54 protein-coding genes and 2 tRNA genes (1 of these 56 running past the window's edge) are annotated in these 56,645 nt (G+C 65.2%); 33 read left to right on the forward strand and 23 right to left on the reverse strand.

Annotated elements, in window-relative coordinates:
• Positions 1–94 precede the first annotated feature (94 nt).
• Complete coding sequence (gene ppsA, locus CSC78_RS10250; RefSeq protein ID WP_162337816.1) at positions 95–2,467, reverse strand: phosphoenolpyruvate synthase; 2,373 nt, start codon at positions 2,465–2,467, stop codon at positions 95–97.
• Between the two features lie 154 nt (positions 2,468–2,621).
• Between ppsA and ppsR the strand changes: the two genes are divergently transcribed.
• Positions 2,622–3,443 (forward strand): posphoenolpyruvate synthetase regulatory kinase/phosphorylase PpsR, encoded by an 822-nt coding sequence (ppsR, locus tag CSC78_RS10255; protein ID WP_162337817.1) that lies wholly within the window; start codon positions 2,622–2,624, stop codon positions 3,441–3,443.
• 116 nt (positions 3,444–3,559) lie between these two features.
• Positions 3,560–4,042: a DUF1249 domain-containing protein gene (locus tag CSC78_RS10260; protein ID WP_162337818.1), complete on the forward strand. Its 483-nt coding sequence runs from the start codon at positions 3,560–3,562 to the stop codon at positions 4,040–4,042.
• A gap of 21 nt (positions 4,043–4,063) precedes the next feature.
• Here the strand turns inward: CSC78_RS10260 and CSC78_RS10265 are convergent, their stop codons facing one another.
• From CSC78_RS10265 to CSC78_RS10275, 3 genes are all read right to left on the reverse strand, one after another.
• Positions 4,064–4,291: a hypothetical protein gene (locus CSC78_RS10265; RefSeq protein WP_162337819.1), complete on the reverse strand. Its 228-nt coding sequence runs from the start codon at positions 4,289–4,291 to the stop codon at positions 4,064–4,066.
• Between the two features lie 136 nt (positions 4,292–4,427).
• Positions 4,428–4,503 (reverse strand) — tRNA-Glu (locus CSC78_RS10270).
• A 51-nt stretch (positions 4,504–4,554) separates the two neighbouring features.
• Positions 4,555–4,630: transfer RNA gene (locus tag CSC78_RS10275), tRNA-Ala, on the reverse strand.
• 139 nt (positions 4,631–4,769) lie between these two features.
• On the opposite strand from CSC78_RS10275, the gene CSC78_RS10280 reads away from it, so the two are divergent.
• From CSC78_RS10280 to CSC78_RS10375, 21 genes are all read left to right on the forward strand, one after another.
• Positions 4,770–5,504 carry a beta-ketoacyl synthase chain length factor gene (locus CSC78_RS10280; protein ID WP_162337820.1) on the forward strand — a complete coding sequence of 245 codons (735 nt, stop codon included), beginning with the start codon at positions 4,770–4,772 and terminating at the stop codon, positions 5,502–5,504.
• Complete coding sequence (locus tag CSC78_RS10285; RefSeq protein WP_162337821.1) at positions 5,497–6,294, forward strand: lysophospholipid acyltransferase family protein; 798 nt, start codon at positions 5,497–5,499, stop codon at positions 6,292–6,294. The genes CSC78_RS10280 and CSC78_RS10285 overlap by 8 nt, the downstream gene beginning before the upstream one ends.
• Positions 6,281–6,541, forward strand: a complete 261-nt coding sequence (locus CSC78_RS10290) for a phosphopantetheine-binding protein (RefSeq protein WP_162337822.1) — start codon at positions 6,281–6,283, stop codon at positions 6,539–6,541. Before CSC78_RS10285 ends, CSC78_RS10290 begins: the two co-directional genes overlap by 14 nt.
• A 23-nt stretch (positions 6,542–6,564) precedes the next feature.
• Positions 6,565–6,819, forward strand: a complete 255-nt coding sequence (locus CSC78_RS10295; protein ID WP_142124725.1) for an acyl carrier protein — start codon at positions 6,565–6,567, stop codon at positions 6,817–6,819.
• Positions 6,820–6,835: 16 nt separating this feature from the next.
• Entirely contained in the window at positions 6,836–7,387 is a 552-nt protein-coding gene (locus CSC78_RS10300) for a COG4648 family protein (RefSeq protein ID WP_162337823.1), read from the forward strand.
• A complete protein-coding gene (locus CSC78_RS10305; RefSeq protein WP_162337824.1) occupies positions 7,380–9,065 on the forward strand; it encodes an AMP-binding protein in 1,686 nt (561 codons plus the stop codon). The genes CSC78_RS10300 and CSC78_RS10305 overlap by 8 nt, the downstream gene beginning before the upstream one ends.
• Complete coding sequence (locus tag CSC78_RS10310) at positions 9,055–9,834, forward strand: glycosyltransferase family 2 protein (protein WP_162337825.1); 780 nt, start codon at positions 9,055–9,057, stop codon at positions 9,832–9,834. Before CSC78_RS10305 ends, CSC78_RS10310 begins: the two co-directional genes overlap by 11 nt.
• A complete protein-coding gene (locus CSC78_RS10315) occupies positions 9,831–10,775 on the forward strand; it encodes an LpxL/LpxP family acyltransferase (protein ID WP_162337826.1) in 945 nt (314 codons plus the stop codon). The genes CSC78_RS10310 and CSC78_RS10315 overlap by 4 nt, the downstream gene beginning before the upstream one ends.
• A complete protein-coding gene (locus CSC78_RS10320) occupies positions 10,768–12,309 on the forward strand; it encodes an HAL/PAL/TAL family ammonia-lyase (RefSeq protein ID WP_162337827.1) in 1,542 nt (513 codons plus the stop codon). Before CSC78_RS10315 ends, CSC78_RS10320 begins: the two co-directional genes overlap by 8 nt.
• Positions 12,299–12,727 (forward strand): acyl-CoA thioesterase, encoded by a 429-nt coding sequence (locus CSC78_RS10325; RefSeq protein ID WP_379608875.1) that lies wholly within the window; start codon positions 12,299–12,301, stop codon positions 12,725–12,727. The genes CSC78_RS10320 and CSC78_RS10325 overlap by 11 nt, the downstream gene beginning before the upstream one ends.
• On the forward strand, positions 12,724–13,350 hold the full coding sequence (locus CSC78_RS10330; RefSeq protein WP_162337829.1) for an outer membrane lipoprotein carrier protein LolA: 627 nt from the start codon (positions 12,724–12,726) through the stop codon (positions 13,348–13,350). The genes CSC78_RS10325 and CSC78_RS10330 overlap by 4 nt, the downstream gene beginning before the upstream one ends.
• Positions 13,343–15,709 carry an MMPL family transporter gene (locus tag CSC78_RS10335; RefSeq protein ID WP_238391238.1) on the forward strand — a complete coding sequence of 789 codons (2,367 nt, stop codon included), beginning with the start codon at positions 13,343–13,345 and terminating at the stop codon, positions 15,707–15,709. Before CSC78_RS10330 ends, CSC78_RS10335 begins: the two co-directional genes overlap by 8 nt.
• Positions 15,706–16,938, forward strand: coding sequence for an NAD(P)/FAD-dependent oxidoreductase (locus tag CSC78_RS10340; protein ID WP_162337831.1), 1,233 nt, complete (start codon positions 15,706–15,708; stop codon positions 16,936–16,938). The genes CSC78_RS10335 and CSC78_RS10340 overlap by 4 nt, the downstream gene beginning before the upstream one ends.
• Positions 16,926–17,471: a DUF3261 domain-containing protein gene (locus tag CSC78_RS18860; protein ID WP_202924160.1), complete on the forward strand. Its 546-nt coding sequence runs from the start codon at positions 16,926–16,928 to the stop codon at positions 17,469–17,471. The genes CSC78_RS10340 and CSC78_RS18860 overlap by 13 nt, the downstream gene beginning before the upstream one ends.
• Positions 17,468–18,658, forward strand: a complete 1,191-nt coding sequence (locus CSC78_RS10345; RefSeq protein WP_202924161.1) for a beta-ketoacyl-ACP synthase — start codon at positions 17,468–17,470, stop codon at positions 18,656–18,658. Before CSC78_RS18860 ends, CSC78_RS10345 begins: the two co-directional genes overlap by 4 nt.
• On the forward strand, positions 18,658–19,113 hold the full coding sequence (locus CSC78_RS10350) for an ApeP family dehydratase (RefSeq protein ID WP_162337833.1): 456 nt from the start codon (positions 18,658–18,660) through the stop codon (positions 19,111–19,113). Before CSC78_RS10345 ends, CSC78_RS10350 begins: the two co-directional genes overlap by 1 nt.
• On the forward strand, positions 19,110–19,844 hold the full coding sequence (gene fabG, locus CSC78_RS10355) for a 3-oxoacyl-ACP reductase FabG (protein WP_162337834.1): 735 nt from the start codon (positions 19,110–19,112) through the stop codon (positions 19,842–19,844). Before CSC78_RS10350 ends, fabG begins: the two co-directional genes overlap by 4 nt.
• Entirely contained in the window at positions 19,841–21,076 is a 1,236-nt protein-coding gene (locus CSC78_RS10360; protein WP_162337835.1) for a beta-ketoacyl-ACP synthase, read from the forward strand. Before fabG ends, CSC78_RS10360 begins: the two co-directional genes overlap by 4 nt.
• Positions 21,077–21,129: 53 nt before the next feature.
• On the forward strand, positions 21,130–21,591 hold the full coding sequence (locus tag CSC78_RS10365) for a hypothetical protein (protein ID WP_162337836.1): 462 nt from the start codon (positions 21,130–21,132) through the stop codon (positions 21,589–21,591).
• Positions 21,588–22,127: a hypothetical protein gene (locus CSC78_RS10370; protein ID WP_162337837.1), complete on the forward strand. Its 540-nt coding sequence runs from the start codon at positions 21,588–21,590 to the stop codon at positions 22,125–22,127. Before CSC78_RS10365 ends, CSC78_RS10370 begins: the two co-directional genes overlap by 4 nt.
• A gap of 103 nt (positions 22,128–22,230) precedes the next feature.
• A complete protein-coding gene (locus CSC78_RS10375; protein WP_238391239.1) occupies positions 22,231–22,671 on the forward strand; it encodes an excinuclease ATPase subunit in 441 nt (146 codons plus the stop codon).
• Positions 22,672–22,725: 54 nt separating this feature from the next.
• On the opposite strand, the gene CSC78_RS10380 is transcribed toward CSC78_RS10375, so the two are convergent.
• From CSC78_RS10380 to CSC78_RS10395, 4 genes are all read right to left on the reverse strand, one after another.
• A complete protein-coding gene (locus CSC78_RS10380) occupies positions 22,726–23,241 on the reverse strand; it encodes a DUF411 domain-containing protein (RefSeq protein ID WP_162337875.1) in 516 nt (171 codons plus the stop codon).
• 11 nt (positions 23,242–23,252) lie between these two features.
• The gene (locus tag CSC78_RS10385) at positions 23,253–24,161 is read right to left on the reverse strand and encodes a copper resistance protein B (protein WP_162337838.1); all 909 of its coding nucleotides are present in this window, start codon (positions 24,159–24,161) and stop codon (positions 23,253–23,255) included.
• A complete protein-coding gene (locus CSC78_RS10390) occupies positions 24,158–25,960 on the reverse strand; it encodes a copper resistance system multicopper oxidase (RefSeq protein ID WP_162337839.1) in 1,803 nt (600 codons plus the stop codon). The genes CSC78_RS10385 and CSC78_RS10390 overlap by 4 nt, the downstream gene beginning before the upstream one ends.
• A gap of 120 nt (positions 25,961–26,080) precedes the next feature.
• The gene (locus CSC78_RS10395) at positions 26,081–26,485 is read right to left on the reverse strand and encodes a CopL family metal-binding regulatory protein (protein WP_162337840.1); all 405 of its coding nucleotides are present in this window, start codon (positions 26,483–26,485) and stop codon (positions 26,081–26,083) included.
• 160 nt (positions 26,486–26,645) lie between these two features.
• Here CSC78_RS10395 and CSC78_RS10400 point away from each other — a divergent pair, with 160 nt between their 5' ends.
• A complete protein-coding gene (locus CSC78_RS10400; RefSeq protein WP_162337876.1) occupies positions 26,646–27,647 on the forward strand; it encodes a glucokinase in 1,002 nt (333 codons plus the stop codon).
• A 756-nt stretch (positions 27,648–28,403) separates the two neighbouring features.
• Here the strand turns inward: CSC78_RS10400 and CSC78_RS10405 are convergent.
• Both CSC78_RS10405 and CSC78_RS10410 read right to left on the reverse strand, forming a co-directional pair.
• On the reverse strand, positions 28,404–29,171 hold the full coding sequence (locus CSC78_RS10405) for an SseB family protein (RefSeq protein WP_338015135.1): 768 nt from the start codon (positions 29,169–29,171) through the stop codon (positions 28,404–28,406).
• Positions 29,168–29,440 (reverse strand): BPSL0761 family protein, encoded by a 273-nt coding sequence (locus CSC78_RS10410; RefSeq protein ID WP_162337842.1) that lies wholly within the window; start codon positions 29,438–29,440, stop codon positions 29,168–29,170. Before CSC78_RS10410 ends, CSC78_RS10405 begins: the two co-directional genes overlap by 4 nt.
• Positions 29,441–29,734: 294 nt before the next feature.
• On the opposite strand from CSC78_RS10410, the gene CSC78_RS10415 reads away from it, so the two are divergent.
• The gene (locus tag CSC78_RS10415; protein ID WP_127170486.1) at positions 29,735–30,370 is read left to right on the forward strand and encodes a YkgJ family cysteine cluster protein; all 636 of its coding nucleotides are present in this window, start codon (positions 29,735–29,737) and stop codon (positions 30,368–30,370) included.
• Between the two features lie 68 nt (positions 30,371–30,438).
• On the opposite strand, the gene CSC78_RS10420 is transcribed toward CSC78_RS10415, so the two are convergent.
• The 5 genes from CSC78_RS10420 to CSC78_RS10435 all read right to left on the reverse strand — a co-directional run bounded on the left by CSC78_RS10420 (position 30,439) and on the right by CSC78_RS10435 (position 35,090).
• Positions 30,439–30,831 (reverse strand): tautomerase family protein, encoded by a 393-nt coding sequence (locus CSC78_RS10420; RefSeq protein WP_046935215.1) that lies wholly within the window; start codon positions 30,829–30,831, stop codon positions 30,439–30,441.
• A 26-nt stretch (positions 30,832–30,857) separates the two neighbouring features.
• Positions 30,858–31,772, reverse strand: coding sequence for a zinc-dependent alcohol dehydrogenase family protein (locus CSC78_RS10425; protein WP_160300481.1), 915 nt, complete (start codon positions 31,770–31,772; stop codon positions 30,858–30,860).
• 160 nt (positions 31,773–31,932) lie between these two features.
• Positions 31,933–32,067: a hypothetical protein gene (locus CSC78_RS19185; protein ID WP_255419551.1), complete on the reverse strand. Its 135-nt coding sequence runs from the start codon at positions 32,065–32,067 to the stop codon at positions 31,933–31,935.
• Between the two features lie 123 nt (positions 32,068–32,190).
• Positions 32,191–32,658: a Cu(I)-responsive transcriptional regulator gene (gene cueR, locus CSC78_RS10430; protein WP_080952949.1), complete on the reverse strand. Its 468-nt coding sequence runs from the start codon at positions 32,656–32,658 to the stop codon at positions 32,191–32,193.
• The gene (locus CSC78_RS10435) at positions 32,658–35,090 is read right to left on the reverse strand and encodes a heavy metal translocating P-type ATPase (protein ID WP_162337843.1); all 2,433 of its coding nucleotides are present in this window, start codon (positions 35,088–35,090) and stop codon (positions 32,658–32,660) included. The genes cueR and CSC78_RS10435 overlap by 1 nt, the downstream gene beginning before the upstream one ends.
• A 169-nt stretch (positions 35,091–35,259) precedes the next feature.
• Here CSC78_RS10435 and CSC78_RS10440 point away from each other — a divergent pair, with 169 nt between their 5' ends.
• The 5 genes from CSC78_RS10440 to CSC78_RS10460 all read left to right on the forward strand — a co-directional run bounded on the left by CSC78_RS10440 (position 35,260) and on the right by CSC78_RS10460 (position 42,080).
• Complete coding sequence (locus CSC78_RS10440) at positions 35,260–35,520, forward strand: heavy-metal-associated domain-containing protein (protein WP_162337844.1); 261 nt, start codon at positions 35,260–35,262, stop codon at positions 35,518–35,520.
• 137 nt (positions 35,521–35,657) lie between these two features.
• Positions 35,658–36,053, forward strand: a complete 396-nt coding sequence (locus tag CSC78_RS10445; protein WP_046933519.1) for a hypothetical protein — start codon at positions 35,658–35,660, stop codon at positions 36,051–36,053.
• A gap of 74 nt (positions 36,054–36,127) precedes the next feature.
• A complete protein-coding gene (locus tag CSC78_RS10450) occupies positions 36,128–37,432 on the forward strand; it encodes a TolC family protein (RefSeq protein WP_173427077.1) in 1,305 nt (434 codons plus the stop codon).
• Positions 37,429–38,943: an efflux RND transporter periplasmic adaptor subunit gene (locus CSC78_RS19025; protein ID WP_046933520.1), complete on the forward strand. Its 1,515-nt coding sequence runs from the start codon at positions 37,429–37,431 to the stop codon at positions 38,941–38,943. The genes CSC78_RS10450 and CSC78_RS19025 overlap by 4 nt, the downstream gene beginning before the upstream one ends.
• On the forward strand, positions 38,940–42,080 hold the full coding sequence (locus CSC78_RS10460; RefSeq protein ID WP_162337845.1) for an efflux RND transporter permease subunit: 3,141 nt from the start codon (positions 38,940–38,942) through the stop codon (positions 42,078–42,080). The genes CSC78_RS19025 and CSC78_RS10460 overlap by 4 nt, the downstream gene beginning before the upstream one ends.
• A gap of 104 nt (positions 42,081–42,184) precedes the next feature.
• Here the strand turns inward: CSC78_RS10460 and CSC78_RS10465 are convergent, their stop codons facing one another.
• From CSC78_RS10465 to CSC78_RS10500, 8 genes are all read right to left on the reverse strand, one after another.
• Positions 42,185–43,015: a DUF4198 domain-containing protein gene (locus CSC78_RS10465; protein ID WP_046932602.1), complete on the reverse strand. Its 831-nt coding sequence runs from the start codon at positions 43,013–43,015 to the stop codon at positions 42,185–42,187.
• A gap of 26 nt (positions 43,016–43,041) precedes the next feature.
• Complete coding sequence (locus CSC78_RS10470) at positions 43,042–46,077, reverse strand: TonB-dependent receptor (protein ID WP_080952948.1); 3,036 nt, start codon at positions 46,075–46,077, stop codon at positions 43,042–43,044.
• A 98-nt stretch (positions 46,078–46,175) separates the two neighbouring features.
• Positions 46,176–47,117 (reverse strand): FecR family protein, encoded by a 942-nt coding sequence (locus CSC78_RS10475; RefSeq protein WP_052756063.1) that lies wholly within the window; start codon positions 47,115–47,117, stop codon positions 46,176–46,178.
• The gene (locus tag CSC78_RS10480; protein WP_200909222.1) at positions 47,114–47,710 is read right to left on the reverse strand and encodes an RNA polymerase sigma factor; all 597 of its coding nucleotides are present in this window, start codon (positions 47,708–47,710) and stop codon (positions 47,114–47,116) included. Before CSC78_RS10480 ends, CSC78_RS10475 begins: the two co-directional genes overlap by 4 nt.
• Positions 47,711–47,796: 86 nt before the next feature.
• Entirely contained in the window at positions 47,797–49,623 is a 1,827-nt protein-coding gene (locus CSC78_RS10485; protein ID WP_046937801.1) for a PepSY domain-containing protein, read from the reverse strand.
• Complete coding sequence (locus CSC78_RS10490) at positions 49,620–50,309, reverse strand: PepSY domain-containing protein (RefSeq protein ID WP_046932627.1); 690 nt, start codon at positions 50,307–50,309, stop codon at positions 49,620–49,622. The genes CSC78_RS10485 and CSC78_RS10490 overlap by 4 nt, the downstream gene beginning before the upstream one ends.
• Positions 50,310–50,377: 68 nt before the next feature.
• Positions 50,378–53,098, reverse strand: a complete 2,721-nt coding sequence (locus CSC78_RS10495) for a TonB-dependent receptor (RefSeq protein ID WP_046934786.1) — start codon at positions 53,096–53,098, stop codon at positions 50,378–50,380.
• 117 nt (positions 53,099–53,215) lie between these two features.
• Positions 53,216–53,767, reverse strand: coding sequence for a CopL family metal-binding regulatory protein (locus CSC78_RS10500; RefSeq protein ID WP_152667173.1), 552 nt, complete (start codon positions 53,765–53,767; stop codon positions 53,216–53,218).
• On the opposite strand from CSC78_RS10500, the gene hutC reads away from it, so the two are divergent.
• The 3 genes in view from hutC to hutH are tightly spaced (at most 7 nt apart) and all read left to right on the forward strand, a layout consistent with a single transcriptional unit that may run on beyond the window.
• Positions 53,766–54,491 (forward strand): histidine utilization repressor, encoded by a 726-nt coding sequence (hutC, locus tag CSC78_RS10505; protein ID WP_046934788.1) that lies wholly within the window; start codon positions 53,766–53,768, stop codon positions 54,489–54,491. The genes CSC78_RS10500 and hutC overlap by 2 nt on opposite strands.
• A gap of 7 nt (positions 54,492–54,498) precedes the next feature.
• Positions 54,499–56,190: a urocanate hydratase gene (hutU, locus tag CSC78_RS10510; RefSeq protein ID WP_046934789.1), complete on the forward strand. Its 1,692-nt coding sequence runs from the start codon at positions 54,499–54,501 to the stop codon at positions 56,188–56,190.
• Positions 56,187–56,645, forward strand: the beginning of a protein-coding gene (hutH, locus tag CSC78_RS10515; RefSeq protein WP_202924162.1) for a histidine ammonia-lyase. The gene runs 1,080 nt beyond the window's last position; the window shows 459 of its 1,539 coding nt (coding positions 1–459); its start codon is at positions 56,187–56,189; its stop codon lies beyond the right edge, outside the window. Before hutU ends, hutH begins: the two co-directional genes overlap by 4 nt.

Raw genomic sequence — 56,645 nt, forward strand, 5'->3', positions numbered from 1 at the left:
CCATCCTCCCGCAAACCCGGCACGCCCCATCAGGGGCGTGCCGGGTTTGCGGGAGGATGGTACCTGCCTTTGCGTGAAAGCGGTCGCCGGCGTCTCAGCCCGCCTTGGTCTTCGCCAGCCTCAGCCAGGTGTCGACCACGGTGTCGGGATTCAGCGACACCGATTCGATGCCCTCGGCCATCAGCCACTCGGCCAGGTCCGGGTGGTCGCTGGGACCCTGGCCGCAGATGCCGACGTACTTGCCCTTGCTGCGTGCGGCCTTGATCGCCATCGACAGCATCTTCTTGACGGCCGGATTCCGCTCATCGAACAGGTTGGCGACGATGCTGGAGTCGCGGTCCAGGCCCAGCGTCAGCTGGGTCAGGTCGTTCGAGCCGATCGAGAAGCCGTCGAAGATGTCGAGGAATTCCTCGGCCAGCAGGGCGTTCGACGGCACCTCGCACATCATGATGATCTTCAGGTCGTTCTCGCCCTGGCGAAGGCCGTGCTTGGCCAGCACCTCGATCACCTTGCGGCCTTCTTCCAGCGTACGGACGAAGGGGATCATCACCCAGAGGTTGTCCAGGCCCATCTCGTCGCGCACACGGCGCACGGCCTGGCATTCCAGCGCGAACGCCGGTTCGAACGACGGATCGACATAGCGGCTGGCGCCGCGGAAGCCGATCATCGGATTCTCTTCATGCGGTTCGTAGCGCGTGCCGCCGATCAGGTTGGCGTATTCGTTCGACTTGAAGTCCGACAGGCGCACGATGACCGGATGCGGCGCGACCGAGGCGGTGATCGTTGCGATGCCTTCGGCCAGGCGGTCCACGTAGAAGCTGACCGGGTCGGCGTAGCCGGCGGTCTTGGCGTCGATCTTCTTGCGGACGTCGAGCTCCTGACGGTCGTACTCCAGCAGCGCCAGCGGATGCACGCCGATGTGGCTGGCGATGATCATCTCCAGGCGTGCCAGGCCGATGCCGGCATTCGGCAACTGGCCGAAATCGAACGCGCGCTCCGGGTTGGCCACGTTCATCATGATCTTCAACGGCGCCGGCGGCATGGCGGCCAGGTCGGTCGTCGTGCGTTCGAAGGGCAGGGCGCCTGCGTAGATGAAGCCGGTGTCGCCTTCGGCGCAGCTGACGGTGACCTCGACGCCGTCCTCGATCAGGTCCAGCGCGTTGCCGGTGCCGACCACGGCCGGCACGCCCAGTTCGCGCGCGATGATGGCCGCGTGGCAGGTACGGCCGCCGCGGTTGGTAACGATGGCGCTGGCGCGCTTCATCACCGGCTCCCAATCGGGGTCGGTCATGTCGGCGACCAGCACGTCGCCAGGTTGCACGCGCGCCATGTCGTCCAGCGAGCGCACCACGCGGGCGACGCCGCTGCCGATCTTCTGGCCGATGGCGCGGCCTTCGGCGATCACTTCACCGCGCTTTTCCAGCGCATATCGCTCGATCTGCGTGGCCTTGGCGCGCGACTTCACCGTTTCGGGGCGCGCCTGCAGGATGAACAGCTTGCCGGTCACGCCGTCCTTCGCCCACTCGATGTCCATCGGACGGCCGTAGTGCTGCTCGATGACCAGCGCCTGCTTCGACAGCTCGTGCACGTCCTCGTCGGTGATAGAGAAGGTGTTGCGCAGGTTCGCCGGCGTGTCCTCGGTGCGCACGCGTTCGCCCGGCACATCGGAATACACCATCCGCAGCGCCTTGCTGCCCAGCGATCGGCGCAGGATCGCCGGCTTGCCCTGCTTCAGCGTGGGCTTGTAGACGTAGAACTCGTCCGGATTCACCGCACCCTGCACGACCATCTCGCCGAGGCCGAAGCTGGAGGTGACGAACACCACGTCGCGGAAACCCGATTCGGTGTCCAGCGTAAACAGCACGCCCGACGCGCCGACACCCGAGCGCACCATCAGTTGCACGCCGGCGGACAGGAACACGTCCTCGTGCTTGAAGCCATGGTGCACGCGGTAGGCAATGGCGCGGTCGTTGTAGAGGCTGGCGAAGACTTCCTTCACCTTGTGCACGACATCGTCGGCGCCGGTGACGTTGAGGAAGGTTTCCTGCTGGCCAGCGAACGAGGCGTCAGGCAGATCCTCGGCCGTCGCCGAGGAACGCACGGCCACCGCGATGTCGCCGCCGCCATTCTCGGAAGAGAGTTTCGCGTACGCCGTGCGGATGTCGGCATCCAGGTCGGGCTGCAGCGGGGCGTCGATCACCCAGCCGCGGATCTCCTTGCCGGCGGCAGTCAGCGCCGCCACGTCCTCGACATCCAGCGTGGCCAGCTTGTCGAAGATGCGCGTGGACAGGTCGTTGTGCGCGATGAAGGCCTTGAAGGCTTCCGCCGTGGTCGCATAGCCTCCCGGGACCGAGACGCCGAGGTTGGCCAGGTGGCCGATCATTTCGCCCAGCGACGAATTCTTGCCGCCGACGCGGGCCAGGTCGGCCAGGCGCAGCTCGTGCAACCACAGGATGTTCTCGTTCAAGCGCAATGCTCCGAAGCAGGCCGCGCCATGCCGATGACCACCGGCGTGGGGTGCCGTGTCCATGGGGAAAGAGGCGATATGATGCAGTGCATACCAATTGCAGACAAGCTTGATCTGACGGGGGTTTCCATGGTGAAGCAGGGAAGGGGCGGGCATGTCTGAGTTGCGCCCGGTGTTCTACGTCTCCGATGGCACCGGTATCACCGCCGAGACCATCGGCCACAGCCTGCTGACCCAGTTCGCCGGCATGCGTTTCCAGACCGACCGGCTGTCCTTCGTCGACGACGGGGAGAAGGCACGGGACGCCGCGGACCGCATCCGCCGGACCGGAGAGCGGATGGGTGCGCGCCCGATCGTGGTGAGTTCCTGCGTCGATCCCGCGCTGAGTGCGCTGATCGCCGAGAGCGGAGCGCTGATGCTGGATGTGTTCGCGCCGTTCATCGAGCCGCTGGAACGCGAGCTGGGCGAGCAGCGGCAGTCGCGCGTGGGCCAGGCGCATGGCCTGGTCGATTTCGATACCTACCACCGCCGCATCAACGCGATGAACTTCGCGCTGACGCACGACGACGGCATGGCGGTGAACTACGACGAGGCCGACGTGATCCTGGTGGCGGTGTCGCGCGCCGGCAAGACGCCGACCTGCGTCTACCTGGCGCTGCATTACGGCATCCGCGCGGCCAACTACCCGTTGACCGACGGCGACTTGGAGACCGACCGCCTGCCGGCCCGCCTGCGTCCATACCGGCGCAAGCTGTTCGCGCTGACCATCGATCCGGAGCGCTTGCACCAGATCAGGCAGGAACGCCGGCCGAACTCCGGCTACGCGAAGATGGAGACCTGCAAGCGCGAAGTGGCAGCGGCCGAAGCGATGTTCCAGGTGGAGCGCCTGCCGACCCTCAGCACGACCAACAAGTCGATCGAGGAAATCTCCAGCAAGGTTCTGTCCACGCTGGGCCTGCAGCGGGAAATGTACTGAGTCGAGGGGCCTCGGCGGCAGGTGAAAAAAGGACGCGCCGGGAATCCTTAACTTAGGCCGCACGCGGCAGCACGTCAATGCTGCCGCGGCGGGGATCTGCCGTGTAGGATCGGCCCATGTCCCAGGCCCTCGCACGTACCGCACGCATCCCCCGATTGGGCCGTTTCGGCTGGTTGATGGCGCTGTATGCGGAGAACCACGCGCGACTCACGCGCCTGTTCGCGCCTGAACACCTGCAGGTGGGGACGTACGTGTCGAGCATCGGCGATGGGCTGGATGTGCGGCTCGAGGTCATCGAAACGCACCGCTATACGGTAGAAATGCGCCTGACCTACGACATCTGCGACCCGCTGACCGGCGAGCCGGATCCCTCCGCGTTCGTCCGCCTGTACCGTGACGCGCACCAGGCCGAAGCGACGCACTGCTATGTCGGCAAACGCTGGCAGGACGTGATCGGGCTGTATCCGCCGCCCGCGGAGGTCATCAGCCACCGCATGCGCATGAACACCTTCCTTGGCAAGTGGCTCGAGTATCTCGCCGAGCAGGGGCACGGCGTCGCCACCCTGCATCCTGCGGGAGCAGTTCGCGACGTCGCATGACGATCAGTTCCTTGTGCTGACTCATGCGAGGCGCATGAAGCGGATCGCGTTCAGTCGACGTAGACCGTGATGCGCATCGCGCGACAGGTTCATCACATCGATCGCCCCGACGGTTTCCAGTTCCAGCAGGCGCTGCGCCAGCGCGTCGAAGGCGGCGCCATCCAGTCCAAGCGATCCCGCGGTCCATCGCGTGTCGCGGTGGATGGGAAGTTGCGATACCAGTTCGTCAGCGAGGGCGTTGTGGGTCATCGCGGCGGGCTCCTCCGGGCGTGTGACGCTTCTACGCCGCCCGGGGTAAGTGGCGCGTAAACGCCCGCGAAAGCCGCGTTACCATCCGTCGCGAGCGCAAAAAAAGAGGCCCGGTTTCCCGGGCCTTCTGAAGAATTGGCGTCCCCACGGGGATTCGAACCCCGGTCGCTACCGTGAAAGGGTAATGTCCTAGGCCTCTAGACGATGGGGACGCACGAAAGTGTTGCCAGGTTTTCTTTCCGGACGGCCTATTGTCCGGAAGTTGGTGGAGCCAGGCGGGATCGAACCGCCGACCTCCTGCATGCCATGCAGGCGCTCTCCCAGCTGAGCTATGGCCCCACGTGCTGGCAGGAGCGGAATAATACTTAGGCTGTTTCCGATGCGCAAGCATCCGCCACGAAAAAATTCACGACTGGCGAACGTCGGGGCGTGCAGGTTGAAATAGGCCGTTCCGGAATCGGCAAGGCGTCGCGCAGCAATGATCGGTTTTTCAGTGAAGGAGTGGTCGGCGTGGGCGCCGGGACTGGTGGATCGCGATGCATGGCGCGCGTGGGCTGCTGCGCCGTGGCTGCCGGCGGGCGACGACACGCCCGCGCTGGCGGAGGTGCCGGCCATGCAACGGCGGCGCATCGAGCGGCTCGGGCGCATGGCGATACAGACGGCATTCTGGTGCCAGCAGGCCGATGACAGCGGCATACCGCTGGTGTTCGCGTCGCGCCATGGCGATGTGGCGCGGTCGATGGAACTGCTCGAGGCGCTGGCCGCCGAAGAGCCGCCATCGCCCACGACCTTCGGCCTGTCGGTCCACAATGCCATCGCGGCGCTGTATTCGATCCTGCGCCGTGAACGCGGCAACTACACGGCGCTGGCCGGTGGCATGGCGACGGTGGAAGCGGCCTGCGTGGAGGCCGCCGGCCTGATCGCCGACGGCGCGCTGGAGGTGCTGCTGGTGATCTACGACGCGCCGCTGCCCGCGGTCTATGCGGATTTCGCGGATGAGCCCGATGCCGGTTTCGCCTGGTGCTGGCGTATCGCGGCCGAGGGTGCCGGCGCGCCGGCCTACCGTCTTGCGTGGGCGCCGGATCGTCCGGGGGAAGGCGCGGTCGCCGGCTTGCCGCATGGCCTGGAAGTGCTGCGTTTCTTCCTGTCGGGCGAATCCGAGTTGACGCTGGCGGGCGAGGGCTCGATGTGGCGCTGGCGACGAAATGCTTGATCGCCTGGACCATGCCTGGCGCGTATTCGGCACGGGGCTGAGCTTCCTCGCCTTCGGCGTGGGCGGCCTGTTCCTGGGCGTGGTGGTGCTGCCGGTCATGCTCCTGCTGGTCCGCGATGAGGACCGTCGTCGTCGCTGGTCACGACGCGTGGTACAGGCCAGCTTTTCGGCCCACGTCGAGCTGATGCGGAGCCTCGGCCTGATGACGTACGAAGTCCGTGGGCGTGAACGCCTCCGGCGCGATGGCCTGCTCGTGCTGGCCAACCATCCCACCCTGATCGACGTGGTCCTGCTGGTGTCCCTGCTGCCGAATGCCGATTGCGTGGTGAAGTCCGCGGTGGCCCGCAATCCGTTCATGCGGGGGCCGGTGCGCGCGGCAGGCTACGTGGCCAACGACGACGGCGCAGGCCTGGTCGAGGACTGCATCGCCGCCGTGCGGGCCGGCGGTGCGCTGGTGATCTTCCCCGAGGGCACGCGGACCACCCCGGGGCAACCGTTGAAGCTGCAACGGGGCGCCGCGAACATCGCCGTGCGGGGCGCGCTGGACATCACGCCTGTACGGATATCCTGCTCGCCGCTGACGCTGGGGAAAGGGGAGAAGTGGTATCGTGTGCCGCCGGTGCGATTCCATATGGTGATCGATGTTCAGGAAGACCTGCCGATCACCCCATTCCTGAACGGAATGGAGGGGGGAGATCCATCGGCAGGGGGAGAGGCGCTGGCAGCCCGGCGGCTCACGGAACATCTGGCCAACTACTTTGCGGGAGATCCATCGCGTGCAGGCACTTGAGCACGAGATCAAGGAATTGATCATTTCGTCGCTGTCGCTGGAAGACATCACGCCCGACGACATCGACACCGGTGCGCCGCTGTTCGTCGAAGGTCTCGGGCTGGACTCGATCGACGCCCTGGAACTGGGGCTGGCGCTGCAGAAGCGCTACGGCGTCGCACTCTCCGCAGACTCGCAGGAAACCCGCCGGCATTTCGCCAGCGTGCGTGCCCTGGCGGATTTCGTCGCCTCGCAGGGCAAGGCCTGAGCAGGGACGGCAGGACTGGCAAGATGACCAAGAACGAACTTTTCGACCGGATCGTCACGATCCTGCATGACAGCTTCGAGATCGAGCCCGCGCGCATCACGCCCGAGGCCCGTCTCTACGACGACCTCGACATCGACAGCATCGATGCGGTGGACCTGATCGTGCAGCTCAAGCCGCTGCTCGGGCGCAGCCTGCAGCCGGATGCGTTCAAGTCGGTGCGCACGGTGCAGGACATCGTGGACGTGCTGTACGGCCTGATCCGCGACCAAGCCGCCTGACGCCGGCCGCGTTCCCGTGTCCCGGATAGGCGCGGCCATCTTCGTGGCGTTGTCGGTGGCGTATCCCCTGGTGGTGTACTGGGCGATGGGCCGCTTCGAGCCGCGCTGGCTGGCGGTGTTGCTGCTGGTCCTGGCCGTGCTGCGCGCCATCGCGACCCGGCAGGCCATCTGGCTGGTCGCGGCAGCCGGCGCCGCACTGCTGGCGGCGCTCGCCACCGCTTTCAATGAAGCGCTGCCGTTGAAGCTGTACCCGGCGCTGATCAACGCGGTGATGCTGGTCGTGTTCGCGACCAGCCTGGTCTTCCCGCCCTCGGCGGTCGAACGCATCGCACGCATGACCGAGCCCGACCTGCCGCCCGCCGGCGTGGCCTACACGCGCCGCGTCACTCAGGTGTGGTGCGGATTCTTCGTCTTCAATGGCGCGCTCGCGCTGATCACGGCGTTGTGGATGTCGGACCGCGCCTGGGCGCTCTACAACGGCCTGATCGCGTATGCGCTGATCGGTCTGCTGTTCGGGGCCGAATGGCTGGTGCGGCAGCGGGTGAGGGCGGGGTACCGGCATGGCTGAGTGGCGCGCGCTCGCCGACGTCGCCGTGCGGCCCTTGCCGGGACGCGCGTTCCTCGCCGCAGGCGCCGCGTCCGCGGACCATGCGAACTTCCATCGCGAAGTTCTGCACTGGCAGGCGAGTTTCCGCGCGCGGGCCGGCGACACCTGGGCGCTCCATTTCGAGGACGCCGCGCGTTTCGCCGCGGCGCTTTACGGGGCATGGCACGCCGGCAAGACCGTGGTGCTGCCCGGCGATGCGTTGACCGGTACCCAGGCGCGCCTGCGGACGCGGGTGGATGGCTTCGTCGGCGACTGGATCGAGAGCGATATGCCCGCGCCGGATCATGCGCCGGATGCCGATGCCGCGATGGTGGCGCTCGACGCCGACACGACGCGCCTGGTCGTGTTCACCTCGGGCAGCACCGGTGAACCGGTCGCCATCGAGAAGCGGCTTCGCCAGCTCGACGCCGAGGTGCATGCGCTGGAAGCGGCGCTCGGCACGCCGCTCGACGGCGTGGCCGTGCATGGCACCGTCTCGCACCAGCACATCTACGGACTGCTGTTCCGCGTGCTGTGGCCGCTGGCGGCCGGGCGCGCCATCGTGTCACGGGCGTTCTTTCCCGAAGACCTGCTGGCGGCGATGGACGGGCAGGACGCGGTGCTGATCGCCAGCCCCGCGCATCTGAAGCGTTTGCCGGCACAGCTGTCGTGGGCATCGCTGCACGGGAAACTGCGTGCCGTGTTCTCCTCGGGCGGCGCGCTGCCTGCCGAGGCGGCACACGAGGTTGCCCGCCTGCTCGGCGTGCCGCCCACCGAGATCCTCGGGAGCAGCGAGACCGGCGGCATCGCCTGGCGTCGCTGGGAGACGGAAGTGCCGGTCTGGCACCCGCTGCCCGGTGTCGAGTGGCGCGTGCAGGACGGCGTGCTCGAAGTACATTCGCACCATCTGTCCGGGGATGCGTGGTGGCGCAGCCAGGACCGCGCCGAAGCCGATGCGGCCGGCGGTTTCCGTCTGCTGGGGCGGGCCGACCGCATCGTGAAAGTCGAGGAGCGGCGCGTGTCGCTCGACGCGCTCGAACGCCAGATCGAGACGCATCCCGCGGTGAAGGATGCGCGCGTGCTGCTGCTCGGTGGCGCACGCAGCGCGCTGGCAGCGGTGGTCGCGATGGCCGACGGCGTGCCGGTGCCGGCCGATGCGGCATCGCGCCGCGCGTTGTCGCAGTCCTTGTCGCGACACCTGGCGGCGACGCAGGATGCCGTCACGCGTCCACGCCGCTGGCGCTTCGTGGTGGCGTTGCCGTCCAACGCGCAAGGCAAGGTGACCGAAGCGGCGTTGACCGCGCTGTTCCGTCCCGAACGGCCCGAGCCACACTGGACGCTGCGCGAATCCGGCCGGGCGCACGTCGATTTGCTGCTGGATGCGTCGCTTGCGGTGTTCGACGGTCATTTCACCCAGGCGGCGATCCTGCCGGGTGTGGCCCAGCTCGACTGGGCGGTGCAGTTCGCGCGCGAAGCGTTCGCCATGCCGCCGAGTTTCCTGCGCATGGAGGCCTTGAAGTTCCAGCGGGTGGCGCGTCCCGGCGACCTGATCCGGCTGGATCTCGATTGGCAGGCGGAGCGGGGCACGCTGGTGTTCCGCTACACCTCGGTGCACGGGGCGCATGCGAGCGGTCGCGTGGTGTTCGCCGATGGCGAATGAGCCTGCGCCGATGGCGGCCGGTTTCCGCCCGCTGGTGGTGATCCCGGTGTTCGACCACGAGCATGCGATCGCCACGATGGTGGAGGGCGTGCTGGCGAGCGGCACGCCATGCCTGCTGGTGGACGACGGCTCGGGTGCGTCGTGCGCGCGCGAACTCGACCGGCTGACGGCGCTGCATGCGCCGCGCGTGCGACTGCTGCGCCTGCCCGTCAACCAAGGCAAGGGCGGGGCGGTGCTGGCCGGGTTCCGCGACGCGGGTGGCCACGGATATACCCATGTCCTGCAGATCGATGCCGACGGCCAGCACGACCCGGCCGACATCCCGCGCTTCCTCGCCGATGCGCAGGCGCACCCGGCCGATGTCGTGTGCGGCGTGCCGCTGTACGACGCGAGCGTGCCGAAGGGACGGCTCTACGGCCGTTACCTCACCCATGTCTGGGTATGGATCAACACGGTGTCGTTCGCCATCCGCGATTCCATGTGCGGCTTCCGTGTCTATCCGCTCCCGCCGGTGCTGCGCCTGATCGACGAGGAAACCATCGGGCGTCGCATGGATTTCGACGTGGAAGTGCTGGTGCGGTTGTTCTGGCGTGGCATCGTCGTCCGCAACCTGCCGACGCGGGTGACGTACCCGCTCGACGGCGTGTCGCACTTCGACGTCTGGCGTGACAACGTGCGCATCAGCCGCATGCATACGCGCCTGTTCTTCGGCATGCTGCGCCGGCTGCCGCGCCTGCTCGCGCGCCGCGCACCCGAGGCCACGGCATGAGCGGGCGCAGCGAGCACTGGGCCGACATCGGCGAATCCACGTCGGTCCGAGGCATCCTGCTGCTCTGCGCGGTGCATCGCTGGCTGGGCCGCTGGCCGTTCCGGGTGTGCGTGTATCCGGTGGTCTTCGTCCACTGGCTGCTCAACGGCACGGCGCGGCGCGCGTCGTTGCAGTACCTGCAACGCGCGCACGAGTACCAGGGCGTGCCGTCGCCGCGCCCCGGCATGCGGCAGAGCCTGCATCACTTCGCGATGTTCGCCGAGACGATGCTCGACAAGATCCTGGCGCTGGGGCAGCGCTATCCCGTCGACAAGGTGCGGATGCTGAGGCAGGACGTCCTGGCGCGCGTGCAGGCGGGCGAGGGCGGGCTGATCGTCACCGCACATCTCGGCTGCCTGGAGCTGTGCCAGGTGATGGCCGACCTGGTCCCCGGTTTCCGGCTGACCGCACTGGTGCATACCGCCCATGCCGAGCGCTTCAACCGGCTGATCCGGCGCCTGGACGCGGGCAGCCGTGTCGAACTGCTGCAGGTCACCGACCTGGGGCCGGCCGATGCGGTGAAACTGGCCGAGCGCGTGACGCGCGGGGAATTCATCGCCATCGCCGGCGACCGCGTGCCGTTGCGCGGCGGGCGCAGCGTTGTCGCACCTTTCCTGGGCCACGATGCGCCGTTCCCCATCGGCGCTTACGTGCTCGGATCGGCACTGCGCTGCCCCGTGTTCACCATGGCCTGCACGCACGATGGCGACGGTTACGAAGTGCGGCTGGAGGCCTTCGCCGACCGCATCGTGCTGCCGCGCGGCTCGCGCGACGCAGCCCTGGCCGGCTACGCTGCGCAGTTCTCGGCATGGATGGAGCGGCAGGTTCGCCTGTCTCCGTACGACTGGTTCAACTTCTACCCCTTCTGGGATCAGGTAACGCATGACGCCCGCAATGAATGAACCCGTGGCGCCCGTGTTCGGCGACGCACCCCTGCGCATCGAGGACGTGGTCGCGCTCGCGCAGCGGCGCGCACCGGCCGTGCTGTCGGACGATCCGGCTTTCCGGGCGCGGATCGCGCGTGGTGCCGACTTCCTCAGCCGGCTGCTGGAGGAAGAGGGCGTCATCTACGGCGTCACCACCGGCTATGGTGATTCCTGCACGGTGAACATCCCGCCGGCGCTGGTCGCGGAACTGCCGCACCACCTGTACACCTACCACGGCTGCGGCCTGGGCCGGTTCCTGGACGAAACCGAGACGCGTGCCGTGCTTGCCGCGCGGCTGGCGTCGCTGGTGCGTGGCATGTCCGGTGTCAGCCTGCCGCTGCTGGAAGGACTGGCGACGCTGTTGCGCCATGACGTGCTGCCGCTGATTCCCGCCGAAGGTTCGGTCGGCGCCAGCGGCGACCTGACCCCACTGTCCTACGTGGCGGCGGTGCTGTGCGGCGAACGCGAGGTCATGCATGGCGGGCGGCAACGTCCGGCGCGCGACGCGCTGGCCGAGATCGGCATGGCGCCGCTGACGCTGCGCCCGAAGGAAGGCCTGGCGATCATGAACGGTACGGCCGTGATGACCGCGCTGGCGTGCCTGGCGTTCCATCGCGCGGAGTACCTGTCGCGCCTGGCCACGCGGTTGACCGCCTTCACCGTGCTGGCGGCGGATGGCAACGCGCACCACTTCGACGCCGTGCTGTTCGCCGCCAAGCCGCACCCCGGCCAGTCCCGCGTGGCGCAACGGCTGCGCGAGGACCTGCACAGTGATCGCCCACCGCGCAACGAGCAGCGCCTGCAGGACCGCTACTCGCTGCGGTGCGCCCCTCACGTGATCGGCGTGCTGGAGGACGCGCTGCCGTTCCTGCGCCAGCTGATCGAGACCGAGCTCAACAGCGCGAACGACAATCCGCTCATCGATCCCGAGCGCGAGCAGATCCTGCATGGCGGCCACTTCTACGGCGGCCACATCGCCTTCGCAATGGACTCGCTGAAGAACACCGTCGCCAACGTCGCCGATCTGCTGGACCGCCAGCTGGCGCTGATCGTCGACGCGCGCTACAGCCATGGCCTGCCGGCGAACCTGTCCGGTGCGACCGGACCGCGGGCGGCCATCAACCATGGCCTGAAGGCGCTGCAGATCAGCGTGTCGGCATGGACGGCGGAAGCGCTGAAGCTGACGATGCCGGCCTCGGTGTTCTCCCGTTCCACCGAGTGCCACAACCAGGACAAGGTCAGCATGGGCACCATCGCCGCGCGCGACTGCCTGCGCGTGATCGAACTGACCGAACAGGTCGTCGCCGGCATGCTGATCGCCGCGCGCCAGGCGCTGGCCCTGCGCGAGCGCGTCGGCCTGCAGTCGACGCTGGGCGAGGGACCGGCGGCGATGTATGCCGACCTGCAGCAGCGCATCGCGCTGGTCGAAGAGGATCGCGCGCTGGACGGCGAGCTGCGCCAGCTGCTGGTCGACATCCGTGAAGGACGCTGGGATGTCTATGTCGGCTGACCGCGACGACTTCGCCATCGAGATCCGGCTCAGTCCGGCCTTCCATGATTGCGACGCCATGCAGGTGGTCTGGCACGGGCACTACTTCAAGTATCTGGAGATCGCGCGCTGCGCGCTGCTGCAGCGCTTCGACTACGACTACCCGCAGATGCACGCGTCCGGCTATATGTGGCCGATCGTCGACACGCGCGTGAAGTACATCCGGCCGCTGCGGTACGCCCAGCCGGTGATCGTGGCGGCCCGCATCAGCGAGTGGGAGAACCGGCTGAAGATGGAGTACGAGATCCGCGACGCCGCCAGCGGCGACGTGCTGACGCGTGCGCACACCATCCAGGTCGCGGTCGACGCCGCTTCAGGCGAGATGCGGTATCTGTGCCCGCCGGTGCTCTGGGAGCGGCTGGGAGTCGATACACCATGAAGACGATCCGCGGACTCATGTCCGTTCTCGTGCTCGCTGTTGCAGGCGTTGTCGTACTGCCGGCCGCCGCGGCCGACCCGCTTGCGCAGGTGCGCGCCCAGGTGGCGCAGGTCCCGGTGCTGCGCGGCGAGTTCGCGCAGGAGAAGCAGGTCGCCGGCTTCAAGAACCCGCTGCGCTCGAACGGCCGCTTCCTGCTCGCCCGCGACAAGGGCGTGCTGTGGACCACCACCGCGCCGTTCCCGTCGGAGATCGTCATCACCCAGGACCGCATCCTCAGCCGCCAGCGCGACGGCAGCCGCCGGGTGGAAGTGGACGGCAAGCAGCAACCCGGCCTGCGCAGCGTCAACGCGATGATGTTCGCGCTGATGAGCGGCGACATGAAAGCGCTGACCTCGACCTTCGACGTGAAGGAAGAACCGGCGGCGGGTGGCTGGAAGATGACGCTGGTACCGCGCTCGCGGCAGCTGGCGCAGGCCTTCACCTCGGTACGGTTGTCCGGCGACCGCTATGTCCGCGACGTGGAGCTGCGCGAAGCCAATGGCGACCTCACCCGCCTGCGCTTCAGCGGCATCAGCGAAGCGCCGGCCGCGCTGTCGCGCGACGAGGCGGCCCGGTTTGACTGATCCTGCACTTCCCGCAACGTCGGGCCATCCATTGCGTGGCTGGCGATGGCTCGCGCTCGCGTGGCTGCTGGTGTTGGTCGCAGTGGCTTGGCACCAATGGCAGTTCTGGCAGGCGCCACGCATCGACAGCGACGTGCTGGCGCTGCTGCCGCGGGAAGCGGGCGATCCCACGGTGGCCGATGCCACCCGGCGCATCGCCGACAACAGTTCACGCGATGTCGTGGTGATGCTGGGCGCGGAGGACGCCGAGTCCGCGCTGAAGGCACGGCAGGTGTTCGCGGGGGCGCTGGCGACCCCGGCCGCGCAGGCCATGCTGGCGACGACGGGCTCGCCGGAAGACTGGTTCGCCCAGGCGCGTGACGCCCTGGCGCCTCACCGGGATCGCCTGCTGACACCGGCACAGCGCGAAGCGCTCGAAACAACCTCGTCCGACGCACTGGCGGAGTCCGCGCTGGCGGCGCTGTACGGCCCGATGGGCGCACCACGCCTCACCGAGTGGCGCAGCGATCCGCTCGGACTGTGGCCGCAGTGGTGGCAGGCGCAGGCCGCTGCCTCCGGCATGGCACTGGACGGTGACGGCCTGCTGCAGGCCGAGGGCCGCCACTGGGCGGTGATGCAGTACACCCTGAAAGGATCCGCGTTCCGGCTGGACGGCGAACGGCATCTTCAGGACGTGCTGGATGGCGCGACGGCGGCGGCGAAGGCCGCCGCTCCCGATCTCCGCGTATTGAACGCGGGCGTTCCCCTGCATGCGGAATCCGCGGCGGTACAGGCGAACCGCGAGGTGAACACCATCGGCTGGGGATCGCTGGCGGCCGTCCTGCTGCTGGTCTGGCTGGCGTTCCGCTCGCTGCGTCCGCTGCTGCTGGTGGCGGTGTCGCTGCTGGTCGGCTGCGCGGTCGCGCTGACGGTGACGGTGCTGGTGTTCGGCAAGATCCATCTGCTCACGCTGATCTTCGGTGCCAGTCTGGTGGGTGTGGCGGAGGACTATGGCATCCACTGGTTCGCCTCGCGCCAGGGTGTGGCCAGCGAGCGACGGTGGTCGCTGCTGCGGCACCTGCTGCCCGGCCTGTGGTTGGCGCTGCTGACCAGCGCCATGGCCTACCTGGCGCTGGGTCTGGCGCCGTTTCCCGGCCTGCGGCAGATGGCGCTGTTCTCCGTGGTCGGACTGACGGCGGCGTTCCTGACGGTGATCTTCTTCTTCCCCTGGCTCGATGGCGGGCAGGTCCGAACGACCGGGTTCTCGCGCTGGCTGGGCGGCACGCTGGCGCGCTGGCCGCGGCTGGCAACGCGTCGCGCCGGCATCGTGCTCGCCGTGGTGGTACTGGTCATTGTCGTGCCAGGCCTGATGCGCGTGCAGGGCAACGACGACCTGCGCGGCCTGCAATCGTCGCCGCCGGAACTGATCGCGCAGCAGCGCGATGTCGGTCGGCTGCTGGGCATGCCCAGCCCGGCGCAGTTCTTTCTGGTGCAGGGTCGCGATGCGGAGCAGGTCCTGCAGCGTGAAGAGCAGCTGATCGAACGCTTGCGCCGTGCCGAGGCCAAGGGACAGGTGGGTGGTCATCGCGCACTGAGCGACTGGCTGCCTTCGCAGCGTCAGCAGGCGGCCGATGCTGCGTTGACCGCGCGCGTCGAGCAGGAAGTAATGGAGCGCTTGTCGGCCGCCACCGGCGAGTCGCTGGCGCGTGGCGCGTTCGCTGCCTCTGCGATGGAGATCGACGCCTTCCTCGCATCCCCCGCGTCGCTGCCCGTACGCCATCTCTGGCTGGGACAGGTGGGGCAGGGCATGGCGTCGGTGGTGATGGTCAACGACCTGTCGCGCCCGGACGCGCTGGCCACGTTCGCCGCGCAGGCCGACGGCCTGGACGGCGTGCGCTGGGTCGACCGCACCGCGGACATTTCACGCCTGCTCACGCACTACCGCCACATGATGTCGTGGCTGCTGCTGGCCGGCGTCGCGGTGGTGTTCGCCGTGCTGGCAATCCGCTACCGCGCCCAGGCCTGGCGGGTGATCACGCCCACCTTGCTGGCAGGCGTGCTGACCATCTCTTTGCTGGGCTGGCTCGGCCAGCCGTTGCAGCTGTTCAACGTGCTGGCGCTGATGCTGCTGCTCGGCATGGGCATCGACTACGGGATCTTCCTGGTCGAACACCGTGGCGATGCCAGCGCGTGGTTGGCGGTCTGCGTCGGCGCGGCGAGCACCTGGCTCTCGTTCGGCCTGCTGGGTCTGTCGGCCACACCGGCGTTGCGCGCGTTCGGGCTGACCCTGCTGTTCGGCATAGGCCTGGTCTGGTTGCTGTCGCCCCTGTTCCGGCCCCCGCCGGATGACTCCTCCTCGCATGGAAACACCGCTGCATGAAAACCGAACGCACCGACATCCTGATCATCGGCGCCGGCCCGGCCGGGTCTGTGGCCGCGGCAATGCTGCGGCAGCAGGGGCGCAAGGTCCTGATCGTCGAGCGCGAGCAGTTTCCGCGCTTCTCCATCGGCGAGAGCCTGCTGCCGCAGAGCATGGATTACATCGAGGCGGCAGGCCTGCTGCAGGACGTGGTGCAGGCCGGCTTCCAGTACAAGAACGGCGCAGCCTTCGTGCGCGGCGAGCGCACCACGGAGTTCGATTTCCGCGACAAGTTCTCGCAGGGCTGGGGTACGACCTACCAGGTGCAACGCGCCGACTTCGACCATGTGCTGGCGAAAGGCGCCGAGCGCATGGGCGCGGAAGTGCGTTACCGCCATGAGGTGCTCTCGGCCGAACCGGGCGACACGCCGCGCGTGACCGTGCGCTCGCCGGAAGGGGAGGAGTACGTTATCGAAGCGGACTTCATGCTCGATGCCAGCGGCTTCGGGCGGTTGCTGCCGCGCCTGCTGAAGCTGGAGTCGCCGTCGAACTTCCCGGTGCGCGGTGCGATCTTCACCCATGTGCGCGACCACATCCCGCACGACGCCGGCTTCGACCGCAACAAGATCCTGATCACCACGCATCCCGAGCATGTCGACGTGTGGTACTGGACCATCCCGTTCTCCAATGGCTGCTGCTCGCTGGGCGTGGTCGCCGAGATGGACTTCCTCAACCGCTACCAGGGCACCGATCTGGAGCGGCTGCAGGCGATCGTCGGCGAAGACCCCAACCTCACGCGCCTGCTGAAGAATGCGGAGTGGGCGGTGCTGCCGGTACGGCAGATCACCGGGTACTCCGCGAACGTGTCCTCGCTGTGGGGGCCGGGGTATGCGCTGCTCGGCAATGCCGGCGAGTTCCTCGACCCGGTGTTCTCGTCGGGCGTGACCATCGCGTTCAAGTCGGCGCAGCTGGCGAGCGAATGCCTGCGCCGGCACTACGCCGGCGAAACCGTGGACTGGGAAGCCGACTATTCGGTACCGCTGCGTGGCGGCGTGCAGACGTTCCGCCGTTTCGTGGAGTCGTGGTACGCGGGGGGGTTCCAGAAGATCATCTTCCATCCCGATCCGCAGCCCGACATCCGCCGCATGATCTGTTCGATACTGGCCGGCTATGCGTGGGACAAGAAGAATCCCTACGTCGCCGATACGCAGCGCCGCCTGCAGGTGCTGGAGCAGCTGTGCAGCGGCTGATCGTCCTGTTGCTGTGCGTACTGCTGGCCGCGTGCGCGACGCGGCCGGCCAGGCCGGCGGTCGAGCTGCCTGCGTTGCGCCTGGCACCGTCCGCGCTGGGCCATGAACTGGCCGTGCAGCAGCGGCTGGCGTTCCGCTTCGGCACGCACCTGCGTGAGCTGGATGCACTGCTCGAAGTCGACGCGAGCGAGGTGCGGCTGGCCGTGCAGGCGATGGGCCGGACCGGCGTGAGCCTGCAATGGGATGGCAAGCATCTGGCAGAGCAGCGCGCGCCGTGGCTGCCCGCTGCGGTGCGTGGCGAGCGCGTCCTCGACGATGTGCAGTTCAGCCTGTGGCCCGCGGATGCCATCCGCGCCGCCCTCCCTGCGGACTGGGAACTGGTCGAGCGCGGCGCGTTCCGGGAGCTGCGCAGGAACGGCCAGGTCTGGCTGCAGCGCGAGCAGGTGGATGCCGGCACACTGCGTGTCCGCAATGGCGCCGACGACTACGAGCTGACGATCGAATCGGTGGCTGGCGGAGTCCAGGACCCGTGAGCGACGCGCCGATCTTTCTGAATCACCTGGGCATCGTCTGTGCGCTCGGCGGGGACATCGCCTCGGTGCGCACGGCGCTCTTCCGCGACGATGCGCCGGGGGGTGTGGCCGTCGACGACACGCTCGTGCCCGGACATGCGCTGGCATTGGGCAAGGTGGCCGATGGGCTGCCCTCGCTCGACCACCATCCCGTGCAGCTGCGTGGCCGCAACAACGCGCTGCTGCGCGCGGCCTACCTGCAGATCCACGACCCCGTGCAGCAGGCCATCGAACGGTATAGCCCTGCGCGCGTCGCCATCGTGGTGGGCACCAGCACCTCGGGCATCGGCGAAGCCGAGCGGGCGATGGCGCACTGGCAGCAGCACCGCGGGTGGCCCGCAGGCTTCCACTACGTGCAGCAGGAAATCGGCGCGCCCTCGCGCTTCCTCGCCGCCGAGTCCGGCGCCCGTGGGCCGGCCTGGACGATTTCCACGGCCTGTTCCTCCAGCGCGAAGGCGATGGCGTCCGCCGCCCGCCTGCTGCGCGCCGGCCTGGTCGATGCGGTCATCACCGGGGGTGCCGATTCGCTGTGCGAGTTCACCGTGCGCGGGTTCATGGCGCTGGAGTCGGTCTCGGCCGAGCGCTGCAATCCGTTCTCCGCGCACCGCCACGGCATCAACATCGGCGAAGGCGCGTCCCTGTTCCTGATGACGCGCGCACCCGGCGCGGTGCGGCTGGCAGGGTGGGGCGAAACCGCGGATGCGCACCACATCTCCGCACCCGAACCGCAGGGCATCGGTGCCATTGAAGCCATCCGCCTGGCGCTGGCGCGGGCGGGACTGTCGCCGGCGCAGATCGACTACGTGAACCTGCACGGCACGGCTACGCCGCAGAACGATGCGATGGAGAGCCGGGCGGTGACGACGGCACTGGGCGGCGCCGTGCCGGTCAGTTCCACCAAGCCATTGACCGGCCACACGCTGGGCGCGGCCGGTGCGGTCGAGGCGGGTATCTGCTGGCTGGCGATGACCGACAATCCCGAGCATCGCCTGCCGCCGCACTGGTGGGACGGGGCGTCGGATCCCACGCTGCCGCCGCTGGCCTTTGTCGCGCCCGGCGATCGTGCGAACGGACCGCTGCGCCACGTGCTGAGTCAGTCGTTCGCATTCGGCGGCAGCAATGCCGTGCTGGTGTTCGGAGGGGAGTGATGCGCGAGTTGTACGACATCGAACGCGTGGTGCCGCATCGCGGGACGATGCGCCTGGTCGACCGGCTGGTGGACTGGGACGAGGACACCGTGGCCGTTGAGCTGCGGGTTCCCGAGGAAGGACCGTTCAGCCATGCCGAAGGCGTGCCGGCCTGGGTCGGCGTGGAATACATGGCGCAGACCATCGCGGCGTGGGCGGGATGCCACGCGCGGGCCGCGGGGCGCGAACCGTCGATCGGCTTCCTGCTGGGCACCCGCCGCTACGAGAGCCGCACCTCCTGGTTCCCGGCCGGTACCGTGCTGCGGGTGGAGGCGATCCGCGAGCTGCTGGGCGACAATGGGCTGGGCATGTTCCGCTGCCGCATCCTGGGGGAGGGCGAGGAACTGGCGACCGCCAACGTGTCGGTGTTCGAACCGCCGGACGCGATGGCCTATCTGGAGAGTACGCAGGAATGAGTGCAGAGAATACGGTCCTGGTCACCGGGGGGAGCCGGGGCATCGGGCGGGCGATCGCGCTGCGGCTGGCGCAGGACGGCTTCGATGTCGTCGTGCATTGCCGCAGCCGGGTGGACGAAGCGGAAGCCGTCGCCGGCCAGATCCGCGGACTGGGCCGCGCGGCGCGCGTGCTCGCCTTCGACGTGGCCGACCGCGCCGCCGCGGCGCATGCGCTGGAGGCGGACATCGGCGAACACGGCACCTACCACGGCGTCGTCTGCAACGCCGGCATCGCGCGCGACACCGCCTTCCCGGCGATGAGCGCCGAGGACTGGGACGACGTGCTGCGCACCAACCTCGACGGCTTCTACAACATCCTCAATCCGCTGGTCATGCCGATGGTGCGGCGGCGCAAGCCCGGCCGCATCGTCACGCTGTCGTCGGTGTCGGGCCTGGTGGGCAACCGCGGACAGGTGAACTACAGCGCGGCCAAGGCCGGCATCATCGGCGCGACCAAGGCGCTGGCGCTGGAACTGGCCAGCCGCGAGATCACGGTGAACTGTGTCGCGCCAGGCCTGATCGACACCGAGATGGTCAGTGGCGAAGTGGTGGACGAGGCGCTCAAGATGATTCCGATGAAGCGCGTCGGCAAGCCGGAGGAAGTGGCCGCGGTGGTGTCGTTCCTGATGTCGCCGCAGGCGTCGTACGTCACCCGCCAGGTGATCTCGGTCAACGGAGGACTGGTCGGATGAGTCGCAACGATCGACGCGTGGTGGTGACGGGCGCCGGTACCATCAGTCCACTCGGCCACGACTGGCCCAGCGTGCATCTGCGCCTGCGCGAATGCCGCAATGCCGTGCGCCACATGGACGACTGGGCGAAGTACGAAGGGCTGAACACCCGCCTCGCCGCGCCGGCCGAAGCCTTCGAGTTGCCATCGCACTACAACCGCAAGACCACACGCAGCATGGGCCGCGTTGCCCTGATGTCCGTGCGCGCGACCGAACTGGCGCTGGAGCAGGCGGGCCTGCTGGGCAATCCGGTACTGAAGAGCGGGCGGGTGGGCGTGTCATACGGTTCGTCCGCGGGCAGCCACGAGGCGGTCGGCGACTTCGGTCGCATGCTCAACAACCTCACCACCGAAGGCATCAACGCGACCACGTACCTGAAGATGATGAGCCACACCGCGCCGGTGAACATCGGGGTGTTCTTCGGGTTGACCGGTCGTGTGTACACCACCTCGAGCGCCTGCACGTCGGGCAGCCAGGGTGTCGGCTGTGCCTACGAAGCGGTGCGCAGCGGCAAGCAGGTCGCAATGATCGCCGGTGGCGCCGAGCAGCTGGATGCCACGGCGGCGGCGGTGTTCGACACGCTGTTCGCCACCAGCGTGCGCAACCATCAGCCGGAACTCACGCCGCGCCCGTTCGACGCCAACCGCGACGGCCTGGTGCTGGGCGAGGGTGCGTGCACGCTGATCCTGGAGGACCTGGAACATGCGCAGGCGCGCGGCGCCAGCATCCTGGCCGAGATCGTCGGCTACGGGACCAACAGCGACGGCCAGCACGTCACCCAGCCGAGCGCCGACACGATGGCGCAGGCGATGCGGCTGGCGCTGGAGGATGCCGGGCTCTCGCCGGACGCCATCGGTTACGTTAACGCGCACGGTACCGCCACCGACCACGGCGACATCGCCGAGACCGCGGCGACCGCGGCGGTGTTCGGCCGCCGCATGCCGATCAGTTCGCTGAAGAGCTACGTCGGCCACACGCTCGGCGCCTGCGGTGCCTACGAGTCGTGGATCACGCTGCAGATGATGCGCGAGGGCTGGTTCGCCCCCACGCTCAACCTGGAGGAGCGGGATCCGCGTTGTGCCGACCTGGACTACATCACCGGTGAGGGCCGTGAACTCCAGACCGATTACGTGATGAACAACAACTTCGCTTTCGGCGGCATCAACACGTCGCTGATCTTCAAGCGCTGGTGAGCGAACGGGCAGGGGTGCCCGCACCGGCGTTTCCAACGACAACAGGGGGAAGGATGAGCAAGCGTTCCGTTTCGTTGCTGTTGGCGGCCGTACTGGCCGCTGCCTGTGCGCCCGCCATCGCCGGCAAGCAGGACCCGATGGTCATTCCGGTTTACGAGAAGGTGGAATCCACCAACGGCATCGCGCCCACGGCCGCACGCATCAAGGCCGCGATCATCCATGCGGGAAAGTCGCGAGGCTGGACGGTCACCGACAGCGAGCCCGGCAAGGTCACGCTGCGCTATGCGCCGCGCACGCACGAGGTCATCGTGGCGGTGCGCTACGACGCCAACGGTTTCAAGATCGAGTACGTCTCCAGCAGGGAGATGAACTACGAGATCAAGCGCGGCACGCCCGAGATCCACGGCAACTACAACCGCTGGATCCGCAACCTGGCGTTCGATATCCAGAACTCGCCGGTGTTCCATCAGCCCGATACCGCGAGCACGGCGCCGGCGCCGGAAGAGGCGCCTTGAACCGCGTACTGATGCGCGTGTGGATGGCCTTGGCGCTGGCGACACCGCTGGCATCGGCCGTTGCCGGCGATGTCATCCGCACCAGCCCCACGATCACACTGCGCGATGGCTACGCGGGGTATCCGGAGTTCATGAAGGAGTGCGAATGGGCGGAAGAACTGCCGGCGCACCTGGTCGAGTACTCGAAAGGACTGGTGGAACTCACGGACCAGGATCTGGATACGGTGCCTGGCCGTACCCTACGTATCCGCATCATGCACATGCGCAGTGCGGAAGGCGGTGGTTTCTCCGGTCCCAAGTGGGCCGTGATCCGGGCCGATCTGTTCGAGGACGGCAAGCTCATCGGCCAGTTCCAGCCGTACCGGCGGACGATGACGATGTTCCGCGGTGGGTGCTCGTCGCTGAGCAAGATCAGCGACGCACTGGCCGCCGACACGGCAGCGTGGCTGCGCCGAGGCGATTTCAGGGTGCAGTTCCAGGATGAGCAGAACACCATCGAGATCGGACCCGACGAGGATGTTCCGCCCATCCAGTGACGCCTGCGATGGCGTCGATGCGGTCCTCCACGCCGCCCGAACATCCGGGTTGGCAAGCTTCCATCTTCAGCGGCCCGGCCGCCCATCCCCCAGGAGCTAGACCTTGAAACGACTTCTGACCACCGGTGTGACCTGCCTGATGCTGGCCGCCGCCCCGGCGTTCGCCGCCGACACGCGCCTCGAACTGCCGCTGCAGGACCTGATCAACTCGCCCGAAGCGAAGGCCGCCGGCATCGATGGCAGCGTGCGCTTCTACCTTGCCGGCCAGAAGACGCCGGCCGTGGTGTCCCGTTTCGGCGAGGACGTCACCAACAAGAAGACCAATGGCGTGGGCAAGTCCGATGCCGAGTCCTGCCGCTGGGTGGCGCTGTCGGCGCTGAAGGCGTTGCAGGAAGGCGCCAAGGACCGCGGCGCCAACGCGGTCATCGACATCGTCAGCTACTTCAAGAAGAAGGAGTTCCGCAGCGCCACCAACTATGAGTGCCATGCGGGCGGCATCATGAGCGGCGTCGCGTTCAAGGCGACCTACGCCAAGGTCAAGTAAGCGAATGGGATTCCGGTGCGGCCGCCTTCGGGCGGCCGCATGCGTTTCAGCGGTTCATGGTTGGTGCTGCGCGTAGGTAGACGTCGTGCCGTCGTGATCTAACTTGAGCACGGTGTATGCCTCGGCCTCGACGCCCTCGACCTCCATGCCAGGTGAACCCATCGGCATGCCCGGCAGGACGAGGCCGTGGACTGTCGGCCGTTCCCTCAGCAGCCGGCGGATGTCGGACGCCGGCACATGGCCCTCCACCACGTAGCCGCCGACTTCGGCGGTGTGGCAGGACGCATGCGCCGGCGCGATGCCCAGACGCTGCTTCACCAAGCCCATGTCGTCCTCGACGCGGTCGTCCACCTCGAAGCCTCCTTCTCGCAGGTGTTCCACCCACAGGTGGCAGCACCCGCAATACGCATCGCGGTGCACGGTGATGCGCGGCAGGGTTTCGGTGGCCTTCGTCGTCGGTGCGGCCAGGGCAGCACTCACAGGTGATGGAACCGCCTGCGTGCACGCGGAGGCGAGCGCCGCGACCAGCACGGCCGAGGCGCCGCGGAGCAGGGGAGTGCGATATCGCATGAGGGCCTCCATCAGAACCAGAGCCTGACGCCCGCCACGACCCGGGTGTCGCGGGGGGATTCTCCGTCGGCACGTCGATACCCGGCGGTATCACCGAACACGCGTTCGTGCACCACGCCGACGTAAGGCGCGAAGCGGCGGCCGATTTCGTAGCGAAGACGCAGGCCGGCTTCGAAGCCGGAGACGCCACGCCCGATGCCGTAGTCCGGATCGTCCTTCGCCGCGATGTCGACTTCCACCAACGGCTGCAGGACCAGGCGGTTGGTGATGCGCAACGTGTACTCGGCCTCGACGTTGGCGGCGACCCGGCCGTCTTCGCCGATGTACGCGGTTGCCGAGACTTCGAACCGGTACGGTGCCATGCCCTGCACGCCGACGGCGGCCCAGGTGCGTGCATCGCCGGGCGTGAAGTCGTGGCGGACGCCCGCCACCACATCCCACCACGGCGAGACGCTGCGGCCGTACAGCACTTCCAGATCGGCGCTCTCGGTGTGGCCACCGACACGCTCGCCCTCGCTGCGCAACCACAGTCGGTCGGTATCGGTGCCGAACCAGGCGATGCCCTCCCAGGCCTGGCCGGTGCCTTCATCCGCATCCCAAGCTTCCAGCCGGTTGAAGGTCACCTTGTGGTTGAACGCCGGTGCGTGCTGCATGGCGTGGTGATCGATGGCCGGGAACGCCGCCGCCAGATCGTCCGCGGTGATGGCGGGGATGGGCTCGCGCGGCGCCGCCGATTCCATCGCCGGTGCTGCCTGCGACATCGCCGCATGGTCGTGCTGCGCGTGTTCGTCCCGCTCCGGCGCATCGGTCGTCGCGTGCTGCGCATGATCGTGATGCTGCGCAAAGGCCGGCACCGCGGCACCGAGTGCCAACGCGAGCGCGCTGGCGAGATGGAGCGGGGCAGGGGAAAGGGTCTTCATGCCTCGATCCTCACTTCCCGCATCATCCCGGCTTCCATGTGGTACAGCAGATGGCAATGGAAGGCCCAGCGTCCGAGCGCATCGGCCCGCACCCGGTAGCTGCGCCGCGTGCCGGGTGGCATGTCGATGGTGTGCTTGCGCAGGTGGAAGTCGCCGTCGGCATTCTCCAGGTCGCTCCACACACCGTGCAGATGGATCGGGTGCTGCATCATCGTGTCGTTGACCAGCACGATGCGCATGCGCTCGCCGTACTTCAGCTTCAGCGGCTCGGCGCTGGCGAACGGAATGCCATCGAACGACCAGGCGAACTTCTCCATGTGCCCGGTCAGGTGCAGTTCGACCGTGCGGCTCGGCTCGCGGCCATCGGGATCGTCGAACAGGCTGCGCATCGCGCCGTAGGTCAGCACCTGGCGGCCGTTGTCGCGCAGGCCGATGCCGGGGTCGTCGAGCTTGGGTTCGCTGGCGGAGGACTGCATGTCGACCAGCGGATTGCCGGTCTCGCTGGCGGGATGGTCCGGGGCAACCGATGCCGGGGCATGCGCACCGTGGTCCATCGCCGCCATGTTCGCGCCGCAGCCGCCTTCGCCCATCATCGCGCCACAGCCGCCTTCCATGCCCTTGTGGGCGCCATGGCTGCCCATGTCATGGCCCATGTCGGCCATCGTCAGCAGCGGACGCGGATCGCGTGCGGGAATCGGTGCTTCCAGCCCATCGCGCACCGCCAGCGTGCCACGCGCGTAGCCGGTGCGACCCATGTCCTGCGCGAAGATCGTGAAGGCGTCCTGGCCCACCGGTTCGACCAGCACATCGAACGTCTCCGCCACGGCGATGCGGAACTCGTCGACGCTGACCGGGTGGACGTACTGTCCGTCGGCGGCGACCACGGTCATCTTCAGGCCGGGGATGCGCACGTCGAAATAGGTCATCGCGCTGCCGTTGATGAAGCGCAGCAGCACCTTCTCGCCCGGCTTGAACAGGCCCGTCCAGTTGCCGTCGGGCGCCGCGCCGTTCACCAGGTAGGTGTAGGTGTGCGCGTTGATGTCGGAGATGTCGGTGGGCGTCATCCGCATGCGCCCCCACATGCCGCGGTCCTCGACGGTCTTCCCCAGCCCATCGCGGCGCGCGTCGCGGACGAAGTCCACCAGCGTGCGCTGGTAGTAGTTGTCGTGCTCCGGCATCTTCTTCGTCCGCCGGTACAGTGCGGCGGGATCGAGGTCGGTCCAGTCCGACAGCAGCACGACGTGTTCGCGGTCGTGGTGGTACGGCGCCGGTTCCCGCGGATCGACGATCAGTGCGCCATACAGGCCCGCCTGTTCCTGGAACAACGAGTGGCTGTGGTACCAGTACGTGCCCGACTGCTTCAGCTGGAAGCGGTACTGGAACGTTTCGCCGGGCGCGATGCCGTTGAAACTCAGGCCCGGCACGCCGTCCATGTTCGACGGCAGCAGAATGCCGTGCCAGTGGATCGAGGTCATGTCGCGCAGCCGGTTGCTGACGCGGACGGTGACGGTGTCGCCTTCGCGCCAGCGCAGCGTGGGGGCGGGCAGGCTGTTGTTGACGGTGATCGCCGGTCGCGTGCGCCCGGTGATGTTCACCGGCATCGCGCCGATGTTCAGTGCGAAATCGGTGCCTGCGATCAACGCGGCGCAGCCGCGTCGCGCGGGGATCCCGGCGGAGGCGGGCATGCGGGCGAGGCCGAAGCCGAGTGCGACGCCGCCGGTCGCCAGGCCGGTAACGAACTGGCGGCGCGTAGGCCGGAACGCGCCCAGGCGCCCCGGTGTGGAGTCATCGTGTTCCATTCAAACCATCCTGTGCATCGTCGGTCGACCGACCGCTGTCGCGGTGGCGTCCGTCGTGGTCGTGGGACCGGCGCGCGTCAGGCGCTGTCCGGTCCTGCGGCAAGCCGCAACGTGGCGGCGTCAAGCCGCCAGGATGGGAGGTCGATGACGGTGCGACAGGCGCACGGAGGCATGGACGTCGGCGCGGTAGACCGGTGCGTCGGCCGCCGGATAGCGGGGTGTTCCCAATACCACCAACCAGCTCAGTGCGGGCGCGTGCTGGGCACAGAACCCGTCGCAACTGCCGGCCCTGCAGCAATCGGGCAGGCCTGCGTCGTCGTCGTGATGGTCGGCCCCGGCTGCACCCAGGTCATCCATCGCCATGTCCATGCTCTCGTGGCATGGCGGCATGTCGTCGTGGCCGGACTGTGCGGCCGCCCCCATGTCGCCCATCGCCATGCGCGTGGCGGCATGCGCATACGCAGTGCCGTTGAGCAGCAGCGCAAGGCAGAGCAGGGCACGGAGCAGGGCAGCGACGCGGGGCATGCCGGCATCATACGCCATGCCGCCTGACGTACCGTGGCGTAGGGCGTCAGAGGGTGCGAGACGATGGTCCACGATGCCAAGGTACACGGCGACGCGATATCCTTGCCGCGTTGGTGAAGACTCCGGACAACGTGGCGATCGCATGACGGGCACGGTAATGATGAACAAGGTGCCGGCGGGCGTTCCCACCGATTCCTCCCAGAAGGATTCCGTTTCCACCCGCATCATCGTGGCGGACGTGGGCGGCACGTATGCGCGGCTGGGCTGGATCGACGCAGACGGCGGCACCGAGATCCACGACTACCGGCGATACGCCTGCGCGGAGCACCCGGATCTCGCTTCGATCCTGCGCGATTACGCGGCCGGTACACCGTGCCATGGCGCGGTCGTGGCGATCGCGGGCGTGCTGGAAGGCGATCGGCTGATCAATTCCAACCTGCCGTGGGCCGTGTCGGTGGAACAGACACGTGCCGGCGCCGGGTTGGCCTGGGTGCAGCTGATCAACGATTTCGAGGCGGTGGCCAATGCGGTGCCCACGCTGGCGCCGGACACGTTGTCGCCGTTGACGGCCTTGGCGTCGTCCGGTGTTTCGTCGCCGGCCCTGGTGATCGGTCCCGGCACCGGCCTGGGGGCTGCGGTCTGGATCGAGGGCCAGCCGCCGCGTGTGTTGCCGACCGAAGTCGGCCAGGCGTCACTGGCGGCCGGCAACGCGCTGGAGCTGGATATCGTCCGCCGATTGCTCAAGGACCGGCCATACCTGCACAACGAGCACGTGTTGTCCGGCCCCGGCCTGATGAATCTGTACCGGTGCCTGTGCGAACTCCGCAATGCGACGCCCGTGCACGCGGATGCGGGCGCGCTGGTGGCCGCGGCGGCATCGGATGCGCTGGCCCGGGAGACGTTGGAGACGTTCTGCGGCTGGCTGGGCAGCGTCGTCGGCGATCTGGCGATCATCTTCGGTGCGCGTGTGGTCTATCTGGCCGGCGGCGTGACCGGCCACATTCCACAGTTCCTGCACGACGGGCGCTTCCTGCAGCGCTACCTCAACAAGGGCGTGATGACCGAGCAACTGGAACGGGTGCCGGTCTGGCGGGTGGAGCATGGCCAGCTGGGGCTGCTGGGAGCGGTGGCCTGGTATCGGCAGAACCGTGCCGGGATCTGATCTGGCCCGCACGTTGCCTTGTACATAATAGGCATTATGCGAAATTGCCATGGTATCGCCGGGCGCTGGCATGGTTTATGCGTAATCCCCCTTCCGCACACAGGGAGGCGTTTGCATGGGCCTGATAGACCCGACCAAGCGACACGAACTGACCGGCCTTTGGGCCGGTTTTGGTTTCCAGCAAGGACACATGTGGACGCCGGAGGGTTTCACGCTCTACCCCGAACAAATGGCGTGGTGGTCCCTTACCTGCAACATCGCAAGGGAATGGACCTTCATGATGGCCGAGCGCCGAGGCGAGGTTATCCAGGGGATGGATCGGCCTTCGGACCGGGACCCGCGCGTGAGCATCCTTCGCCACAGCTTGCAGGCATCTAGGCCGCGTGTGAGGCGTTGACCGTAGGGGCGCTGCCCCTACACCCCGGGTATCATCGCGCCGGGGGTGACCATGGAAGAGGGTCGGCAGGGATTCGTGAGAAAAACAGCCGAATCGACTCTAAAGTCATGATTTAACGAGGAATCGCCCCTCGACGTTAGGCATTGCGGCGGTGCCGCTCAGACCTGACCTAACGGAAACACTCAAGAAGGCTCCAACAGTCGCCGGACCCAGTGCAAGAATTCCTCGTGCGGGATCGTCCGTCCGGCATCGACGTCGGCCAAACCCTCGCGGGTCCGGCGATCCTTCTCTTCCTCGGTCAATTCTGGAAGGAGTGCTAGTAACTTTTCTTCGGGGCTCATGGAATCAATGAGCTGGGCTCAGGTTCGCTTGATTCTCGTGAATATGGGCAGGATCTGGGGATCATCCAGGCCCGCCGGCAAAGGCTGCGATACGTCGTGGACCGCCAAGTCGATGATGACGTCCAAATCTGAGCATAAGGGCTGTATGGCGGTGGTCACCAGACGAGCGGCCCGCTCGGCGAAAGCCAGGTCGACCACCAGCCAGATCAACAGGCCGGGACGCTGTTCGACGCCTCCTGACGAGTGAGTTTCCAGGAGATACGCCGACGAGACGAAGTCGGCATGCTCAAGGCTGCCGCTGATGGCCGGAGCGAGCCAAGCCGGTTCGGCCTGGGCAGGTCTTACTGCGAACTCCGCCGGCGCTAGCCGTTCCACCCTGGCCAGAAAGCCCGTATCCAACAATGTCGCAACCTCTTCCGGGTACAGGACTACGCCGCCGTCGTTTGGATTGAGCATCAACGTCGCGCCGCGAGTACCGATTAGCAGCTCACGGCCTGACACTCCCAGAATTTTGACAGCAGCCGAGCTGGCCGCCTGCGCCTTGTCGAGCGAGGTAAAGAAGGGGATCGCATCGAAACCGTCAGGATGGCGGAACTGGACCAGCCGTGTTGTCCGCGCGTTGTCCGAGACGGGCGCATGCACGTACACGATCGCATCCATCAGTCGCTTGAAGAATGCGCGCTCCTCGGCTGCGCTGTCGCGGGCCCGTTCAAAGGAAGCCTCCAGCGCTGCCTCCGCAGACGTAGTCCCTCTTCCTCGCGGCCTGCTCGGTTGCTTCATGGTCATATGCGATGAGGGCCAAGCGGGTATCCGGAGAACCAGTCGGGTTCGATCTGGCTGGTCAGATATGGGCGAACGAAAGCCGACTGGGTCAACGCTTGCAACCGTTCCTCGTGCTCAGCAATGGCTTCGACGTCGCTGACGGTGGGATAGTGCCGCAGCAGTCGGTAAGCCTCTTGCCGCACCTCTTTGGGCACGGTTTGGCTGGCGGCTAGCTGCCTGAGGAACGCGCCCGCCTGCAGCACATTGCGGGTGCGCTCAGATGGCATCGTCATGACATCAAGGAGGACTAGTGCTAAGGAATGCTTAGCTTATCGCGTCTGTGGCCGGCCAGCGCACGGCGCAATTACAGACCTTGCGATTTCTCAATATATATAATATAATCAATAGCTTACTTCGCATAACGTCGCTTATGTAAAACCGCGGCGTGGCCGGTGCGGTGAGCCTGGCGTCTGAATGGCTGCGTCCTCGATTGGTGTCTTGCTCGCGTTGCGGCTAGCCCGCACCGGCCGCTCCAGCCCTGATAGCCTTCACCTCCGCGAGCATGATGTACGCAGGCTTGGTAGGTCTTGAGCATCAACGCGGCACACTTGGGGGCACCGATGACGCAGCAAACGGATGACTCAGAGCGCGATCCTACTCAGGCCAAGAAGAATGCCCAGGCGAATTTCGATCGAATGCTTACTGGCATTCCGATGGAAATCCAAGACAGAGAAGCCAGCTTGGCCAGTCGGCTGGCCGCCTTGCCTGGAAGTCCGATAAAAAAGCTGCGCACCTTGCACAAGGAAATGGAGATCCTGTCAGCGGCGATGGCTCCTTATGTCGCATGCAGTGCGGGCTGCTCGGCATGTTGCCACTACCCGGTGCACCTTTATCCCGTTGAGGCCGAGCTTATTGAGAAGCGCTCCTCGCATTCTCGGTTGCCGAAGCCGCTTCCTAGTGCCGACTTCCATGGTTCGCCCTGCCCCTTCCTTATCCAGGAACAATGCTCGATTTACGAGGACCGTCCAATGGTCTGCCGCCAGCATGTTGCGTTGACCAACACGGCGTACTGGTGCGATCCGGCCAGATCGGATGAAATCACTTTGCCGATGGCCCATCTCTCCAAAGTTCAAGAAGCTTTTCATGAGCTCGTAGCAAAGGATGGCCGCACGACCCCCATGGACATCAGACAGATCTTTTCAGTACCCGGCGAAAGCTCCTAGGTATGGAAGTTCCTGAGAACTTGTCTGGACAGTGCCCTTTCAAGCGAGATATGCGCGTAACGGGAATGTCAGGACTGATGGAGCCGCGCTTCTTGTGTCCGCCCACCGTAGCCATAGGCCGAGGCGCGCGCATCGTGGACATGGACATAGCTTGTCGGGTGCACGGGGCCTAACAGGCGCTCAAAGCAAGCGAATACCTCGGCAAGATACTCTGCCTTCTCTGCTTTGGTGTTGGTCTCATCCGTCACGATGATCTCCAGCGAGAAGCTTGAGACGCCAATCTCGCTCAGCGTCTTTCCTCCGATCAGCCAATCTTCAGGCCGGACATACGTGATGATTGTCGCGATCAGGTCCGCCTTCTTTCCTAAAATCCGGCTGGTCAGATCGCTTACCAGGGCAGATATCTCCGCGGTCACCGCCGGAGAACTAGATGCAGAGACTTTGATGTTGATCAGAGGCATGAAGGGGCTCGTGTTAAGCCGAGAGGCTAGTTGATGGCGATGACCACTTTGCCGATGGGCCTTCCATGTTCCATGCGCGCAAACGCGTCAGCAGCTTTAGCGAAAGGAAAGATGGTGTCGATAACTGGCACGATGGCGTGCTCGTCGATGAAGCGGATAAGCGCTTGGGTCATTTTCTTGGAACCCACTACCACTCCGGTGAGCGACTTTCCGCCGATCAGTGAGAATGGATCGATGCTCAATGCAAATCCGCCAGCGACGCCACCGATGGTCACGACTTGGCCGCCGGGGCGCAGACTTCGCAGCGAGCGAGCAATCGTGCCGGCGCCACCGATGTCCATCACCAGATCTACGCCGCCGGTCGTGCGGAGCACCGTTTCGTCCCAGTTGGGATCGGTGTTGTAGTTGATGGCAGCTTGTGCCCCCAATGCCACCATGTGCTCGATGCCCTCCTCCCTCCCAGAGAGCACCGTGACGCGCAAGCCGGCTGCCAACGCCAACTGGACCGCCCATGTAGACACGCCGCCGGTGCCCTGAATCAGCACATGAGCATCGTCGGGCAACGCACCCAGCTCAAACAACGCGTGCCAGGCCGTGACCCCTGCGCACGCGATCGTAGAAGCTTGCTCCCATGACAGAGTGCGTGGCGCGTGCACCAATGCGCTTTGGTCGACCACCAAATGTGTCGTCAGCACACCGTCGATGTTGCCACCCAGCGACAGGGACAGCGTTTGGTCACTGGGAGATCCATCAATCCACAGCGGGAAGAAGATGGGAAGTGCGGCATCACCGATAGAGAAGTCGGTGACTGCAGGACCGACAGCTACTACTTGTCCGGCGGCGTCCGACAGTGGGATCCGGGCTTCACCGGCACCCATCTGACCGTGAGCAACGAGTAAGTCACGGTAGTTGAGCGAGGCGGCCTTGACGGCCAGTAACACCTGGTTCTCACCCAAGGACGAGGGCGGAACCTCGATTCTGTGGAGACTTTGTGGACCCTGTCCACGGGTGACACGGTAGGCGTGCATGAGGCTCATTCGGCGAGTCAGGTGATAGGGGGCGATCGAGATGACGCAAGGGCACAACGCATCTTTAGCGCTACTAATGATGAATGTGGGCCGGATAGCCGATCGCGCTGAGTGCTTGCTTTATCAGCTCAAGCGGACGGCGGGTTTCGAGGCTGATACGGCGTTGGTCCAGCATGAACTGCGCCCGCATCGAAGGATCTACGCTCATCAACGCACGTCGAATGGGTGCCACACATGCGCTGCAAACCATGGCCGGGATATGTAGTCGATGCATGCGTTGCTGCTCCAACCAGCAGGGATAGCCAGCGTCAGGCTTCCTACTGTGGGAACGTCAATGCCCGTTCGTCGGACTCGCCAAATCGTCCAGAATCGGACATTCCGGACGGTTGTCGCCATGGCATCGACTGGCCAGATCGCGCAGCGTTCGCTGCATGGCCTGCATCTCGGTAATCTTGACCTGCAGATCGTCGATGTGGCCCTGGGCCAGTTTCTTGACCTGGGCGCTGGCTCGCCGGTCATCGCTCCACAAGCCCAAGAGCGACTGGATCTGTTTGATGGAGAATCCCAGGTTGCGGGCACGACGAATAAACCGAAGCCTGTGCACATCGGCATCGGTGTAAAGGCGATAGCCAGCAAAGGTGCGACTGGCCGGAGGGATCAGATCGATCCCTTCATAGTGGCGAATCATCTTGGCGCTGACCTCGCTGAGCGCGGCGGCCTCGCCGATGTTATGCAATCCGGCTTCGCGCGCATCGGCCAGTTCGGGCCGCAGTACCTTGGAACTGCGTCTGGTTGCCATCATGCCTCTCCCACATCGATCTTGGTTGGCTGCCAACGGCGCAACAGCAGCGTGTTGGCAATCACGCTCACACTGGACAAGGCCATCGCTGCGCCGGCGATGACCGGATCAAGCAAGCCCAGGGCCGCCAGAGGGATCCCGACCACGTTGTAACCGAAAGCCCAGAACAGGTTCTGATGGATCTTGCGGGTCGTGCGGCGGGAAATGTCGATGGCATCGGCGATCAGGCCCGGCTCAGCGCGCATTAGGGTAACTCCAGCGGCATGCATCGCCACATCGGTACCGGTTCCCATGGCCACCCCCAGGTTGGCGGCAGCCAGTGCTGGCGCATCGTTGACCCCGTCGCCGACCATGGCCACCGGTGCCGACTGAGCCAATTCTGCGACCAAGGCAGCCTTCTGCTCAGGCAATACATTGGCGCGCACCTCGTGGATGCCTAGTACCTTGGCCACCGAGGCGGCCGCGCCGGGGTTGTCGCCAGAAATCATGACGGTGCGTAGACCCAGCGTGTGCAGCCGTTGCACAGCTGCGGCTGCACCCAGACGCGGCGGATCCTCAAAGGCCAGAATGCCGAGCAACTGCGGATGATCGGTGCCCTGCTCTGCCAGCCAGGACACCGTGTGGCCGGTCTGGCTGAGTAGGTCGGCCCGGGTCTGCAATGCCGTGAGCGCCACGCCATGCTCAAGCATCATGCGGGTGCTGCCCAGCAACAGGTTCCTGCCATCCACCGTGCCGGTGATGCCGCGGCCAGGCACCGCCTGCACGTCGCGTGCGAGCGGAATGGCGCGCTGGCCCATCACGCTCAGTACGGCCTTGGCCAAGGGATGCTCGCTGCCTTGCTGCAGGGCCGCCGCCAACGGCAACAGATCGGCCGCGTGGCCACGGGTGGCAATTTCTTCGGCCAGTACCGGACGTCCTTGGGTCAACGTGCCTGTTTTGTCGAAGGCCACCACCTTGACGGTACGTGCCACTTCCAGCGCCTCGGCATCCTTGACCAGAATGCCCGCTCGGGCAGCCACGCCGGTGCCAGCCATGATCGCCGTTGGGGTCGCCAACCCCAGCGCACACGGGCATGCGATCACCAGCACCGCTACCGCGCTCAGGATCGCCTGGTTCCAATCTCCCGTTCCCAGACCCCAGCCGAGCAGCGTGAGCAAAGCCAGGCCAATCACCACCGGCACGAAGATTGCGCTCACCCGATCCACGGTTCGCTGGATAGGTGCCTTCTTGGCCTGTGCATCCTCCACGAGGCGAATGATCCGAGACAAGGCGGTCTCGGCGCCGATGGCCAGTGTGCGCACCAGGATGCGGCCTTCGCCATTGATGGCCCCACCGGTAACGCGATCGCCCTCCCCGCGCGCCACGGGCATGGACTCTCCCGTGATCAGGGACTCATCCACGTGCGTGCGGCCCTCCGCGATCACGCCATCCACAGGGATGCGCTCGCCTGGCCGCACACTGACGATGTCCGAGACGGCAACCTCGTGAATGGCAACCTCGCGCTCTTGCCCGTCCTGATACACGCGTGCGGTGGCTGGCCGCAGTGCTTGCAAGGCCCGGATCGCTTGCGTGGTTTGTTGCTTGGCGCGGGCCTCTAACCACTTGCCCAGCAGGATCAGGGTAATGATGACCGCCGAGGTCTCGAAGTACAGCGGGGCATCGCCGTGGTGTCCGGCATCATTGAACAAGTGATAGACACTCAGTCCATAACCGGCACTGGTCCCCAAAGCGACCAGCAGATCCATGTTGCCCGTGCCGGCGCGCAGGGCGTGCCATCCGGCGCGATAAAAGCGCGCACCGATCCAGAACTGCACCGGCGTTGCGAGCAAAAACTGCAGCCAGCCCGGTAGCATCCAGTGCTGACCTGCGACCCATCCCAGCATCGGGACGACCAATGGCAGGGACAGGGCTGCAGCGATCAGCAGTTTGAGGGTGTCACCACTGAGCGCCTGGCGCGCCGGCGCTGTATCGGCGTTGCCTGCCGGGGTCTGCGGTTCGATCGCGCGGTAGCCCGCTGCGCTGACCGCGGCAACCAGGGATGCGACCTCCACCAGTGACGTGGTCGTTATGCGCGCGCGCTCGGTGGCCAGATTGACCGACACCTCCATTACGCCCGGCACAGCGCGCAGCGCACGCTCTACCCGTGCCACACAGGAAGCGCAGGTCATCCCTTCGATGATCAGATCCCGCTCCTGGCTGGCAACCTCATAACCGGCCTGCTTCACCGCAGCGATCAAGGCAGGAAACGCGGCTGCCGGCGCGGTGACTTCGGCCACTTCTGTTGCCAGATTGATCGACGCATCGCTCACGCCGGCAACGGCCCGCAAGCTGCGTTCTACCCGGCCTACACATGAGGCGCATGTCATGCCGGCGACGCCAAAGCGATGCGTGTCCGTAGGCGCCGGCGGCGGCGAAGTGAGCGTTATGTCCATGGAGTAAGGACCAATAGGAACGAGCAGGTAGCCTGAGCCTTCCCATGATGGGAAGGTCAACAACGCGGGACGGGGCATCACTGAACTTGCCTGTCGTTTGACCTTCCCACCGTGGGAAGGCCCATCGTGACACCGTCGGCAAACCGCCGATGCTTTTGGAGGGTTGTCCATGAATCTCGTTGTTGAAGGTATGACCTGTGGTCATTGTGTCCGGACGGTCACCCAAGCCATTCAGGCCGTTGAGCCCCAGGCCCAGGTGGACGTCGATCTGGGCAGTGGCATGGTCAAGATCGAGGGCCTGCTTGCCGTAGAACAGGCGGTGGAGGCCATCCAGCGGCAAGGCTATGTGATCGCCGCCGTGCTCCCTTCTGAGGCCGATACGCCACCCACCCCGGCTGCATCCTCCTGCTGCGGCGGATGCCACCGCTGAGGCCACGCAAGGGCTTGATCCTGATCAATGCCCGTCGGCCCCAAGAGGGCTAGACTGGCCATCATGAGAGCTCACACGTCCCCTGCCCTGATCCGCCCAGCGTCCGCAGGCGCTGCTTCGGGCGTGCGGAAGCGGTCATGGTGAAGCTGCTGAGGCGATGGCGGCGCCCCCGTCCTCGTGCCCGACTGGCATGGCTGGGACTGTGGGCGCTGCTGTTGCAGCAGCTGGCACTGGTGGCCTACGCCTGTCCGTTGGAATCGGTGGAAGCCGGACGAGCGACCCTGATGGTCGGTTGCGAAGAGATGTCCGCGCCGGATCCCGATGCTCCGGCGTTGTGCGACCAGCATTGCCAGCGCGATCACATCGCCACGGCCGATGCGAAGGCCCCTCAAGTGCCTTACCAGCCGGCGCTGGTCGCCTTCGCGCTGGTGCAGGCTCTGTTGCCACCGGTACACGCGCAGTTCTATCGGGATGTTCCGGTGTGCGTGTCCGATCCGCCTCCCCTGCAGCGCTTCTGTAGCCTGCTGATTTAAGCCCCCTCCTGGATTGACCCGTGCTCGTGCTGCATGCGTTGCAGCGCGCTCGTTGTCGTTTGTCCGGAGGTCTTATGGAGATGTCTTTCTTCTTGCGTGCAAGGCGCAGGATGGCGTGTGGATTCGTGTTTGCCCTGGCCCTCAGTGGTCCTGTGGTGGCAGCACCGCCCGCAATCCCGATCAGCTACACAGAAGCCCTACAACGGGCGCTTGCTAACGCCCCTACCCTGCAGGTGCGCCGATCCCAGATCGATGCCAGTACCGAAGAAGCCGCGCGTGCTGGCGCGCTGCCCGACCCACGTTTGATCGTGGGGCTTGCGAACTGGCCCGTCAGCGGACCCGATGCCTTCAGCCTGCGGGCCGATGAGATGACTACCCAGCAAGTCGGTCTGATGCAGGAGTTTCCTGCGCGTGCGAAACGACGTGCCGAGCAAGCGCTGGCGCAAGCGACGCTGGCGCAAGCGCGCTCACTGTCGATGGCCGAACAGCAGATGGTGGTCCAAGCGACCGCGCAGGCCTGGATCGAGCTGTGGAGTACGCAGCAAGCCGTAGATGCGTTGGAAGGTTTGCGCGAGCCGGCGCGCATCGCCGAGCGTGCGGCGCGTGCTCGCTTGGCAGGCGGCACGGCCGGGGCCAGCGACGTGCTTGCCGCCCAGGCCGCGCTACTGCAGTTGGATGATCGCCTCGAACAGATACATGCGGAGCACGCCGCGGCACAGGCCGGTCTGGCGCGATGGTTGGGTATCTCACCTGAAACGGTACGGGCCAGCGGTCCGGCCCCGGATTTTTCGCGGTTGCCACTTGAGCCCACCCAATTGCTGGCCAAGCTGGACCAACATGCGCCCCTACTGGGCTGGGAGGCGCGTCAGGACGTTGCCCAGGCCAAGGTGGATGCCGCCGTGGCCCAGACCCGTCCGGATTGGAGTGTGGAGCTCACCTACGGACGTCGCGAGCGCGCGCCCGACGGCATGCCGCGCAGCGACATGCTCATGGTGGAAGTGGGCGTGGGCTTGCCGCTGTTCCAGAAGAACCGCCAAGCACGAGGCATCGCGGCACGACGGGCCGAGCTGGAGGCGGTGTCCGCAGAGCGCGATGAGGCCCGACGCATCCAAGCCGAGTCGGTACACCGCGCGATGGCGCGATGGCGCGGGCTAGCCGGCCAGTTGGAGCGCCAGAACGCGCAGAGCCTGCCATTGGCGCGCGATCGCGCACGCACGGCGTTGGCCGCCTACAGCGCCGGTGCCGACCTGCAGCCGTGGCTGGAAGCGCGGCGCGATGAGATCGAACTGCAACTGGAAAACGCCCGTCTGCTGGGCGAACAGGGCCGTGCCTGGGCGGCATTGGCCTATCTGCTGCCCCATGAGGAGAACACGCCATGAACCCGACCAAGACGCGTCTCACACAGCTCGCCGTGGCCCTCGGGTTGCTGGCGCTCGGCTTTGCCGGCGGGTACGCCTGGATGACCCGAAGCTCTGATACGCCCCCGTCCACCGGCACGAACGGCGCGGGTCAAGCGCGCAAGGTGCTGTACTGGTACGACCCCATGGCGCCGGAGCAGCGATTCGACAAGCCGGGCAAATCTCCTTTCATGGATATGGAGTTGCTGCCCAAATACGAAGATGAGGCCATGGGGGACGGAACGCAGATCGATCCGCGCCTGCAGCAGAACGTCGGCATCCGTACGCAAGAAGTGACGGTAGAGTCACTAGGGACTGCTGTACGCGTGCCCGGCACGCTGACATGGGATCTGACCCAGGAAACTGTGGTCAGTGCGCGCATGGAGGGCTTGATCACCCACGTGCAGGTAAAGGCGCCCTTTACCGAGGTTCGTCGTGGTCAAGCGCTGGCCACCGTGCAAGCCCCGGCATGGAACGCCGCCATCGCCGAAGCCCATGCCTTGAGCCAAGCTCAGTCCGCGAGCGCGCGTGAGCTACAGGGTGCCGCGCAACAACGGTTGCGTTCGTTGGGCGTTCCTTCTGGCGCCTCGGCCCGCAACGGCGTCGTGCTTGGCGCAGACCACAGTGGTGTGGTGACCGAGATCCTGGTACGCGAAGGGCAGACGGTGATGCCTGGTACGCCACTGTTTAAGATCAATGGACTGGACACGCTGTGGCTGGAGGCCTCGGTGCCCCAGGCAGCGCTGGGCACCTTGCGGCCGGGGACCTCAGTGCAGGCCACGGTCAGTGCGTGGCCGGCAGAGCGCTTTGCCGGACAGATCCAGGCGTTGCTTCCCCAGGTCGACATGGCCAGTCGCACGCAGCGAGCGCGTATCGTGCTGCGCAATCCACAGCGTCGGCTGGTGCCGGGCATGTTCGCCGAGGTGCTGGTGCAGCCCGATACCGAGCAGGCCTTGCCGGTCGTTCCCACGGAGGCGCTGATTGCCACCGGGCGGGACAGCCGAGTCATCGTGCAGGATCCGGATGGGAGCTTCCGGCCAGTACGGGTGAGTGCCGGACGTAGCGTGCAAGGGCGCACGCAGATCGTGACCGGCTTGGCCGGTGGTGAACGCGTGGTGGTCTCCGGTCAGTTCCTGCTCGACTCCGAAGCCAGTCTCTCCGGTGCGTTGGAGCGCCTGGGCGCTGCACAACCCACCGGCCCTGCCAGCGCATCAGGTGAACACGAGCGCCATGACGCTGGTCACGATGCGCGCACGGTCGTCCCAACACCGCCCAGGCAGCCTGCGCCTGTCGCGCCAGAGGCCTCCAACTCCACGCCGCCGCGCTGCCCGGTGCAGTACTGGTATGACCCGATGGTGCCGGAGAAGCATTTCGACAAGCCGGGCAAGTCACCGTTCATGGATATGCAACTGGTACCCAAGTTCGGCTCGGCCGCAGCCGCAGATTGCCAGGCAAGCGAGGTCATGCCCGAAGCGATGGAGGGCACGCCATGATTGCGCGCCTTATCCATGCTTGCATCGCCAACCGTGTGCTGGTGCTGGTTGCCGCTGCGCTGCTGGCGGTGGTCGGCATCTGGTCGGTAAAGAACACGCCGTTGGATGCGCTGCCGGACCTGTCCGATACCCAAGTCATCATCCGCACGCAATGGGCCGGGCAAACCCCGCGCATCATCGAAGATCAGGTCACCTACCCGTTGGCCACCACGATGTTGTCCGTGCCGGGCGTGAAGGCGGTACGCGGCTTCTCCTTCTTCGGTGATTCGTTCGTCTACATCCTGTTTGACGATGCCACTGATCTTTACTGGGCACGCTCTCGAGTGCTCGAGTACTTGAGCCAGGTGCGCGATCGACTTCCGCCGAACGTGAATCCGGCGCTGGGTCCTGATGCGACAGGACTCGGCTGGATCTACCAGTACGCCTTGGTGGATCGGACCGGTCAACGTGATGTGGGGCAGCTGCGTGCGTTGCAGGACTGGTTTCTTCGTTATGAGCTAAAAACCGTGCCGGACGTGGCTGAGGTAGCCAGTGTGGGCGGTGCGGTGCGCGCCTGGCAGATCCAGCCCGATCCGCAGGCGTTGGCGGCCCGTGGACTCACGGTGGCTGAGCTCATCGAGGCGGTGGATGCGGCCAACGGCGCTACCGGGGGCTCGGTGATCGAACAAGGCGAAGCCGAACTGATGGTGCGCAGCGAAGGCTACCTGCGCACACAGGAGGCATTCGAGCAGGTGCCGGTGAACGGCAACGACGGCATCCCCGTCTTGCTCGGCGAGGTGGCCACGATCAGTCGCGGCCCGACTTTCCGCCGTGGTATCGCCGAGTTGGATGGTCAAGGTGAGGTGGCCGGCGGCGTGATCGTCCTGCGCACCGGCAAGGATGCCTTGGGAGCTATTCAGAACGTCAAGGCGCGACTACAGGCGTTGCAGTCCAGCTTGCCCGAGGGCGTGGAAGTGGTTCCGGTGTACGACCGCTCCGAGCTCATCCAGGACGCAGTGCGCAATCTCACTCACAAGCTAGGCGAGGAGTTCCTGGTCGTAGCGCTGGTGTGCCTGCTGTTTCTGTGGCATCTACGCTCGGCGCTGGTGGCCGTCATCACCCTGCCCTTGGGCATCCTGGCGGCCTTCATCGTGATGCACGCCCAGGGCATCTCCGCCAACTTGCTATCGCTAGGTGGCATCGCCATCGCCATTGGTGCGATGGTCGATGCAGCGGTGGTGATGATCGAAAATGCACACAAGCACCTGGAGCACTGGCGCGAGGCGCACGGCCGGGAACCCCAAGGTGAGGAGCGCTGGCAGTTGATGGCCCGCTCGGCGGCCGAGGTTGGACCGGCCCTGTTCGCCAGCTTGTTGGTCATCACCCTGTCCTTCGTACCGGTCTTTGCCCTGCAGGCGCAGGAAGGGCGATTGTTCTCGCCCCTGGCCTACACCAAGACCTATGCGATGGCGGCCGCAGCAGGGTTGTCGGTGACCTTGATCCCCGTCCTGATGGGCTACCTGATCCGCGGCCGCATCCGCCCGGAACAGCAGAACCCCATCAATCGCATCCTGATCGCCGGCTACCGGCCCATCCTGCTCTGGGTCCTCAAACATCCCGGTGTCACCTTGCTGCTCAGTGGCATGCTGCTGGTGCTCACGTTGATCCCCTTCAGCCGGCTGGGCAGTGAGTTCATGCCGCCCTTGGAAGAAGGCAGCCTGTTGTACATGCCCACGGCCCTGCCAGGCCTGTCCGCTGACAAGGCGCGCCAGTTGCTTCAGCTCTCAGGACGGATGATCAAAACCGTACCGGAGGTCGAGCACGTGTTCGGCAAGGCGGGCCGTGCCGAAAGTGCGACCGATCCGGCACCTATCGAAATGTTTGAGACCACCGTGACCTTCAAGCCGCGGGATCAATGGCGCCCGGGCATGACCCCTCAAAAGCTACGCCAGGAGTTGGACGCAGCGGTCAAGATTCCCGGTCTGACCAATCTATGGGTACCGCCCATTCGCAATCGCATCGATATGTTGGCCACCGGCATCAAAAGCCCGATTGGGATCAAGGTCTCCGGACCGGATGTGGAGCAGATCGAACGCCTGAGCCAGCAGATCGAGCAGGTGGCCAAGACTGTGCCCGGCGTGAGTTCGGCACTGGCCGAACGCGTCACCGGCGGGCGCTATGTCGATGTACAGGTGCGCCCGGAGATCGCTGCACGTTATGGATTCACGCAAGGCCAACTCCAGCAACTGATTGCCACGGTCGTTGGCGGTGATCCAATCGGGGAAACGATCGAGGGGCGCGAGCGCTATCCCATCGTCTTACGCTACCCCCGTGGCCAGCGTGACTCGTTGCAGGCCTTGCAGGATCTGCCGCTGATCGCGCCAGGCGGTGTGCAACTGACCTTGAGCCAGGTGGCGGAGCTGTCGGTCAGCCCAGGCCCGCCGATGCTCAAGAGCGATAACGGCCGGTTGGTGGGCTATATCTACGTGGATGTGGCCGATCGCGACCTGGGATCGGTGGTCCAGGACCTGCAAGCCGCGGTGCAGTCCCAGGTGAGCTTGCCTGCCGGCTATGGGGTGGCCTGGTCAGGGCAGTACGAGTACCTGCAACGGGCATTGGCACGCCTGCAGTGGGTGGTGCCCGCGGCGTTGGCGATCATCTTCCTGGTCATCTGGATGGTGTTCCGCAGGCTCAGCGATGTATCCATCATCCTGCTCAGCTTGCCCTTGGCATTGGTGGGCGGTTTCTGGTTGATCTGGGGGCTGGGCCATGCGATTTCGGTGGCCAGCATGATCGGATTCATCGCCCTGGGCGGCGTTGCCGCTGAGTTCGGCGTCATCATGCTGCTGTACCTGCGCCATGCCTGGGAGCAGCGCTTGGCCAGCGGTGCGCCGGAAGATGTGTCGACTCTGCAAGAAGCTATCTACGAAGGTGCCGTGCAGCGCGTACGCCCCAAGGCGATGACGGTGGCCGTCATCCTGGCCGGCTTGTTTCCGCTGTTCATCGGTGCCGGTGCCGGTTCGGAGGTCATGCAACGTATCGCCGCGCCGATGCTGGGTGGCATGCTCACCGCACCGGTGCTCTCCATGGTGGTGATTCCCGCAGCGTTCTATCTGGTGCGGCGACGTGGACTGCGCGCGGCGCGGGGCGACCAATGAGAGACAGACTGAGCACTTGAGGTGCGTCCCCACAAAAAGACGCCAGTCATGGAAGAAGTCATGACTGGCGTCAAAGGGGAGAGTACCGCCTACGTGCTTACTTATCAGTGCCCGGCGTGCGGGGAAATATCAAAGCTCAGCGACGCCCGATCCGACACAAAATCCAAGCTCTTTTGTGTAGAGGGCACCATGTGATTGGTGTGGATGTACCAGGTCTTGGCGGAGGTCACCTTGAAACTGGCTTGGCCTTGGGCATCGGTACGCAGCAGCGTGGCGCTACCGTGCCCGCCCTTGACCGGTGCGTCAGCGCGATGGCCGACGTACACGCGCAGGTTGGGCACTGGCGTGCCCTGCTGCAGTACCTGGAACGACAGCTGTTCGCCGACCTTCACGCTTCCAGGATTGCGGGCCAGGCGGATCTCCAACGGATAGCCCAGCGAGGCGGCGAAGTCGTCAGTCAGTTTCGTGCCTACTTGTCCAATGGCGCGGGCATGCTTGGTATAGCTGTAGGTGACCCCGTTGGGGAACTTGCTCGCATCATAGGTGGCCAAGGTATCGGGCAAGTCTTCCAACTCCAGGTACTTGCCGAACTCGCTGGCCGTACGGGTGCTGGTGGAAGCCATCGTCGAGACCCCTAGCAGATAGGTGCCCTCGCCCGCCGGATGCACGGTGAGCTGGCTTTGCTTGCCGACCTCTTTCCAACTGGCCAAGTCCGGGGCCGCCTTGGCGCCACCCTGGCTCAGCGAAACGTTCTGTAGACGCGCCCGGGTGACTGCGCCAGCACTTTCATCGAAGGTGCCGTTGTTGACCAGGGCGGTGTTCGCCTCGCCCGCTGCGGTGCCGGGCTTGGAGAAAGCGACAAACAGGTCGTGCGCGCCGGCGCTACCGGCCACCGCGAATAGCAGTAGTGCGGCAGATAGTTGCGTGTTTCTCATGATGTGTAGCTCCTTGGGATCGTGACTTACCAGTGGTAACCAAAGCGGACATTCCAGCGACGACCCAGCAAGTCGTACGTCATGGTGTCGGTGTTGGCGTTGGGGTTGTTCTGCACGAACGGCGCCTTTTTATCGAACACGTTCTCAACGCCGGCCGAGATGTCCCATTTCTTCTTGATGCCGTAGCTCAGTTGCAGGTTGTGGTACACCACGCTGGACACATGCGAGCCGATCGTGCCGGGCACGGCGATGATGTCGTCCGCACTGCCGATGTACTGCGCCGAATAGACGCCAGTCCAACGGTTCTTGCCCATGCGCAGTGAGCCCAAGCCACGCCACTGGGTGTAGCTACCCAAGCCGCTGGTGATCTTGCCGGCGTACTCAATGGTGGTGGCACCGGCGAAGGGAGTGACGTCGTAGCGCTCAAGATACGAGGCATCCAGACTCGCGCTTGCCTGCCAGCCGGCCACATCGAATTGATACAGCACACCGATATCCACGCCTTCGGATTCCTCGCTGGCCGCATTGACCTGCTGGGACGAGAGGTAGTTGACCTCACCGGTGACCGGATCACGAGTGAAGTTGGCCGGTGAGCAGAACGGATGGGCCAAGTTCGGCGTGGTGTAGCACGCACGCAGCTTGACCGAGCCTTCAATGCTGCGGATCGCATTCTCGATGCGGATACGGTAATAATCGGCCGTGAGCGTCAGCCCCGGCGCAAAGCCTGGGGTCCACACAAAGCCTGCCGTGAAGGTCCGCGCATCTTCAGGCTTGAGATCGGGATTGCCGCCGGTCGTGGTCAGGATAGTGTTGCCCAACTGACGAAAGTTGGTCGGCACCCCGGCGGCCTGACAGTTGGCCCGAATCACCGAGTCCGCGGGCAAGGTGCTCCAGTTGCTGCACGGATCCAGGGTGGTCAGGCTGCCTTGGCCGATGCCGCCAAACAACTCCGGGATGCTGGGGATACGAAAAGCCGTCGCGTAGTTGAGACGAATCTTCAGCGGTTCGGCCACCTGCCAATCCAGCCCCACCTTGTAGTTGGTGTCGCTGCCGAACAGGTCGTAGTCGGAATAGCGGCCGGCCAGGTTCAGGGTCGCGTAGTCCACCAACGGGACGTCCTGCAGCAGCGGGACGGCAAACTCGACAAAGGCTTCCTTGGCCGAGTACTCACCTTCGATCGGATCCTGACGCACGATGTTGGCGCTGCCGTTGACTACCAGCGGATCTGGGTACAGCCATCCCCGTTCCTTGCGAAACTCAACGCCCGAAGCGAAGGCGACGCTACCGGCGGGCAAATCGAACAGGGCGCCGGAAATGGTGCCGCTAAAGCCCTGCTGGCTGTTGCCACCGGAGCCGCGCTGGGTAAACAGGATGTAATCCAGCACTTCGGGCGTCAGGTTGCCGTAGCCCAAGTAGTTGCCGCACGGAATAGCCGCCCCTGGTGTGTTGCTGCACAGGCTGGTGTTGAGAGTGTTCTCTACCCGATCCAGGTTGGCGATATTGGTCGAGCTGTCCGTAGCAGAGTTGCGGCCCCAGTTCATCGCGACATTCCACGCCCAGTTATCGCCCCACTGCCCCTCCAAACCAAGCACGGTGCGAAACGTATCGACCTCCTGCTCGGTGATGCGCGCCCCGGCTTCTTCCAGACGCCGACGTTCCAGGGTCAGGTTCTGGCCGGTGGGATTGGTGGGATTAGTGGCGGCGATCCGGATGGTGCGATACACCCCCAGGGTATTGGGTGAGGCACGCTGATTGGACTGGCGATTGGTCGCCATCAGTTCCGTGAACAGACGGGTGTTCTCGGTCAGGTCGAACTGACCAAAGCCACTCAAGCCCACTCGCTTGATCGGGCTGACCGCATTGAGCAACAAGTTGTAGTTGTAATTGTGCTTGGCCGGATCATAGAGCTCGTAGGAGCGTGGATCCCCGTTGGGGTCCTGGTTGAAGTTGACCACGCGACCATCGGCCAGTCGGGCTCGCCCACCGATGGTGGACGAGTTGCCCACGCACTGCAGGGTGCCGGCCACCACACCCAACGGACACGGTGCCCGCGACGCCATGGTGATCGTGCCGCTTTCGGCATAGGTCAGGGCGCCAGACATTGAGCTGCGCTCGCCGGTGGTACCGAAGGCCAGGTTGAAGGAGCCGATCTCGCCATCGCCCTGGAAAGTCTGACCATAGCGGGTGGATAGCTCCACGCCATCCATTTCCTTGCGCGTGATGATGTTCACCACGCCGGCCACGGCATCGGCGCCGTAGATCGCCGATGCGCCGTCCTTCAGGATCTCGATGCGATCAACCAGGGCCAAGGGCACCACGTTCAGATCCACCGAATTGTTGGCGCCGGTACCACCGTTGACCACGCGTCGGCCGTTGAGCAGTACCAAGGTGCGGTTGACGCCCAAGCCACGCAGGTTGATCTGGGTGGTGCCGTTACCGTTACCCGTCCAGAAGTTGTTGGATTGCGAGCCGGCTGCACCGGCCGATGCAGGCAAGCGCTGCAGCAGCGTCTCGACCGAGACGGCACCGGAGCTTTGGATGGTCTCGGCATCAATGACCGTGGTGGGGCCCACACCGGACATCTGGGCGCGTTTGATGTGACTGCCGGTCACCTGGACCGCATCAAAGGTGGTGGGTGAAGCGGCCGACGGCGTTGAGGCGTCGGCGCCGCCGGAGAGGGAGGCGCTGTAGGCATCGGGACCGGCTTGCCCTACACCGGAGGTCGGTGCGTTGCGCGTAGGCGTCGGCGTGTTGGCACCTTCTCGCACGATCGCCAGCGCGCCGCTTTGATCGCGCTTGACCGTCAGTCCGGTTCCGGCGAGCAGGCGGTTCAGCGCTGCATCTTGGGACATGTCCCCACGCGCGCCTGCGGTGCGTCGATCACGAACGTCTTCGCTCAAGTAGACCAGGCGAACGCCCGATTGCCGGGCATAGGCTTCCAGCGCGACTTTCAGATCCCCTTCGGGAATATCAAAACTGCTCGTTTGTGCAGCGGCGGAGGCCGCGATGACCAGACCACACATGACAGCCAACGCTGTCCTCGCCACTTTCGTACGTGCCATGCATTTTCCCCAGGTCGGCGCGAATCGGCCTGATATCTGTGACGAGAGGACGGCACGCTTCCGGTATGAAATATTTCAGATTGATGTCTGCTGGCGTCTCAGTGCGGTTGGGACACGCGAATCTGATCACCCTGCGTCTCCACGCGCAGGTTGAAGCCGGTGGCCAACAGACGTGCGAAGGCATCCACACCTGTGGCATCGAAACTGCCGCCCACACGCATGTGGGCCGTTTCCGGATCCATCAGTACCAACTGCTTATCGTTGTAGCGATTGAACTGGGCCGCCACATCCGCCAACGTGGTTTGATCGAACTCCAGGGTGCCATGGCGCCAGCTCAAGGACCGGCGCACCTTGTCCTGAGCGTTGACTGCCACCAGCGTGCCCGCCGGCTTGCTATACAGCAGCCCCCCGCCCTGCACGATCACCGGCGGCCGTCCCGGTTTGGCCACCAGCGGCTCAACGCGCACCTTGCCTTCCAGCACGGCCACTTCCAGGCGTTCGCGTTCCTGCCTGACCGAGAACTTTGTTCCCAGTACCACGACACGATGCTCGCCGGCGTGGATGACGAACGGGTGCGCCGGATCGGGCTTCACATCAAAAAATGCCTCGCCCTTGTCCAGCCACACGTGGCGCAGCGAGGGGTCCACCTGCGCCCGCAGCTGCGTGTGCGTGTTGAGCTCCAGGCGGGAACCGTCCGACAGGGCGATCACCTCCCGGCCGCCAACCTCGGTGCTGTAGCGCGTGCCAGGGCCCCACCCCGTGAGGGTGAACAGCACCGCCAGCATGGCAACGCTCGCGGCAATGGCCCAGCGCATCGGCGCTCGCCAACGGTGTATGCGTGGCGGCTGCACGGCGCGTACCGCCGCCAACCGGTCTGCGCGCGTCCACACCGACTTCAAACGAAGCCAGGCCACACGATGGGCGGTGTCCTGTTCCAGCCAGGCTTGCAGCTGGATCTGGTCCTGTGCAGTCCATTGTGGGGACTCGGCACGGTTGATCCATTGCGCCGCGACCTGTTCGATGTCCTTGTGTGGGCTCATGGCTGCGAACGTTCCTTGTTGAAGCGCCGTGACGGACGCTGGATCTTGCCGGTACCGCCGAGCATGAAGTCGGCCAAGGCCCGCATACCCAACAGGGTCTGACGCTCCACCGTATCTTCGGCGATCCCCAATCGTCCAGCCACTTCGCGCTGGGATAGACCGTAGATCTTGCGAAGCTCCACGATCTGTCGACATTTGTGGGGCAGTTTCTGCAAGCCTTGCTGCAAGCGGCGCAGTTCATCACGGGCGCCTAAGTGTCGCTCCGGCGTGACCTCATCGCTTTGCATGACCGCCTGCTCCACATCGGCCATCGCTTCGATGGAGACAATACGAGAGCGGCGAATGCGATCGATGAGCAAGTTGCGTACGGTGGTCATGACAAAGGGCTTGGTCTGCGCGGGCAAGCCCCGTCGCGCGGCTTCGTAGATGCGTGCGTAAGCCTCCTGCCGAAGATCAGGAATCTCGCTGTCCTCATGTCCATGCCGGCGCAGGAAGGCATGTATCAAGCCTTCCAGGGGCAGGACATGGGATATGAACCACTCATCCAGCGCCGTGGTCACCGGGGTACTCGCTGATTCATCAGGCAGGCTCAAGCACGTCCATTCACTGGGACGAGCGCGGTCAGGAAATCCGGTACGCCGCAAGACCCGCCGGCCTGCTCGGCCGGCGGGCGTTGGGATCAGATCTTGAAATCGTCGTACGCCACCTGGCTGTCGGGTACACCCAGCCGGGTCAGCAGCTCGCGTGTGGCCTTAAGCATGGCCGGCGGTCCGCACAGGTAGAACTCGCAATCGGCCAAGGCCTGGTGGGCCTTGAGCAGGCGGTCATGCGCTACCTCATGCACCAGGCCCCGCAATAGCGCGTCGTCGTTCTGCGCTTCATCCGACAGCACCAAGTGCCAGCTGAAGTTCTCGTGCTGCTGGGCCAGGCGCTCCATCTCCTCGATGTAGGGCGCTTCCTTGAGACTGCGCGCGCCATACCAGAAGTGGATCCGCTCCCCGCCCTGCCCCGCCAACAGCGTCCGAATCATCGCGCGCAGCGGGGCCATGCCAGCGCCGCCGCCGATGAACACTTTCTCCCGTCCGTGAGGCTTGAGCGCAAAGTCGCCGAAGGGGCCGCTGAAGCAGACCCGATCCCCGGGCGAGAGCGTGTACAGGTAGGTTGAGCCCCTGCCAGGAGGATGGCGTTTCTTGTCCGATCGTCCAGGACTGAAGCGGGCCAGCAAGGTCAGTCGCCCCTGTGCCTGATCGACAGGCAAGGCGAGCGAATACGCCCGACGGACCGGTTCGCGGTTGACCAACTTCTCGGGCAGGTCCACGCCCGCCCACTCCTGATGGTGGTGCTCGGGCCGCACGAGCTTGTTCACCGGTACCTCGTAGTTGGGCACATGCACCTGCAAGTAAGCGCCAGGTTGATATTCCGGACCGGGGGCCTCGTCGGGCTTGAGCACGATCTCGCGCAGGAACGGCGTCACTGCCGTGACCTGCTCCACGGTGGCGCCATACTCGGTCCACAGGCTGGCCCCGCCAGCCACCTCGACATCGGTGTCTTCCGTCACGGCCAGATTGCAGGCCAGGCGATAGCCCATCTTGACCTTGCTGGCGCCCAGGTGGGCGCGATCGGCCGCGGTGGCTTTGGGTGCCGCGCCGCGGAAGCGCACCTCGCACAGGCCACAGCTCTGCCCTCCTCCGCAGTTGGACGGCAGTTGCACGCCTTCGCGCGCCAGCGAGACGTAGACGTTGTCGCCTGCCGACGCCCGGACGGTACGCAGCCGTGTCCCATCCGGACCGAATACCGACAACTCGCGGGCCGGACGCCAGCGGCGCGGCACGAACTCGCTCCAATGGAAGCTGGCAAACAGCAGCCAGATACCGGTCAGGGCCAACCACAGACCGCCGATCGCGGCGGTGACCACCAACGGGTTGTTGAAGTTCTTGCGCCCGGTGTAGTCCATGATGTGCAACATCCAGAACACATCGAACAGGCGCCAGGTCTTGTTGCGGTGGTAAAGCACCTCGCCCGTCTGGGCAGACAGGTACACCGTGGTGTCCTGGCCATCGTCGGTATCCACGCGCCACAGTCGGCCTTCGTGATCGCGTACCTCACCACTCCACTCCAACAGGCGCGGTGCTTTCAACGTGCCAGGGCCGGTATAGGAGGCTTGCGCCAGGCGTGTGGCCCAGGCCGCGTCCAAGGCAATGGGTTGGCCGGACACGGCGTTGGCCAAGGTAATGCCCTGGGCATCGGCCAACTGATAGACCGGGGTATCCAGCAACCAGCCCGAACTGACGCGACTGATCTTCTTGTTTCCACCCAGGAAACTGGCCGGCGAGCGGGCATTGGCAGGCCACTCATGGGCCGCATGCTCGTGAGCCTGGAACTCATGGCCCTGCACCTGGTCATGGTCCAGCCAGCTCATCATCACGCCACTGGCCATCCAAAGCAGCAACTGCAGGCCGATGATCAAGCCGACCCATTTGTGCAGCGTTCTCATCCAGGGCGTCATGCTGCGGCCCTCCTGCGAAAGCTGTAGAACAGCAACCAGGCACCGCTGAGCACGAACACCAAGCCAACCGCCGAGGCCACGCGCAACAAGGTGTTGTTGACGTCCGAACGGGCCTCGTAGTCCATGATGTGGAACATCCACAGGAAATCAAACCAGCGCCACAGGCTGTGCCGCCGCGCCAGTAACTCGCCGCTGTAGGGCGAGAAATACAGGGTAGTTTCACCGGCATCGGCGTAGTGCACCGCCCACATGGGAACCGGGCGGGTGGCCACTTCTTGCGGCGCCTGGGTAACCCACTCGACCCGAGCTACGGGTGCCTGGCCCTGATAGACGTCTTTTGCCAAGGCGATCGCCATCTGCTGATCACCTGGGGAGAGCACCTCCCCCGTCGTAGCGTCCAGCAGGTACACCAGATCGCGGGCGTGAATCTCGTAGACATCCCGCTCAAGCAGTCGCTTGAGCTTGACCTGCGTCATGCCCGGATAGCGCCGCTGCAGTTCCTCACCGGACAAGTGAGTGGGTGCCACCAGCGGCTGCTGATGGGCATGGGCCAAGTGATCGCCATGGATGATGTCCAGGGAGATGACCGTCATGTACACGCCACTGATCATCCACAGCAGCGCTTGCACGCCAATGATCAGGCCAATCCATTTGTGGGCCTTGCGTGCCCAGAAAGCCGATTTCATAGTGATCTCGTTCGACAAGAGGACAACGCCTGCTCCCGTCACCAGGACGGGAGCAGGCCAAGCAGGTCTTACCAGTGGTATCCCACGCGGGCATACCAACGACGACCCAGCAGGTCATACGTCATCGTGTCGGTATTGGCGTCGGTGTAGCTCTGGATAAACGGGGCTTTCTTGTCGTACAGGTTGTCGATGCCGAAGGACACATCGAAGGTCTTGTTCGGTGCGTACTTGAGCTGGACATTGTGGTAGGTCACGCTGGGTGCGTGATCACCAATGTCGCCGGGGCTGGCATTGATGTCATCGGCCTTGCCGATGTACTGCAAGCTGTAAGAACCGGACCAGGCTTCGCGTTCCATCGTCAGCGAGGTCAAGGCGCGCCAGTGAGTAAAGCTGCCACGGCCACCGGTGATCTTGCCGGCGTACTCGATCACATCCGCGCCCGGGAACGGCCGCACGTCGTACTGGTCCAGATAGGACACATCCACGCTCAAGGTCGAATCGAACCCAGCAACCGCGAACTCGTACAGACCACCCAGGTCGATGCCCCGTACCCGTTCGTTGGCCGCATTGACCGGCTGGGACGACAGGAAGTCCACTTCACCGGTGATCGGATTGCGGGTGAAGTTGTCATTGCCGCAGAACGGATGCGCCAAGCCCGGGGTGTTGTAGCAGATCGACAGCTTGGTTGAGCCATCGATACGCTGGATCGCGTTGTCGATCTTGATGTTGAAGTAGTCCACCGTCAGCGTCAGTCCCGGCAAGAAGCTCGGCGTCCAGACCGCACCCACGGTCAGGGACTTGGCATCTTCCGGCTCCAGGTCAGGATTGCCGCCGGAGGTGGTCAGGATCGTGTTGCCCGGCTGTACGTAACCTGCCGGCACGCCGTACGCCTGACAGTTCTGACGCACTACCGAATCAGCCGGCAAGCTGCTCCAGCCGCTACAGGGATCGGTCGTGGTCAGGTTGCCCTCGGCTACGCCACCAAACAATTCGGGGATGTTGGGGATACGGAAAGCCGTGGCGTAGTTGGCGCGCACCTTCAAGGACGGCACGATCTGCCAATCCAGGCCCACCTTGTAATTCACGTCTTCGCCGAACAGGTCATAGTCGGAATAGCGCACGGCGGCATTGAGCGTCAGGCTCTCGGCGATCACGCTGTCCTGAAGCAGCGGCACGGCAAACTCGGCGAAGGCTTCCTTGGCCGTGTACTCACCGGCGATCGGATCCTGTTGGTTCGTGTTGGCAATGCCCAGTACCGTCAGCGGATCGGGATCGCGCCAACCACGCTCCTTGCGAACCTCGATGCCAGAGGCAAAGCCCACCCAACCGGCCGGCATCTCGAATAGCTGGCCGCTGATGTTGGCGGTGAAGCTCTTCTGGTCGTTGCCGCCGTTGTCGCGCGTCCTGAACAGGATGTAGTTGAGCACCTCGGGGGTCAGGTCGCCGTAGCCGAGATAGTCACCGCAGGGGATCGCCGCGCCGGGCGTGTTGCTGCACAGCGCGGTGTTGAGCGTGTCATCCACCCGGTCCAGGTTCGCCACATTGGTCGAGCCATCCACACCAGTGTTGCGGCCCCAATTCAGCGCGGCCGACCAGTCCCAGTTCATGCCCAACTGGCCTTCAATGCCCGCGACCACGCGGAAGGTATTGGTTTCCTGGAAGAACTCGCGTGGGCCGGCCTCTTCCAGACGGCGGCGCTGCAGCAGCAGGTCTTGGCCGGTCGGGTTGGTCGGGTGGCCGGCCGCAATATTGATCGGTCGATAGACACCCAGGCTGCCGGGCGTGGCCAACTGGTCGGACTGGCGGTTGGTGAACATCAACTCGGTGAACACGCGCGTGGTTTCATTCACAGTGCTGTCGCCGAACAGGCTGAAGCTCAAACGCTTGATCGGATTGACGGCATTGAGATAGGGATTGCCGTTGTAGTTATGCTTGGCCGCCGAATACGGTTCATAGAAGTCCCCGTCACCATTGGGATCCTGGTTGAAGTTCACGCGCGAGCCGTCGGCTAGCAATGCGCGCCCACCGATGGTGGCCGAGCTGCCCACACATTCGAGTTGCCCGTCGACCTCACCCAAGCCGCACGGTGCGCGTGAGGCCATGTTGACCGCGCCGGTCTCCGAGTAGTTGATGCCGGCCATCAACGAACCGCGGTCTGACGTAATACCCCAGGCGAAATCGAACGACTTTTCTTCGCCATCACTTTCGAAGGTCTGTCCGTACCGCACCGCCGCCTCGGCACCGTCGTAGTTCTTCTTGGTGATGATGTTCACCACACCCGCCACGGCATCGGCACCGTAGATGGCTGAGGCACCGTCCTTGAGGACCTCGATCCGCTCGATCAGCGCTACGGGGATGATGTTCAGGTCCACCGAGCTGTTGGCACCGGTGCCGCCATTGACCACACGACGACCATTGAGCAGAACCAGCGTGCGGTTAATGCCCAAGCCGCGCAGATTGACCTGGGTAGTGCCGTAGCCGTTCTCGGCCCAGTAGGCATTGGACTGGCTGCCGGCAAAACCGGCCGAGGCCGGCAGGCGCTGCAGCAGCGTCTCCACTGAAGTGGCGCCGGAGCGCTCGATGGCTTCGGCATCCACGACGCTGACCGGGCCGACGCCGGAAATCTGGAGCCGCTTGATGTGACTGCCGGTGACCTGGACGGTGTCCAGCGTCTTGGCCGACTCGCTCGTGGCGCCCTGTTCAGCCTGCTGAGCCAGAGCCACCGTGGAAAAACCGGCGCACAGAAGGGCACCGACGGATACCGCCAAAGGATTGCGCTTGAAGTACATGGGTTCTCTCTCCCCCGAAGGGCAATGCATGCGTATGACCCTGGTGCCCCAGACGTGGGGGCCTATGCGACATCAGGGCGTGCGTAGACGTCGCCAATCAATGGCGACCAAGCAGCATTAGCCGATGGGAGGTCGGAACAGCCGGGATACCTGTCGTCGCAGCGGCGGCAACTCAGGCGTAGGTAGGTAGGTGCTCGTCAGGGCGTGCTGGGCGGCAAAGATGACCGGCACACGCCCGGCGAAGAAGGTGAGCACACAGCTGCAGTCGCAGGAGGTGGTGCTGCAGTCGCACTGATGATCGTTCTGATCACCCTGCCCGGCTCGCTTGCCACCGGGAAGAATTTTGTTGCAATCGTTACTAATCTTGGCGCGTTCATTGACACGCGCGCCGCCATGCACCGAGTGGGTGCCATTCACCGCACCTGGGGGAGGAATATGCCGCACGGCCATCCGCGTGGTGGCCTGCGCGCTCAGGATCCCATCCGCGCAGAGCACGAGGATCAGGAACATACGCAGTAGCACGCGAAGCGAAGGCATGAGCGTGTGGCGAACCCGCAGGTTGTCTATACCACAGCAATAGCACGAGGAAATTCTTAGTGTCAACTGCTTGTGCAGTACAGCATCGAAAGTGGTTGGACTGGTTGTATAGACATGTAATGCTTGGGCCATGGACGAACCCAAGCCGCACTACCAGAAGCTCAAGCACTTCATCCTGCGTCACATCACCAACGGCGACTGGCCCGCGCGCAGTCGCGTCCCCAGCGAGAACGAACTGACGGCCAAGTTCGGCTTGTCTCGCATGACAGTGAATCGAGCGCTGCGCGAGTTGACCGATGCCGGCGTACTAACCCGGGTGCAAGGTGTCGGCACGTTCGTCGCCGGCCCCAAGGCCGAATCGGCGATGTTCGAGGTGCGCAATATTCGCGACGAGATTCAGTCACGCGGCCAGACACACTCGGTCCAAGTGCTGATCTGCGAGACGGTCGAGGCGCGCTCCAGTGTGACGACCAACTTCGGCCTGACGCCGGGCACGGAGCTGTTCCACAGTCGCCTGCTCCACCACAGCGATGACAAGCCGGTGCAGTTGGAGGATCGCTTTGTGCAACCCAGCGTGGCGCCGGATTACCTGGACATCGATTTCCACACCGAGATTCCGCATCAGTACTTGATGCGCGTTGCGCCGCTGGAGCGCGCCGAACATGTGATTGAAGCCGAGACGGCCAGCAAGCGTCTGGCTGCGCAACTGAAGATCAACGAAGGCGATCCGTTGCTGGTGCTGACCCGACGTACGTGGTCGCGCGGACAGGTGGCCAGCTTTGTGCGGTTGATTCACCCGGCATCTCGTTACCGCTTTGTGGGCACCTTCCAGGTTGGCGCCCCCCTGACCCCTTGAGGATTTGATGGATACCTTGGAACGCTCCGCTTCCCCTGCGCGCACCGTTCGCGCTCCGATCGGCACCCAGCTGCACTGCAAGAGCTGGCTGACTGAAGCGGCCTACCGCATGATCCAGAACAATCTGGACCCCGATGTTGCCGAGCGCCCGGAAGACCTGGTGGTCTACGGCGGCATCGGTCGTGCTGCGCGCGACTGGAGAAGCTTTGACCGTATCTTGGAAACGTTGCGATCGCTTGAGGATGATGAATCCTTGTTGGTGCAATCGGGAAAACCGGTAGGCGTGTTCCGCACGCATAAGGATGCACCGCGCGTACTGATCGCCAACTCCAACCTGGTGCCCCACTGGGCGACTTGGGAGCATTTCAACGAGCTCGATAAGAAGGGCTTGATGATGTACGGGCAGATGACCGCCGGCAGCTGGATCTACATCGGTAGCCAGGGCATCGTGCAGGGAACCTACGAGACGTTCGTTGAGCTGGGTCGCCAGCACTACGGTGGCAACTGGCAGAACAAGTGGATCCTCACCGCAGGCTTGGGCGGTATGGGCGGCGCGCAAGCATTGGCCGCAACGCTAGCCGGCGCCAGCAGCATCGTGATCGAGTGTCAGGAGTCGCGAATCGATTTTCGCATTCGCACACGCTATGTCGATCACAAGGCCACCTCCATCGAGCAGGCCCTGCAGATCATTGAAAGCAGTCCAGTCCCCGTGTCGGTGGGATTGCTGGGCAATGCGGCCGAATTACTCCCGCAGTTCGTCGCTCTTGCACGCAATGGCGGCGCCCGCCCCCATGCGGTGACCGATCAGACCTCGGCGCATGACCTGATCAACGGGTATCTGCCGTCGGGATGGACGGTGTCGCAGTGGGAGCAGGCCCGGGCCGGCAGCGACGGCCAACGCCGTGAATTGGCGCAGGCCGCGGCCGCCTCGTGCGCCACGCACGTACGCGCCATGCTTGATTTCCACGCGCTGGGCGTGCCGACGATCGACTACGGCAACAACATCCGGCAAGTGGCCCTGGATCAAGGCGTGGACAATGCCTTCGCCTTCCCTGGCTTCGTGCCCGCCTGTATCCGTCCGCTCTTCTGCCGGGGCATGGGGCCTTTCCGATGGGTGGCCCTCAGCGGCGACCCGGAAGATATCTACAAGACCGATGCCAAGGTCAAAGAGCTGTTTCCGGATAACACGCATCTTCACCAGTGGCTGGATCAGGCGCGGGAGCGCATCGCGTTCCAAGGCCTGCCTGCCCGCATTTGCTGGCTGGGTCTGGGCGAGCGACACAAAGCGGCTTTGGCATTCAATGAAATGGTGCGTAACGGCGAATTGAAGGCGCCCATCGTGATTGGGCGTGATCATCTGGATTGTGGCTCGGTCGCCAGCCCCAACCGCGAAACCGAAGGCATGCGTGATGGTTCCGATGCGGTATCGGATTGGCCGCTGCTCAATGCCCTGCTGGCCACCAGTGGCGGCGCCACGTGGGTAAGCCTGCATCACGGAGGCGGCGTGGGCATGGGGTTTTCGCAGCATTCGGGTGTAGTCATCGTCTGCGATGGCACTGAACAAGCCGACCGGCGGCTAGCGCGCGTGCTATGGAACGATCCGGCCACCGGGGTCATGCGCCATGCTGATGCCGGCTACGAGCAAGCATTGGCGTGCGCGCGTGAGCATGAGTTGATCTTGCCGGCCATCCTGGAGTGAGCATCATGCTGAACTTGACGCCTGGCCAAGTGACCTTGGCGCAGCTGCGGCAGATCGCCGAAGGTGCCGCCCCCATCGCACTGGACCCCGCCTGTTGGGATCAGGTGCGCGCCTCTTCCCAAGCCGTCCAGGCCATCGTGGTGGCCGGTGAGCCTGCCTATGGCATCAACACCGGCTTTGGCAAGCTGGCCAAGGTCCACATAGCGCGCGAGCAATTGGAGCAACTGCAGACCAACCTGGTGCGCTCCCATGCCGTTGGCATGGGCCCGCTGCTCGATGACGCCTGCGTACGACTGATCTTCGCCACCAAGATCGCGTCTCTGGCCCGAGGCTACTCGGGCGTACGCGAGCAGACGCTGGCTACGCTAGTGGCGATCTACAACGCACAGATCTGGCCCTGCATTCCTGCCCAAGGCTCAGTAGGCGCCTCCGGCGATCTGGCACCGTTGGCGCAC

The organism is Pseudoxanthomonas japonensis (assembly GCF_010093445.1).
GTDB classification, from domain to species: domain Bacteria; phylum Pseudomonadota; class Gammaproteobacteria; order Xanthomonadales; family Xanthomonadaceae; genus Pseudoxanthomonas_A; species Pseudoxanthomonas_A japonensis.

Excerpts from the sequence above, each read along its gene's own strand:
- CSC78_RS10295 (WP_142124725.1), top strand. The coding sequence starts at position 6,565 with ATGACCAAGAACGAACTTTTCGACCGGATCGTCACGATCCTGCATGAC.
- CSC78_RS10340 (WP_162337831.1), top strand. The coding sequence starts at position 15,706 with ATGAAAACCGAACGCACCGACATCCTGATCATCGGCGCCGGCCCGGCC.
- CSC78_RS10410 (WP_162337842.1), bottom strand. The coding sequence starts at position 29,440 with ATGACGATGCCATCTGAGCGCACCCGCAATGTGCTGCAGGCGGGCGCG.
- CSC78_RS10390 (WP_162337839.1), bottom strand. The coding sequence starts at position 25,960 with ATGGAACACGATGACTCCACACCGGGGCGCCTGGGCGCGTTCCGGCCT.
- CSC78_RS10495 (WP_046934786.1), bottom strand. The coding sequence starts at position 53,098 with ATGTACTTCAAGCGCAATCCTTTGGCGGTATCCGTCGGTGCCCTTCTG.
- CSC78_RS10365 (WP_162337836.1), top strand. The coding sequence starts at position 21,130 with ATGAGCAAGCGTTCCGTTTCGTTGCTGTTGGCGGCCGTACTGGCCGCT.
- CSC78_RS19185 (WP_255419551.1), bottom strand. The coding sequence starts at position 32,067 with ATGAGCGTAGATCCTTCGATGCGGGCGCAGTTCATGCTGGACCAACGC.
- CSC78_RS10405 (WP_338015135.1), bottom strand. The coding sequence starts at position 29,171 with ATGACCATGAAGCAACCGAGCAGGCCGCGAGGAAGAGGGACTACGTCT.
- CSC78_RS10475 (WP_052756063.1), bottom strand. The coding sequence starts at position 47,117 with ATGAGCCCACACAAGGACATCGAACAGGTCGCGGCGCAATGGATCAAC.
- CSC78_RS19025 (WP_046933520.1), top strand. The coding sequence starts at position 37,429 with ATGAACCCGACCAAGACGCGTCTCACACAGCTCGCCGTGGCCCTCGGG.
- CSC78_RS10420 (WP_046935215.1), bottom strand. The coding sequence starts at position 30,831 with ATGCCTCTGATCAACATCAAAGTCTCTGCATCTAGTTCTCCGGCGGTG.
- CSC78_RS10305 (WP_162337824.1), top strand. The coding sequence starts at position 7,380 with ATGGCTGAGTGGCGCGCGCTCGCCGACGTCGCCGTGCGGCCCTTGCCG.
- CSC78_RS10280 (WP_162337820.1), top strand. The coding sequence starts at position 4,770 with ATGATCGGTTTTTCAGTGAAGGAGTGGTCGGCGTGGGCGCCGGGACTG.
- CSC78_RS10385 (WP_162337838.1), bottom strand. The coding sequence starts at position 24,161 with ATGAAGACCCTTTCCCCTGCCCCGCTCCATCTCGCCAGCGCGCTCGCG.
- CSC78_RS10450 (WP_173427077.1), top strand. The coding sequence starts at position 36,128 with ATGGAGATGTCTTTCTTCTTGCGTGCAAGGCGCAGGATGGCGTGTGGA.
- CSC78_RS10310 (WP_162337825.1), top strand. The coding sequence starts at position 9,055 with ATGGCGAATGAGCCTGCGCCGATGGCGGCCGGTTTCCGCCCGCTGGTG.
- CSC78_RS10330 (WP_162337829.1), top strand. The coding sequence starts at position 12,724 with ATGAAGACGATCCGCGGACTCATGTCCGTTCTCGTGCTCGCTGTTGCA.
- ppsR (WP_162337817.1), top strand. The coding sequence starts at position 2,622 with ATGTCTGAGTTGCGCCCGGTGTTCTACGTCTCCGATGGCACCGGTATC.
- CSC78_RS10350 (WP_162337833.1), top strand. The coding sequence starts at position 18,658 with ATGCGCGAGTTGTACGACATCGAACGCGTGGTGCCGCATCGCGGGACG.
- CSC78_RS10315 (WP_162337826.1), top strand. The coding sequence starts at position 9,831 with ATGAGCGGGCGCAGCGAGCACTGGGCCGACATCGGCGAATCCACGTCG.
- fabG (WP_162337834.1), top strand. The coding sequence starts at position 19,110 with ATGAGTGCAGAGAATACGGTCCTGGTCACCGGGGGGAGCCGGGGCATC.
- CSC78_RS10500 (WP_152667173.1), bottom strand. The coding sequence starts at position 53,767 with ATGGCCCAAGCATTACATGTCTATACAACCAGTCCAACCACTTTCGAT.
- cueR (WP_080952949.1), bottom strand. The coding sequence starts at position 32,658 with ATGGCAACCAGACGCAGTTCCAAGGTACTGCGGCCCGAACTGGCCGAT.
- CSC78_RS10435 (WP_162337843.1), bottom strand. The coding sequence starts at position 35,090 with ATGGACATAACGCTCACTTCGCCGCCGCCGGCGCCTACGGACACGCAT.
- CSC78_RS10320 (WP_162337827.1), top strand. The coding sequence starts at position 10,768 with ATGAATGAACCCGTGGCGCCCGTGTTCGGCGACGCACCCCTGCGCATC.
- CSC78_RS10470 (WP_080952948.1), bottom strand. The coding sequence starts at position 46,077 with ATGGCACGTACGAAAGTGGCGAGGACAGCGTTGGCTGTCATGTGTGGT.
- CSC78_RS10395 (WP_162337840.1), bottom strand. The coding sequence starts at position 26,485 with ATGCCCCGCGTCGCTGCCCTGCTCCGTGCCCTGCTCTGCCTTGCGCTG.
- hutU (WP_046934789.1), top strand. The coding sequence starts at position 54,499 with ATGGATACCTTGGAACGCTCCGCTTCCCCTGCGCGCACCGTTCGCGCT.
- hutC (WP_046934788.1), top strand. The coding sequence starts at position 53,766 with ATGGACGAACCCAAGCCGCACTACCAGAAGCTCAAGCACTTCATCCTG.
- CSC78_RS10265 (WP_162337819.1), bottom strand. The coding sequence starts at position 4,291 with ATGACCCACAACGCCCTCGCTGACGAACTGGTATCGCAACTTCCCATC.
- CSC78_RS10440 (WP_162337844.1), top strand. The coding sequence starts at position 35,260 with ATGAATCTCGTTGTTGAAGGTATGACCTGTGGTCATTGTGTCCGGACG.
- CSC78_RS10465 (WP_046932602.1), bottom strand. The coding sequence starts at position 43,015 with ATGAGAAACACGCAACTATCTGCCGCACTACTGCTATTCGCGGTGGCC.
- CSC78_RS10485 (WP_046937801.1), bottom strand. The coding sequence starts at position 49,623 with ATGACGCCCTGGATGAGAACGCTGCACAAATGGGTCGGCTTGATCATC.
- CSC78_RS10285 (WP_162337821.1), top strand. The coding sequence starts at position 5,497 with ATGCTTGATCGCCTGGACCATGCCTGGCGCGTATTCGGCACGGGGCTG.
- CSC78_RS10260 (WP_162337818.1), top strand. The coding sequence starts at position 3,560 with ATGTCCCAGGCCCTCGCACGTACCGCACGCATCCCCCGATTGGGCCGT.
- CSC78_RS10445 (WP_046933519.1), top strand. The coding sequence starts at position 35,658 with ATGGTGAAGCTGCTGAGGCGATGGCGGCGCCCCCGTCCTCGTGCCCGA.
- CSC78_RS10490 (WP_046932627.1), bottom strand. The coding sequence starts at position 50,309 with ATGAAATCGGCTTTCTGGGCACGCAAGGCCCACAAATGGATTGGCCTG.
- CSC78_RS10380 (WP_162337875.1), bottom strand. The coding sequence starts at position 23,241 with ATGCGATATCGCACTCCCCTGCTCCGCGGCGCCTCGGCCGTGCTGGTC.
- CSC78_RS10400 (WP_162337876.1), top strand. The coding sequence starts at position 26,646 with ATGAACAAGGTGCCGGCGGGCGTTCCCACCGATTCCTCCCAGAAGGAT.
- CSC78_RS10460 (WP_162337845.1), top strand. The coding sequence starts at position 38,940 with ATGATTGCGCGCCTTATCCATGCTTGCATCGCCAACCGTGTGCTGGTG.
- CSC78_RS10360 (WP_162337835.1), top strand. The coding sequence starts at position 19,841 with ATGAGTCGCAACGATCGACGCGTGGTGGTGACGGGCGCCGGTACCATC.
- CSC78_RS10325 (WP_379608875.1), top strand. The coding sequence starts at position 12,299 with ATGTCGGCTGACCGCGACGACTTCGCCATCGAGATCCGGCTCAGTCCG.